Here is a 42,899-nt window from a genome sequence, read left to right on the forward strand (position 1 = left end):
ATGCCGTTTTTTATAAACTATATATTAATGAAAGATTCATTTAATACGAGCCATTAGCTCAGTCGGTAGAGCATCTGACTTTTAATCAGAGGGTCGAAGGTTCGAATCCTTCATGGCTCATCACTAGGAACAAACAGGAACGATTAGTCGGACCTGTTTGTTTTTGCATATAGAGAAAAGCAGTATGAAAATGCTTTACAGAAGATAAGGAAATAATTGAAAGTTCATTACTTAACACATCTAGGAACTTCTAAATGAAAAGTCATTATATTTCATGTTATAATTTACATAGTTTAATTTGGGAAACGATCCATTAAAATATTTAGTTCAACTGAACTTCAACAGATTAAAGGATGAGCGGGGAATGAAATCTTCTAGAATTCCAGGTTTTTATAATATGTCCGTAGACGAAAGACGTAAGTTATTAAAGGATAATTATGATTTAACAGATGAGCAAATGCGTAACTTGTCAAATAATCCTTCATTATCTTTAGACAAAGCTAACAACATGATAGAGAATGTTGTTGGAACGTATGAACTCCCTTTAGGTATGGGATTGAACTTTGTAATAAACGGGAAAGAGTATACCGTACCTATGGCGATTGAAGAAGCTTCTGTTGTAGCATCCGCTAGTCATATAGCAAAAATTGTTAGAAGTGCTGGTGGATTTGAAGCGAAGTCTAGGGAAAGATTAATGATAGGACAGATACAAGTAGTAGGATGTTCTGATTTTAAAGACGCGAAGCAAGCGCTACTTAACCAAAAAGATACTTTGCTAAGCGCAGCTAATGACGCCTATCCAAGTATTGTTAAGCGCGGCGGTGGGACAAGAGACCTCGATGTTCGTATCTTAAATGAAGGTGCAAATTCAACATACTCTCAAATGCTTGTTATGCATATATATGTCGATACTTGTGATGCAATGGGGGCGAACATGATCAACACAATGGTGGAAGCCATTGCTCCTATTGTTGAAGAAATAACTGGCGGTAAGGTTTATCTTCGAATTTTGTCGAATTATGCTGATCGAAGCTTGGCAAGTGCGAGATGTGTTATTCCTCCTTATCTTTTAACGACTGGTGATTTTACTGGTGAAGAAGTTAGAGACGGTGTTATACACGCCTACGAATTTGCAGCCTCTGATCCATATCGAGCTGTGACACATAACAAAGGTATCATGAATGGCATTGACTCAATCGTGATAGCTACAGGGAATGATTGGCGTGCTGTTGAAGCTGGTGCTCATGCATATGCAGCAAAGGACGGCCAATATGGTTCGATGACTACATGGTCTGAAGATGAAGCGGGCAATTTAGTTGGCGAAATAGAACTACCAATGTCCGTTGGAATTGTAGGAGGAGCTACCAGGGTACATCCATTAGCTGAGCTTTCTCTTTCTATAATGAATATTGAATCTGCAGCTGAACTTGCGGAAGTTATTGTTTCTGTTGGATTAGCGCAGAATCTCGGTGCTTTGAAAGCTTTAGCAACCGACGGAATACAAAAAGGGCATATGGCTCTTCATTCCCGTTCTGTTGCGATTGCTGGAGGGGCTTCAGGGGAGATGATTGATGTGATAGCAAAGAAATTAATAGATCAAAAAGAAATCCGTGTCGGTAAAGCTAAAGAATTGGTGGAACAGTATAAACAATGAGTTTAGAAAAAGTAACAGCCTCAGAGAAAACAGCTATTGGTGTAGCTCATAGTAAACTTATTTTAATCGGAGAGCACGCAGTTGTACACGGACAACCAGCGATTGCAATTCCATTTCCTTTAATAGGTGTCGAAACCATTATTGAGTACGTCCCTGGCACGGTAAAAGTGGACAGTTCTTTTTATCATGGGCCATTACATCATGCTCCTGATTATCTTCAAGGTATTGCTAATTGTGTTGATGAGACACTTGCATATCTTGAAATTCCTAATGAGGACTTGCTGATTCGTATTAATTCCTCGATTCCACCTGGTAAAGGTCTAGGTTCCAGTGCATCTGTAGCGATATCTGTGATACGTTCCTTATTTGATTATGCAGAGCGTTCGCACACAACAGAGGAACTTTTGCGTCTAGCTAATGTAGCAGAAACGTATGCTCATGGTGACCCGAGCGGATTAGATACGCTTACGATTACCTCTAATTTACCGGTATGGTTTGAAAAAGATAATCCAGTCGATTATATCGAGCTTGGAGAAGACCTGCATTTTATAGTCGCTGACTCTGGTCGAGTTGGAGATACAAGAACCTCGGTTGAATCTGTTGCTCAGCTTTTAAAAATGGCTCCAAAACGAATACATGCGAAAATAGAACGTATCGGAGAATTAACACATTATGCAAAAGAAGCATTAGAAAAAGCGAGTAAGCAATTTCTGGGACAATTGCTGAATGAAGCGCAAAAAGAACTCGAAGCTCTTGGTGTTAGTGATGCTGGATTAAATAAATTAATTCACCTTGCACGGGAAGAAGGAGCTTTAGGTGCCAAGCTAACCGGTGGCGGAAATGGTGGTTGTATAATTGCATTAGCACAAAATGAAGTGCATTCGAAACAATTAGCGGAGAAACTTCGTAAGTTTGGTGCTAATTCGGTTTGGCCATTCGTGTTGAAGAAGCAAAGTAAGTCTTAACGAGAAGATTGAAGGAGTAATTCAATGAAAGCAACAGCAAAGGCGCATACAAATATCGCATTGATAAAATATTGGGGAAAGCGAAATGAACCAATTATATTACCAACAAATAGTAACCTATCTCTAACGTTAGATGGGTTTTCTACTGTAACTACAGTTCATTTTCAAGAAGAATTAAGTTCAGATGAGTTTATTTTAAATGATAAATTGATAGAAGATGAAGCAAGTAAACGTGTGACAGGGTTCTTAAATAAAGTCAGAGCGATGGCAGGCAAAGATATGTATGCTAGAATTCATTCTTTAAACCATGTTCCGACTGCAGCGGGATTTGCGTCTTCTGCTTCAGGTTTTGCTGCTTTAGCTGCAGCTAGCACGAAAGCAATCGGCTTAGAATTAAATGATACGGAACTATCTATATTAACGAGACAAGGCTCTGGTTCAGCATGTCGTTCTATCTATGGTGGTTTTGTCGAATGGCAAATGGGAGAGGAAGAAGATGGGTCTGATTCTTATGCAGTACCTATTGCTTCAAAAGATCATTGGGACATTCGTGTTGCTGCTGTCGTTCTTTCAGCGACGGAGAAGAAAGTATCCAGTCGAGATGGAATGAGAAGAACCGTGGAAACTTCTCCTTTTTATGATGGATGGTTACAACAAACACCAAAAGATTTGGAAGAGATAAAAACAGCTATTCATGATAAAGACTTTGAAAAGACGGGGAGTATTGCAGAAGCGAATTGTATGAGAATGCATGCAACTACATTAGGCGCAAACCCTCCTTTTACGTATTGGCAAGACACGACGATGCGTGTTATGCAAACTGTACAACAGATGAGAGAAGAAGGAATCCCTGCTTACTTTACCATTGATGCTGGACCGAATGTGAAAGTGTTGTACTTACCAGAAGATGAACGGAAAGTGAAACAAAAACTTGAGCAGATTGCCGGTGTAGAGGATGTAATCGTTAGTAAGCCAGGAAAAGGAATAAGCTATTTGTAGGGGTTGGACAAGTTGAGTAAGAGACAATTGACCGTTAAAGTGCCAGGAAAACTAATGATTGCTGGAGAGTTTGCTGTGTTAGAACCTTATCAAAAACTTGCAGTAATGGCAGTCAATCGATACGTTTATGCGACCATAGCTGACTCGGAAAATTATAAACTTTCTCTTGAAAACTATGGATTACATGATATTGCTTGGACTTACCAAACAGGTACTGTAAATATACAATCGGATGATGAACGATTTTCTTTTGTGAAGGATGCTATCCACCTTACGTGTACGTATTTAGAAGAACAAAACACAACAATTACTCCTTTTCATTTATCAACTCGAAGTGAATTAGATGATGCTTCTGGTGTGAAATATGGTCTGGGATCGAGTGCGGCAATTGTAACATCTGTTGTTTCAGCAATCCTACGATTTGTAGCTCCACGTTACGCAACGAAGGAGATTATTTTTCGTTTAGCTGCGTTGTCACATGTTTGCACACAAGGTAATGGATCTGGTGCAGATATTGCAGCTTCCACATATGGCGGTTTTCGTCAATATAGTTCTTTTCAAGCAGATTGGTTATTGAATACATATCAAAATGCTTTAACTATTTCAGAAGTTGTAGATATGGAGTGGAAGTATTATCAATCTGAAAATATTCGAGTACCTGATTTTTAAATGTTTGTGTAGGTTGGACAGGTACTGCTGCATCAACGAAGAACCTGGTTCAACAAATACGCTTATTAAAAGTGAATGATTTAGATGCATATGAACATTTTCTGCAAAGTAGTAAACAGGCAGTGCGGCTATTTTTAGAAGGAATGAATAGAGAGAATCTTGACATGTTGATAAATGGTGTAAGAAAGAATCGACAAGCATTAGCGCGTGTAGGTGAAAAAGCTAATACACCAATTGAAACATCGATGCTGACAAAATTATGTGATGTTGCTGAACAGTTAGGCGGTGCTGGAAAGCCATCAGGTGCTGGTGGTGGAGATTGTGGTATTGCATTTATGTACTCTAAAGATCAAGTAGAGAATCTTTTTCATTCCTGGAAAGAAGTTGGAATCAAGCCCTTAACATTACAGCCTTCATTAGAAGGTGAACATGTTGTTATCAATGAATAATAAAACTCATAAAAAAGACATTCCGACAATTTATGTGGATGTCTTTTTACCCTTTTATTATCTCTTTATTATAATTCTTTTTCATAATCATTCATTAGTTGGTCTAGCTTCATGCTTGTTGATATTACAGTATCTGAGGTAAGATCGTATTTCCCATATAGATCAAGCATCTCTCTCCTACATTGCTCGATTTCCTCAAATAATGTGTGTTTATCCACAAAATTACCCTCCTTTTTAGTATAATACTTACTATATACCCTTTCTTTTAAATTCATAAACAGTTTGTTGAATTTTTTTATAAAAAAATGAAACCTAATGCAGATGGAATTCGTACAATGAGTACCGCATGGATAGCGGAGGTAGTCAAATGGATCAATTTATCATAGAAAAGATTAAACAAGTAAAAAAAGGAGATCAATCCGCATTTGCTGAAGTGGTTTCCTTTTACCAAAACAAAATATTTCAGCATTGTTATCGTATGCTCGGTAACAAACATGAAGCGGAGGACATAGCGCAGGAGGCTTTTATTAGAGCGTATATAAATATAGATTCGTTTGATGAAAAACGTAAATTTTCAACCTGGTTGTATCGTATTGCAACGAATCTAACGATTGACCGTATACGAAAGAGAAAGCCAGATTACTATTTAGATGCCGAGGTTAAGGGAACAGAAGGATTAGATATGTATTCCCAATTGGCAAGCACAGAACGCCTTCCAGGTGAAGAAGTAGAGAGTAGAGAGCTACAACGATATATACAACACGAGATATCACAATTACCAGCAAAATATCGGAGTATTATTATGCTTCGTTATTTAGAGGAATTCTCTTTACAAGAAATAAGTGAAATACTCGACGTCCCTTTGGGGACAGTGAAAACGAGAATTCATCGGGGAAGGGAAGCCCTAAGAAAGAGGCTTCGACATGTGTAAAGGAGCGTGTTCGACGTGAGTTGCAATAAGGATTATTTAAATTTAATGCATATATATTTAGATGGAGATATCTCAAGAGAAGATGAGTCGAGACTGCGTAGGCATCTTGAAGATTGTGAATCCTGTCAAAAACATTTTCATGAATTAAATCGTACGATAACGTTAATGTGTAGTGCTGAACGAGTAGAAGCACCAGAAGGGTTTACCGAAAATGTAATGGAGAATCTACCATCAGAGAAGAAGACAGTAAAGTATCGACGCTGGTTCAAACTTCATCCAATGTGGACAGCGGCTGCTATTTTCTTGTTTTGATGGCTGGAGGTATGATTTCTACTTGGACGCAATCTACTGACCAGCTTGTTGTCTCTGCTCAAAATGAATTGATTGTTGAAGGAGATACAGTGATTGTGCCAGCTGGCGTTACTGTTCCGGGAGACGTATTGGTGAAAAATGGTGATTTATTGTTATTAGGAACAGTTGACGGTGATGTTACTATTTTTAATGGAAAAATTCTTGATAATGATGCAGAAATGAATGGAGAAGGGTTAATGGCCTCAGTTGGAGGAGTAAATGGTGAGTTAGAGACAATTGATCGAATGTTTGAGTGGATTTGGTATAATATTAAAAACTTCTTCAAAGGCGTATTCTCTTTTTAATTATATAATTGGAGTAAATAGTATCTGAGTATCAACATGGTATTTGGATACTATTTATTTGATTATGTATATTAAAGTTTAAATTCTTTAATAGGATAGTTTGTGTGAAATCCGAATGTTGTATTGTTAGATTTTCATTGTAGTCGGTCGCTTTTTAGAGGCATCAGCATTAAACTTTCGAGGAAAAGAAATAAAACTTGGGGATTGTTAGGTCGACTCTTATGTAAATAAAATATTAGATAAATCTATTACTACCCCCATTAATAAAAAAGCAAGCTCGAAATCACTTACGCAAGGGTCTAAATCATCTGTTTTATGTTATAATTATTAACGTTCGATACATGAAATTTGTAAATAAGGAAAAGAATGTAAAGTAGGCTTTTTTGACATAGATAAATTAAACTGGCAAAGGATGTGTGGGCATGCTTGATGGGGGATTTGACATATTAAATCTGTTACGTATTGGCGTAGATATAGCTCTCGTCTGGTATGTATTATATAAATTAATAATGCTAATCAGAGGCACAAAAGCAATTCAATTATTGAAAGGGATTGCTGTAGTGATTATTGTATGGGGAGTAAGTATACTTCTTAATCTCCAAACAATCCAGTTTTTCACAAATCAAATTATTAGTTGGGGACTTATCGTAATTATAATACTTTTCCAGCCAGAATTAAGGCGAGCGCTCGAGCAACTTGGCAGAGGAAATTTATTTGTTCGAAGTGCTAAGTCACAAGAAGAAATAATTCAAAATGATATAAATGCCATTTTACAATCCTGTAACTATATGGCAAAACGAAGAATCGGGGCGCTTATATCGATCGAGAAAGAAACTGGAATTGGTGATTATGCTGAGACAGGAATCCCTATAAATGGTAAGCTTTCTCATCAATTACTTACAAATATTTTTACTCCAAATACGCCATTACATGACGGAGCAGTAATTATAAAAGAAGGAGAAATTTCCGCCGCGGCTTGCTACTTGCCATTATCGGAAAGCCCTTTTATTTCAAAGGAGCTAGGAACAAGACACCGTGCAGCAATGGGGATTAGTGAAGTAACCGATGCATTAACGATTGTTGTTTCAGAGGAAACAGGGGCAATTTCGTTCACGAAGAACGGGGAGCTACATCGAGAAGTTGATCAAGAAAAGTTAGGAGATATGTTGGCTACACATATGTCGATAGCTCCTAAATCCTCTGAAAAGAAATCGTGGAAACGGAGGACCGATAAAGATGGATAATTGGTTTCGTAGTAAATGGTTTGTCCGCTTGTTTTCATTAGCTTTTGCGATATTCTTATACGCATTTGTAAATGTTTCTGATAATAATGATCCAGGAAATACAGATTCAACATACTCTGGTCTTGGGGAACAATCGGAATTATTAAGTGATGTGCCGGTAGAAATCGAAATTGACCGAGAACAGTATGTAGTTAGTGGTGTTCCTGAGAGTGTTCAAGTTAGTTTGCAAGGTACTTCCGGCAGCGTTACGCCGTTAGTTCTTCAGCGTAACTTTGAGGTGTTTGTAGACCTTGAAGGATTAGGAGAAGGAACCCATGTTGTTGAACTAGAGCATACCATTAATAAAAATGATGTGAAAGTGTATATTGAACCGAAAACGATTGAGGTCACGATAGAAGAACGAGCCTCAGAAGAATTTACGGTAGTTGCAGATTTTATTAATGAAGATAAAATGGCGAATGGTTTTGAAATGACCGATGCGAGGATAGAACCTTCTACTGTTACAATTACGAGTTCTCGAAGTGTGATTGATGCGATTGGTACTGTCAAAGTTTATGTTAATCTCGAAGGTGTGGATGGTTCCATTAATAGTCGAGAGCTTCCGGTAAATGTATATGATTTACAAGGAAACGAGCTTGATGTCCGTCTAGATCCAGAGAATGTTCAAGTCTCCGTAGATGTTAATAATCCGAGTAAGTCGGTACCATTATCTGTTGCAACAACTGGAGAATTACCAGAAGGATATTCATTAAATTCAATTTCTGCTAATGTAGAAGAAGTCGAAATTTATTCAACAAGTAATCGTCTAGAAGAAATTTCTGAAATAACTACGGAAGAAGTCGACTTATCAGAAATAAACGAATCCGGTACCATAGAAGTACCATTACAATTACCAGAAGGAGTTTATGCTCCAGAGATGGAAATGGTGGAAGTAACTGTCGATGTTGAAACGTCGAGAGTATTTGAAAATATTCCGATAGAGGATGAAGGTCTCAGCAGTGGATTGGCTTTTAATTTCCTCGATCCTTCCTCAGGGGAATTAAATATAACTACATCTGGTGATGCGGCAATTATAAATGAGTTATCAATAGAGGATTTTCGGGCATTTATTGAATTGACAGATCTAAATCCAGGTGCACATCAATTGCCTATAACGATTGAGGCTCCTAATGATGGAATTAATGTCTCCACTGAAGTTGAAGAGGTAAGTGTAGAGATTAGTGGCCCTGAACAAGCTAATCAATCTGAACAACCTGAGCAAGACGAAGAACAAGCTCAAGATCAAGCTCAAGATCAAGACTAACTAATGTATGTATTGGTAACTAAAGGAGAGGTATTTAATGGGTAAATTTTTTGGAACAGATGGCGTGAGAGGAGTAGCAAACGAAGGTCTCACACCTGAACTTGCATTCAAGCTTGGACGTTTTGGTGGATACGTACTTACCAAAAATAGTGAAAGACCCCGTATATTAATTGGACGAGACACACGTGTTTCTGGACATATGCTAGAAGGCGCTCTTTTAGCTGGTCTGTTATCCATTGGTGCGGAGGTAATGCGATTAGGAGTTATTTCTACTCCAGGTGTTGCGTATTTGACGAAGGCAACTAGTGCTCAAGCGGGTGTAATGATTTCTGCTTCTCATAATCCAGTAGAAGATAATGGGATTAAATTCTTTGGTCCAGATGGCTTTAAATTAACAGACGCACAAGAAAATGAAATTGAGTCGCTAATGGAAGGTGAGGACAATTTACCTCGACCTACAGGAGCAGATATCGGGGTTGTCAATGATTACTTTGAAGGTGGTCAGAAGTATTTATCTTATCTGAAAGATACGATTGATAATGACTTCGAGGGAATTCATATTGCGATTGATTGTGCTCATGGAGCAACGTCTAGTCTAGCAACGCATCTTTTTGCTGACCTAGAAGCAGATATTTACTCGATTGGTTCATCTCCAGATGGATTAAATATAAATGATGGTTATGGATCTACGCATCCAGAGAAACTACAAGAATTCGTTTTAGAAAAAAATGCAGATATTGGTCTTGCTTTTGATGGAGATGGAGATCGTCTTATCGCAGTTGATGAAAAGGGTAATTTAGTTGATGGCGATAAAATTATGTATATCTGTGCTAAGTATATGCATGAGATAGGGATGCTACGTAAGGATACAGTTGTATCTACAGTAATGAGTAACCTTGGTTTTTACAAAGCATTAGAAAATGTCGGTCTAAATAGTAATAAAACTTCTGTCGGTGACAGATACGTAATGGAAGAAATGCGCCAAAACGGATATAACTTGGGCGGTGAACAATCTGGTCATATAATTTTCCTAGACTATATTACTACTGGCGACGGTATGTTATCGGCCATTCAGCTTGTCAATGTGATGCGCGAAACAGGAAAGCCTTTATCCGAACTTGCTGACGAAATGGTTGTTTTCCCTCAAGTATTAAAGAATGTTCGTGTAATGGATAAAAATCAAGCCTTAAGTAGCTCGGTTTTATTAGATGAAGTAGACGCAGTAGAAAAAGAACTTGGTGAAGATGGTCGCGTGTTAGTAAGACCTTCTGGTACAGAACCATTAGTAAGAGTAATGGTTGAAGCCAAAACAAAAGAAGAATGTGAACAATATGCTGACCGTATTGTTTCGGTAATTGAACAGCACTTAGGAGCATAGAGGAAAAAGACAGCGGAATGGTTCGCTGTCTTTTTGTATGCGAAAAAGTCTCCTACTGTAGACGGAGTAGAAAAGCACCTTTAGACTGTTACGAAGAACACCCTTCGTGATAAAATTAGAAGTATAAAAATAATCAGATAAATAAGGGGTGTCGTGGAGATGATTGAATTTCCAAAACCAACGGTAGAACAGTTTTTTCGCACATATACCATTAGCCATTTTAATGTAAGTAAAGACGAAAATAAGTTAGTCTTTGGAACAAACATAAACGGAACAATGAATTTATGGGCAATGGATTTAAAGGAAGGGAGTAAATTCCCTTATCAGTTCGCACAAAAAGGAGAGTCTTCTAATTTTACAGCTTTTGACCCAGAGGGCAGATTTGTCTTAACAGATTTTGATAGTGATGGTGATGAAAATTATCAAATTTATGCACTCCCCTATGAAGGTGGGATTCCAAAGCCATTGATTACAGGAAATCCGGACGATAAATATTTGTTTAGTCACCTAAGTGAAGATGGAAAACGCATTTATTATAATACCTCTGTGGAGAATCCGTCTTTTTTTAATACACGTGTGAAAGATTTAGAGAATGATTCAGATACATTGATTTATGAAGGCGAGAAAGGCTTAACTAATTTAGTTGCTGTTTCAGAGAATGAAGAGGCATTTGTCTATATTCGTATGTTTGCGAATACGTATAACAATGTGTTTGTTCAAATAGGAGAGGAAACGGTATTTTTAACTCCAGATCCAGAAAAAGTTCATGTTTCCTTCGATCCGGTATTTACTGATGATCATACGGTGTATTTTCTTACGGACTACGATAGTAATTATCAATATGTAGCTAAATTTGATTTGAAATCGAAGAAGTTTGAAAAAGTATTGGCGTTAGAAGAAGAATCCTTAAGTACATTGAAATACCATAAAGAATCCAATAAATTGTATATTGTTTCTGAAAAAGGTGTTGTAGATAAGTTATACCATTATGGCTTAGATGATAGGCAATTAGTTGAAATAAACACGCCTTTTGATATCGTGGAGCAATTGAAAGTAATGAAATCCGGTAATGTGTATGTCTTAGGGCGTACAGCAACACTGCCGTTGAATATCTTTGTCTCAAGTAATGGAGAAGAATGGGAGCAATTTACAACGAATCGAGTGCTTGGGATGGATGAAGCGGAATTAGTAGATCCTGAAGTAATTACTTATTCTTCATTTGATGGAATGGAAATAGAAGCATTATTTTTTAAAGCGAAATCAGAAAATGCTAATGGTTACACAGTATTTTGGCCACATGGTGGACCTCAAGCATCTGAACGTAAATTTTTCCGTGCGATGTTCCAAAGTATTCTCTACCGCGGATATAACATCTTCGCACCAAACTTCCGTGGAAGCACGGGATATGGTTCAGAGTTTGTAAAAATGGTAGAACGAGATTGGGGCTATGGACCACGATTAGACAATGTAGAAGGTATCAAATGGCTATTCGATCAAGGTATTAGTGATCCGGATCATCTATTCTTAGTAGGTGGAAGTTATGGTGGTTACATGGCTTTACTTTTACATGGTAGACATCCAGAATATTTTAAAGCAGTTATTGATATTTTTGGACCAAGTAACTTATTCTCATTTGTAGAATCTGTACCAGAGGAATGGAAACCGATTATGGACCGATGGGTAGGAGACCCTGAGCGTGATAAAGAACGATTTATTCGAGATTCTCCAGATACGTATTTAGATACAATGACGAAACCAATGTTAGTGATTCAAGGTGCGAAAGACCCGCGTGTGGTCAAAGCGGAATCTGATCAAATCGTAGAGAAGCTGAAAGCCAAAGGTAGAGATGTAGAATATTATGTATTAGAAGATGAAGGGCATGGATTTTCGAAAAAGGAAAATGAAATAAAAGTGTACACCTGGATGCTCGACTTTCTCGATAAGCATCAAGGATAAAATTAGAAGAATAAGTTGTAGCTAGAAATGTGAGATGTTTTATGACTTGTACTACAGTAATCGTGGAATAGCTCACATTTTAATAGCTGCAACTTTTAATTTATACAATGGTATATACTTAGAGTCGTTTGAAGCGGAACGATGTGGCTGTATGATGTTAATTAGAAGTGTGTTGTTAATGAGGAAATTCTAAAACCCAAAAAGTCGAAGAAACGTGGGCTTTTTGGTTAATAGAGCGCTTCTAAAACCCAAAATGACCTTTGAAATCAAACAAAATAGGTAATAGAACATTTTTTAAAAGCTAAATTGATGAATACTTGATTCTTCATCCTATCTATTCACAAAAAATATCTTGAATCCAGATATCCTCATTACTTCCTTTTGGGAGATTTCTTCATTTAAACTATTTCAAGATACGTGTCGTAACCTTTCCGACATAAATTCATAAACTGGTTGCAGGAAAACAAGAAAATAGTTGACCAATTTTCTATCTTTCCGTTAGAATATAGAGAGTTCTTGTTTTTCCTAAGTAATGAAAGTCCGAAAGCAAGGGCAACTAGTACAGGAAAGGAGCTTATAGAGCGTAATTTTAGGAATTATAATCACAAGCGCCAGGACTATTCTTCGGACGGATAGGAAGGATAGTTGACGAGGTGGAGGTTATCGAATTTTCGGCGGGTGCCTCCCGGCTGTCATCACAGTCGAAGCTTTATCTTTAAAACAGTAGGGTGACCTATTGCACAAAAGGATAAAGAAAGATGTCTTATCAAATATTAAAATATACGGGAAAGGGGCGGCAAGAGGCCCCTTCGCTTGAAGAGGATGTTCATAGAAGGATCTTAAAAAATCCCTCCTTTTTGAACACTCGCTTAAAGTCGGTCTTTTTGTCTGCCCCTTAAATTCAAGGAGGACATCGACATGTGCGGAATCGTCGGTTATATTGGACAAAATGATACAAAAGAAATTTTACTAACAGGATTAGAAAAGCTAGAATATCGCGGATATGACTCTGCAGGAATTGCAACGCTAAATGATAATGGCGTTCATGTAACAAAAGTAAAAGGTCGTATTGCCACATTGCGTGAGGATGTAGATGCGACAGTAGACTCTACAATGGGAATCGGGCATACACGTTGGGCAACACATGGTGTACCAAGCGTAATGAACGCTCATCCACATCAAAGTGCTTCTGAAAGATTTACTATTGTTCATAACGGTGTTATTGAAAATTATATCGATATTAAAAATGAGTACCTTACAGATGTATCTTTTGTAAGTGAAACAGATACAGAAGTAATCGTACAGCTAATCGAAAAACTTCATGAAAAACATCAAGATACAAAGAAAGCTTTTAGCGAAGCTATGAGCCTGCTTAAAGGTTCTTACGCAATTGGATTAATTGATGCGGAAGATAATGAGACGCTATACGTTTCTAAAAACAAAAGCCCATTATTGGTTGGTTTAGGAGAAGGGTTCAACCTTGTAGCAAGTGATGCAATGGCTACATTAAAAGAAACAGACCAATACTTGGAGATTTTTGATAAAGAAATCGTACTTGTAAGCCGCAACTATGTAGAAGTACAAACACTTGATGGCCAAGTGGTAGAGCGTAAGCCTTTTACTGCTGAAATAGATGCAAGTGATACAGAAAAAGGAACTTACCCCCACTTTATGCTGAAAGAAATCGATGAGCAACCAATTGTAATGCGTAAAATCATCCAAGAGTATCAAGATGACAACGGTCAGTTGAAACTTGATCAAGATATTCGTACAGCTATGAAAGATGCAGATCGAATTTATATCATTGCAGCAGGAACAAGTTACCATGCTGGATTAGTTGGTAAAGAATTTATTGAAAAACTAGCGAATATTCCTGTAGAAGTTCATGTAGCAAGTGAATTCTCATATAACATGCCGTTACTATCTGAAAAACCATTATTTGTATTTATTTCACAAAGTGGAGAAACAGCAGATAGTCGTGCCGTATTAGTAAAAATCAAGGAATTAGGACACCCAGCACTCACACTAACAAATGTGCCAGGTTCTACCCTTTCTCGTGAAGCAAATTATACTATGCATTTACATGCAGGACCTGAAATTGCTGTTGCTTCAACAAAAGCATATACAGCGCAAATCGCAGTACTCGCTATATTAGCAGTAGATACAGCAAGAGTGAAAGGTCTTGAATTAGATTTTGACCCACTTCAAGAGCTTGCAATCGTTGCAAATGCGATGGAAGTATTAACCGATCAAAAAGAAGAGTTAGAGCAACTAGCAAGAGATTATTTCGGAACAACACGAAATGCTTTCTTTATCGGACGTAGCACAGACTACCATGTGGCTCAAGAAGCGGCATTAAAGCTAAAAGAGATCTCTTATATCCAAGCAGAAGGTTTTGCTGGAGGGGAATTAAAACATGGTACGATTGCGCTAATTGAAGAAGGAACACCAGTTATTGCGTTAACGACACAAGAAAATGTAAATTATTCTATTCGCGGAAACGTGCAAGAAGTGGTTGCCCGTGGAGCAAACGCAATGGTCGTAAGCATGAAAGGCCTAGAGCAAGATGAGGATGCATTTGTAATCCCACACGTGCATGAGCTACTAACACCATTAGCAAGTGTTATCCCAATGCAATTACTTGCATACTACGCTGCACTTCACCGTGACTGTGACGTTGATAAGCCAAGAAACTTGGCGAAATCGGTGACAGTTGAGTAATTGAGGCTTTATTTGTCAAATTGTTATATAACTGTTATTTTCCACTTCCCCACGCTAAAAAGTCGGTACCTACTGTTAAATAGTTGGTACATTAGAGGGAAGAATATGAGGAAATAAGAAGGGAAAGACAGTCATTTTTAAGTCAATCTAATCTCAATAAAATTTCAGGCTGGATCCAATAGTGGTCCAGTCTTTTTCTATGTTTCCAATAACCCACCAATCCTTTGTCCAATAAGGGTTTCAATAGCCTTTTCAATTTCTAAATCCGTAGGATTTCCAATCTCTATTCAGTGTGATTCCTAAATGTAACACTATCCTACAATTGCTACATTTCCAATCTTTCTTCTGGATTCTTTTCTCCATTTTGGGTACCAACTTAATAACATTGTCCGAATATTCGATACAACCCAGAGTAGAAAAAGACGGCGAAAATGAGCGTTTTGGGGAAGAACTTAATAACATAATGGAGGGAAGGGAAAAGGCAATATAAGAGGGTGTAAGCCTTGGGAAACAAGGGATTGAGGAGGATTTGGTGAGAAACCAAGAAATTAACAAAGGCATAGCAATCAATTCCGGTTGGTGTAGGATTTTTATAATTCGGGTATTGTAATTATGGACATCATGGAAATATCTCTTTTCCATTCTCAACTTACATTGCAAAATTTTTAAAGGAGATGAGATTTTGACTTTAAATAATAACGGTTTTACTCTAAATGATGGTGCAAAGCTTCCTTTTGTGGGATTAGGCACGATCGGTATTAATGGAGATCAGGGCACATTTGAAATTTTAAACGCTTTAAATATAGGATATCGCTTAATCGATACCTCAACAAACTATGATAATGAAGGGATTGTCGGTGAAGCTGTGCGCCGGTCCGCACTGCCCAGAGAAGAAATTTTAATTAGTACGAAATTGCCCGGTTCTTACCATGAATATGACAAGGCATTTATCTTTATTCAAGAATCTCTACGTCGCACTGGATTAAGATATTTTGACAAGTATTTAATTCATTGGCCGAATCCTAAGGACGGCAAGTATGTAGAAGCTTGGAAGGCTTTAGTGGATGCTCAAAAACAAGGGTTAATCAGAACCATTGGCGTTTCAAACTTTGAACCAGAACATCTGGACGACATTATCGAAGCAACAGGTGTGACCCCTGCTACAAACCAGGTGGAGCGTCATCCGTATTTTAATAATAACCGTATGGTGGAAGAAAATAAAAAACGGGGCATTCTTACTGAATCCTGGAGCCCTTTTGGTCGAGGTTATCTGAATGACGTGCTGAATAATTCCACAATTAAAGAAATTGCGGATAAGTACGATAAAACCCCGGCACAGATTATTTTAAATTGGAATTATCAAGCCGACGTATTTTCTATACCAAAATCAAGTAATCCAGTGCATCAAAAAGATAATTTCAATAGTACCAACTTTGAATTAGCACCTGAGGATATTGAAACAATTGATTCATTGGATAAAGGAGAAGCCGGCCGTGTAGAAGGGCAGGACCCAAACGAATATCACGAATATGTATAGGCAGGACACTATATAAACATCGTATAGTATTCGTTTCATAAAACCAATGTCGTTTTTTGATACGATATTCGGTTGGAAACTCTGAATTAGATATTTTTGAACAATAGATAAAAGGAGGGTCTGTTTATAGCAGATCCTCTTTTTATTTTTTAAATATCTCCCTGCCTTTTTCTTCTACCTCACGCTAAAAATTCCGTACCTACTGCTAAATAGTTGGTACATTGGAAGAAAGAGCAGGGAAACAAGAATAGGCAGACAATTATTTAAGGTTAATCAAAATCAAAATCTCAATACGAATCCAGGCTGGAACCAATACGGGTCCAGTCTTTTCTTTTGCTCAATATCTGTCCAGTTCATTGTCTGATAAGGGTTCTGCGTGTTCCGTTGTTTGTCATATTGTTTCTATACAGTTCGTAAGAAAACGGGATAGAAGAATGAGAGTAAAGATATTTTTTAGTCTCATTTCTCATGTTTTTCTTATTTCTGTTCCAGTTCAGGGAACATCTATTTAACATTGTCCGAATATTCAGAGGTGGACCGTTGGAGGAGAAAGGATGGAGGGGGATTTGGTGAGAAACCAAGAAAGTAACAGAGACATACTAATACACAGAAATAGAAAAAGGACTTCTCTACAAGTCCCTTTCCCCCTTATTTTCATACCGTTACTTCCGATTCAAAATAAATATAGCTCCACCGAACCCTAAAATGCACCATACTATTAAATTAATATAATTTCCCATCGTTGCATCAAAGGTAGAAGCAGCCAGTGAAGCGCGCATCACTTCTGCCATCGAATAAATTGGTAACACTTCATGAAGTGACTGAAGCCAGTTAGGTAGCCGTTCCATTGGAAAATTTACCGGTGAAAACATAAGTGCTCCAAATACAACAATTTGGGAAATACCCATCGATGCTGTAGGTGACAACAGATAGGAAAATCCATATCCAACACCAATTGAAGTTAATGCAATCATTAGTAATGCCGGGACTACCGTCCAGGAGATATCATATCCCGGAGTGAACATGAGTTGTGCAACAATAGAAGAAACGATTATTCCCGGCAAGGTAATCAATAACCATATGGTTGTATCTGCCCCAAGGATAACAGAGCGACTAACAGGCCAGGTACGCATGTACTCCATATATCCGTCTGTCTTTGCAGTACCAATTTGTTGAGGCAGGATAACCATTCCTGCAATAATCAAAACAATCGTCGGGGCTCCTGTTGCTAAAAATAGAATCGTTTCCGTATCCGGGTTTGGTATAAGATAGGAAAACCCTATAACAATTCCAGTGGATATCAGTATTTGTAATAAAGTCATAAATATAAAAAACCGGCATTTCTAAGAAGCTGCATTTGAAAAACATACTTATAATGGCTGACCGTATTCATTACGAAGCTGCCCCCTTTTAGAAGTTAGTTCGATATAAACATCCTCAATTGTAGTTGGAGACAGGGAATAGTCTATAACAAGGCCTTTATCTGTCAGATTCTTTGCCCAATCAATCGTAGATGATACTTTTGATGGGTCTAAAGAGAAAATAAGACGGGATCCGTTCTGATGCGGGGAAAGTGACCAGTCAGGAACCTCAATATTTATAAATTCGTTTTCCAGACTAAGTTCAATTCGCATCCGGTCTTCTACTAAACTTTTTACTTCTGAAGGATTCCCTTGTGTCAATATTTTTCCTTTATCCATAATAGCCACCCGATCCACTGCCTTTTCCGCTTCCAGAACATTGTGCGTTACTAAAATAACGGCGCTCCCGTTTTTCGTCAATTCACGTATTACCTGCCAAAGGTAACTTCTGCGAACCGGATCAACATCATTAGTTGGCTCATCAAGAATAACTAACTCACCTGGGGCGATCACCGCCATACAAAACGCTGTCAGCCTTCGCACTCCACCTGACAGTTTTTCGCCTTCTGTATTCGCCCAAGCCCCCATATCCAATGCTTCAAAGAGCGCTTCGACCCGCTTTGGTTCAAACTTTTTCCCCATCCGCATTTTCCCTATCAGCGTCACTGCCTGCTTTGGAGTAAGTAAGCCCAGTGACACTTGGGATTGCGGCTGTATGGAACAAATGGATCTGGCATGAGCAGATGATTGTGTTACTGATTTCCCCAGTAAATGAATGTCCCCATGATCAGGTGTTAACAGTCCTAATATTTGATTAACCAACGTTGTTTTTCCCGCACCATTATGTCCAAGAAGCCCAAATATTTCTCCTTTATTAATCGTAAATGTGATATTGTCATTAGCAACATTTTTGGATTCTCCTTTACCATGAAAAACCTTCGTAACACCTTTTATATCGAGAATCATTCTTTTAATTCCTCCTTTGCAATAAAAACACTTTCAATGAATTGAATAACTTTTTTGTTCATTGGGTAAAAAACAATGCCTTCCTTTAAATTTTGCAGTGCTTCCCACATATCTCCAAGTAATTTTTCATCATTTCCATAAAATTCCTTTGCTTGATTCAACCAGCTTTCCACCATCTGTTGTGCTTTTTCTGAAGCTGGGTCAATGTTAAGATTATTTTTGATATCATGAATGACCTTCATCCATTTCCTTATGTCTTCCTCACTTATATTTTGCACATTCATATCCATGATTTTTTTCATTTCATCGTCATTCAAGTAATCTTTATATTGCTGTAAGGCTTCTTCTGGATCCTGTTGATACAACTGAATAATACTAAAAATAATTTTCCAGTTAATTTCTCCCTCGATCTCAATGGAATACGAAACACCGAGCAGTGCTTGCTCCAGGACCTGCAGTCGTTCCTGTTCTCGTTTAACCAATTCCAGCTGCTGCTGGATCGACTCTTGCCAGGTCGAAGTGGAATTTTCCAGGATATCTTTAATTTGCTCCAGAGAAAATCCCATATATTTTAAAGCTAAAACTCGTTCCAGTCGCATAACGTCATCTTCACTGTATAAGCGGTGCCCTCCCTCCGTTTTTGATGAAGGTTTAATCAAACCAATTTCATCATAATAATCCAATGTCCTCACAGTAACTCCTGTATTTTTCGAGAGTTTTCCAATCGTGTACATCACTTCACCTCATCTTTATTTTCTTTAGTATAAATCAGCACGTTACGTGTTGTTCAATAGGTGAATGAAAAAATTTTAAAAGAAATTTACGTTTACCTGTAAGGTGAAGAAAACTCTTCAGTTAATGGGATTTAATTTTTAGTCACTGGAATACTAAGTAAAAATCCCTCTTCTTGAATCAGGCGCTTATTGAAGATCAACATTAGAAAGTGATCAAACTTTTAAAAAATGAACAAAAAAGAAAATTTTTATCAATCTTTATTTCTAAACTACATTTAGATTTATAGAAAAAAAGCCCCTTATGTTCCTTTAATGAATTTAATTTTATTGTCAACAAACAAATGTCCAGCACCTTTTGATCACACAAATGTGGATTAGATATAAGTTGAAGATTCTAGGAAACATTAAAATACTATTAGGTGAATTTTCAATAATTTTGATTGACCGTTCAATTTTTTAATTGTATAATCAACATTAAGGAGGGTGTAATATGGATACGAAACAATATTTAATTGCCGATGCAAGAAAAGAACAAATTATAAAGGCTGCCATAGAAGTTTTAACAGAGATAGGCTACATCAAAACAAGCCTCTCTAAAATTGCTAAAAAAGCACAAGTCAGTACAGGGCTAATTTCTTATCACTTCTCAGGTAAAGATGATTTAATGAATAATACTTTAGCTTATCTGGTTCAAGAAGAACGAGCTTTTATTAAAGATAAAGTAGACAATAAGCAAACTTATATGGAGAAGTTACTCGCTTTTATTGAAGCAAGTTTAGTACATCAAGTCATTTATAGGGCAAATACAACAGCTTTACTTGAGATTGTTTTCAATGCACGTACACCAGATAATATTCCTTATTATTTAGTAAAAACGGACGCTGATGATGAATTGCATGAATTGTTGAAAGAAATTCTTCATAAAGGACAGGAATTGAAAGAGTTTGGCGATTTTGACTCTCAGGTCATGGCAACAATGATTCGGGGATCTATATCAGGGTCGGTATCGTTGCCACAATATGAAATTGAGCTCGACCTTGAAGATTATAGTGAAAAGGTGATGGAGAATATTCTCAAGATGGTGAAATAATGGTCCTAAGGAAAGGAGAATAAATGTCACATGTTCCAATCCGTTCGTCAGCGTAAACGTCGTAGAGGTATGAAGAAAGTAAAAGCAGGGGATGGACATCTTTTAAAAAATTATCGATTATGGCACATATTTACTCATTCATTATTTCATATAACGATCACGAGTGAAAATAATGAGAAAACCTACTATGCACTCAAATCAAGGTATTTTGCAGAAGACTCTAGTGTTGATTTATACCTCAATAGAAAACATATTGCCTACTCTACACTTCCAGCAACTATTCCAATAAAAGATGGAATTATTGAGGTGAAAAGCGGAGGAAGCGGGATTAATAGTATTCAGTATATAACTGATAAAAAAGCAACATTTTCTGTTTCCCCGGATAAACGATCGATTCGAGGGGTAAGAATGTGGTTGCATAAAAGCTACCCGATGGTTAGTTCTCTTATGGCAGGGGGAGCAATCGTCATTCTATTAATGTCAATCGCTCTAAGTTTACCTCAACTTATCGAGTCCATTTCTAAAATTCCATGGGTTGCTGAAAATATTGGTACGTTTCAGTCTCCATTTACATTATCTATTTGGATGAATGTAGCGATTGGTATCGCAGGGGCCATAGCTGCGACAGAAAGAGCACTCATGCTCCGTAGTCATTGGCTAATTGACATGGAGACAGCCGGCTGGGGTGAAAACTGAACTCGTAGTACAAAGAGAATAGTTTGAAGAGGAATTTAATATAAAAAGGAAGGGTTTATACTATGCCTAAAATGAAATTCTTACTATATTCTGTATTTCTTATGATCGTGCTAACGGGGTGTGTTACTAATGACGAATCCCCTAATGAACATGAAAAAATGATCGAAGAAACAGGAGAAAATACAACTGATACTACCTATAACTATGATGGAGATGGAGGTTTTTTATGGAAAATTGATCATGAAGAAACCACTGCATACATCCATGGTAGCATCCATTTAGGTCACGTAGATTACTACCCACTTTCTAATGAAATTGAAGAAGCCTATGCAAGTTCTGATATCATTCTTCCGGAAATTAATATGTTTGAAGTAGATATAACAGAAGAAGAATTAAATGAAATGGCTATATTTGACGATGGTAAAACGCTTGATGAAGTATTGTCAGAAGATGTATATAATCATCTTTCAGATATTTTTAAAAAAAATGGCGTAGAATTGGAGTCGTTAAATAAGTACGAACCTTGGTATATAGAGACCTTACTCTCTGGATTTGTTCAGGAAGAAAGTGATTTGTCTGCAGAGTATGGAGTTGATTTATACTTTCTACAACAGGCCATAGAAGATAATAAAGAAATCATGGAGTTAGAGACGGTTGAAAGTCAATATGATATGCTAACTGGTTTTAGTCTCGATACGCAAACAGATAGACTTGAAACATTTATTGAGACGTACGAAGAACAAGCGGAAGGATTAAACAACTTAGGATATCATTGGATTAACAGCAACACGGAAGAAGGTAAAGAAGGCGTTAAAGAGTCGCTTTCAACCGGATTCGAGAGTTCTGATGATGAATTTCAACAAGAGATGAATGACAATCGTAATATAGATATGGCAAATAAGATTGATGATTTATTACAAAGTAATAGTGGTCAAACCTATTTCGCAATTATTGGTGCTGCGCACACTGTAATTGAACCAAGTGTGCCGAGCATTCTTAAAGAGAAAGGGTACGATATAGAGCGAATATATTAGGAAATAATTCTTAGGTATCATTCGTCATTAAATGATGTATAAATAAAATTGCAGCTTTCCTTAAGTAAAGGGAAGTTCTTTTTTGGTTCATAATTCTAGGAAAAGAATTGACAAAGTAAAATCTTTTCCAATTTTTGATGAGAGTGAGCACTTAACAAACTTGACCTAATTCTTTACATTTGAAGTTCTTGGTTGAGGGGAATTACTAATTAGATTACGGATTATGTAAATAACAAATATATTTTATAATTAGAGTGTAAATTACACATCAACTAAGTTAGAGATTTTATTTTCACTTTACTTTTTTATTAAGACATAGTATGATTAAAAACACAAAATTAGATTTCAATGAAAATGACTATATATTAAGAAGAGGTGCTTTTTGTGAGTGCGGTAGGTATTAAATAGGTAAAATTTAATGGAATAAACACGATAGCAGAAGGGAATTATTTTCATAATGTCCTTATATTTTGTTATGTCTTTATTCCAAATCCTATGAAGATACCTACAGTACCACTTTATAAAGCGTGTAATGGTTAGGGATGAAACTATATTATTATAGTTTATTTCATTATGCAGATTACACATGCCTTATAAACGTTATAAAAACTGCGGTATCCCCGCAGTTTTTTTGTGTTTATTTAAGTGAATAACCTATAGTTGCAATATCATTGAAATCTAAGCGTAGGTATCTTCATTCATAGTCTAAAAAGAATGAGGAGATTACAAAATGAATAATGCAACTTTCGAGAAGTTACAATACAATGAATTAAAACAAATAATTAAATCTTACTGTGTAAGTGGATTAGGTAAACAATTACTAGATAAATTAGAACCGAGTTCAAATCTAAAAGTTGTTAAAAATCGTTTGAATGAAACAACAGAAGCGCGAAAAATCATAGATGCAAAAGGGCATATCCCATTTTTAGGAGTATCTAACATTGATAGCACCATACAAAATATTGAAAAAGATATAATTCTTGATCCAAGTGAATTGATAAGTGTCTCAGACTTTTTAAGAGGATGTAGAAAAATTAAAACGTTTATGATGGAAAAAGAATTTTTTGCACCAGTACTAGCATCTTATGCTAATTCAATGACTGGATTCCAGCATATCGAAGAAGAAATTAATTTCTCAATCAAAGGGAACAGTGTTAATTCAGCTGCAAGCAGAGAATTAAAAAGAATTCGAAGCAAAATTGAAATAGCGGAGGAAAAGATAAAAGACCGCTTAAATAAATTTTTAAATAATGATACAAACAAGAAGTATATTCAAGAGGCCTTTATTAGTAAAAAAGATGATCGTTATACGATTCCTATTAAGGCATCTTATAAAAATCAAGTTTCAGGTACCATAATTGATGTTTCTTCTAAAGGCTCCACCGTGTTTATAGAACCAAATACAGTTACAAAGTTAGGTGAAGAACTTGCGAGTTTAAAAGCGGAAGAGGCGATAGAAGAATATCAAATACTAGCTACCTTATCTGGAATGATTTTAGAAAATATTTATGAAATCAAGGTAAACATGGAGCTTATTAGTCAATATGATATGGTATTTGCAAAAGCCAAGTTCAGTAAGGAGATTGACGGTTTAGAACCGAAACTAAACGATTATGGCTATATAAAATTAGTTGATTGTAAGCATCCGCTCTTAGTAGGAGAAGCTGTGCCACTTAATTTTGAAATAGGGCAGAATTACCGTAGTTTAATCATTACTGGCCCTAATGCTGGCGGGAAAACTATTGTGTTAAAGACAATTGGATTGCTCACTTTAGCAACCATGTCAGGCTTTCATATTGCCGCAAATAAGGATTCGGAAATAGCAGTATTTGAAAACATCTTTGCAGATATTGGAGACAATCAAAGTATAGAAAATGCGCTAAGTACATTTTCATCTCATATGAAAAACCTTTCAGAGATAATGCGGTTATCAAATAATAATACCCTTTTATTATTTGATGAAATAGGAAGTGGAACAGAACCGAATGAAGGATCAGCACTTGCAATTTCGATTTTAGAGGAATTTTATTACATGGGATGCATTACCGTAGCGACAACTCATTACGGAGAAATTAAGCGATTTTCAGAAATACACGAGGACTTTATGAACGCAGCAATGCGATTTAATAATGATACGTTGGAACCTATGTATCAATTAGTGATAGGAAAATCAGGAGAGAGTAACGCTCTTTGGATTTCTAGAAAAATGAATGTTTCAGAGAATATTTTACGAAGAGCGAGTAATTATATGCAGAACAAAGGTTATCAATTAGAACATGTCGATGAAAGTAAAATTCGGAAACCTAAAATTATAAAAGAGAAAAGTATTAAGTACAAGTATGATTACAGAAAAGGTGACCGTGTGAAGTTATTAGAACATGATGATTTTGGAATTGTATATAAAGAAATGGATAATTTCTATAATGTTGTTGTGTTTTATAAAGGAGAATTTATTGATGTAAATGTGAAGCGAATTTCTTTAGATATAACAGCGAAGGAATTATATCCAGAAGGCTATGATTTAGAGACATTGTTTGTTGATCATAAGACTCGAAAAATAGAACATGATTTAGAACGTGGTTCCAAAAAAGCACTTCGAAAAGTACAAAAAGAAATTAAAAAAAGTAGAGAATGATATAATTAACTTGTTTAAACAAGATATGGAGGGTTAAATATGTGTGCTAGCGTAGCAGTAGTAGAGTTTACTTTATCTCTTTCATAATGAAAAGAATGGAAAGGAGATAAAGTATGGGAATATTTTCTATATGTGTCTTTAAAAGAGTTCGTTATCAACCAGATCAAAAATAATTGGTTATAATGAACTCTTAAGATCAGTTTGTTATAACCAGCAAGGAGAAGGTTATAATGAATAGAAAAAATCCAAAAGACACGCAAAATTTTATTACTTCTAAAAAGTATGTAAGAGAAATATTAGGTCGTACGAATATTTGTAAACAAGATAATGTGATAGAAATCGGATTAGGAAAAGGGCATTTTACAAAAGAACTAGTTAAAATGAGTCGATCAGTGACTGGCATAGAAATCGATGAAGATTTATGCCGAATCACTCAAAATGCAGTGGGTTCTTATGAAAACATAAAGGTGGTCCATTCGAATATTTTAAATTACGCCTTCCCTAAAAATACAAAGTATACAATATTTGGTAATATCCCATTTAATATAAGTACGGATATTGTTAAAAAAATTACTTTTGAAAGTAAGGCAAAATATAGCTACCTTATCGTTGAGAAAGGTTTTGCGAAAAGATTGCAAAACATGCAACGGGCTTTAGGGTTGTTATTGATGGTGGAAATGGATGTAATTATCATTAAAAAAGTACCGAAAGCGTATTTTCATCCTAAGCCAGGCGTGGAATGTGTACTAATCCTTCTTGAACGACACGAACCATTGATTTTAAAGAAAGACTTTAAAAAGTACGAAACCTTTGTATATAGGTGGGTAAACAGAGAATACCAAACTCTTTTTACTAAAAATCAATTCAGACAAGTCTTGAAACATGCCAATGTCACGAACTTTAATAAACTCTCAAAAGAACAATTCATCTCAATTTTTAATAGTTACAAGTTGTTTCATTAAGTAAAACATTGCAACACGTCCTCTAACCTTTATAGGTAGAGGATGTGTTTAATTGTGTATTCATCATTTTTAAGTCGATACAGCAATTAGATTACCTATCTATTCATTTTGAGCCCAGATCAGTGTAAACTTATAGAGAAGTTTTTGAATACTGGAATTTAGAGAAGACAATAAAAAAATGTAATTCTAGTAGGGGGTAATTATTATGAAGGCATGTGTATTACGAGCAAGTGATTATGGAAAAATGAAAAAATTATTTTTAGACGTATTTTCTAATGAACCTTGGTTTGATAAGTGGGATGAAAAGCAATTAGACTTATATATGAAAGACCTGACAGAGAATAATAACTCGCTCTCGATAGCTATGTATGATGAGACAGAAGAGCTTATTGGTTGCTCATTAGGTTATGTTTTTAACTGGTGGGAAGGTCGAGAGTATTTTATTAAAGAATTTTTCATTTCAAGAAGAAAACAAGGTCAAGGTGAAGGCAGTACTTTTCTTGATTTAATGGATGACATACTAAGAGATAAAGATATTAAACACATATTATTATCTACTGAAAAAACAGTTCCAGCATATCATTTTTACCAGAAAAATAAGTTTTCGGTTTTGGATGATTCAGTGTTTCTAGTAAAGAAAATCCCTGAATGAAAAGATACATAGGAATGTTGAATCAATATTGTACATTTTTAATTGCCACATGCTGAGTTAGAGGAGTACGCATGTGGCAATTAGTATTAAGACAGAGATCAAAGATGAAAGTCTATCTCGTCTAATCGACGAAATATGTACTTTTCAGTTTATATTCTCTCTTTTAAATAGTTGCTTGCCTATTATTCAAAAATCCCAAGTAAAAATAGGGAAAGTTCTGGAACGAATGTTATAATAAGTAAGGTAAATATCATAACCAAAATAAACGGCGCTGTACTTTTAATTACTTCTAATAATGATACTTTACTTATCCCTGAAGCTACAAATAAATTCAAACCAAATGGTGGTGTAATCATCCCAATAGATAGGGCGACAATCATAATTATTCCAAAATGGATGGGATCAATACCTAGTTGACTTACCATTGGAAGAAATAATGGAACGAATATTAACACCGCAGCACTTGTATCCATAAACATTCCAACTAGTAACAAAATAACTATAACCAGGAATAAGAAAGCTACTTCTGTATTCGCATAATTAAGCAAAACAGATGCAAGATTAGTAGGTATTTGTTCAAAGGTCAAATACCAACTAAACACATTAGAGGCTGCAATAACAAGCATGATCATAGAAGAGGTAATAACCGATTTCTTCGTAACATCAATTAAACTTCTTAATGTTAACTCCTTATAAACAAATAATCCAATAATTAGACTATAAACGATTGCAACAGCAGCAGCTTCTGTAGGTGTGAAGATTCCAAAATAGATGCCTCCTAAAACAATAACCGGAAGCAATATTCCCCATATAGCAGACATAAATGATTTTCCAACTGCTCCTAGACTAGCCCTTCCTTCTGGCTTAAAACCTTCCTTTTTCGAGATGATATAACTGACAATAATGAGTACTAATCCTATAAAAATTCCTGGAACGATTCCAGCAAGAAACAAATTACTGATGGACACCTCAGCAGATGAACCATACACTAAAAGTGTGATACTTGGTGGGATAATAATTCCTAAGGTACCAGCAGTTGTCATTAAGCCTATTGCAAATTTTCGTGAATAGCCAGCGTCATTTAATGAAGGAATCATTATTCCACCGATCGCAGCTACCGTAGCCGGGCTTGATCCTGAAAGTGCAGCAAATAGCATGGATGACATAACACCTGCAATTGGTAATCCACCAGTTGACCAGCCGACTAACTTTTTAGCAAAATCTATTAATCTTTTCGATGTGCCTCCAGCTAACATTAAATCTCCAGCAAAGATAAAAAAAGGAATGGCCATTAGAGTAAACGAGTCTATTCCAGCAAAAATGGTTCTAGAGAATACATCAATTGAAACTCCTTCTTGCATCATGGCAATAAAACTCGATAAACCTATAGCTACAGCAATCGGTGCACCAATAATCAAAAGAAGGACGAAAATAACAATAATCATTCCTTTATTCCCCCTTCTATAATGGGAGGTTTTTTATTAGAATCATTCTTTCTCATATTGATAACATCTTGTATCAGTAATTGTAGAAAACGAATGAACATTAACAACCCGCCTACAGGAAGTGCTAAATATGGTATGGACATTGGAATACCTACAGCGGGTGTTACATTTCCAAATTCGATAACATTAGAAACCGTAACGGATCCAGACCAGATAAGAATAACGCTGAAAGTCATCCCTATAAAACTTGCTAAGACCGAACATACCCTCTTTAGTATGTACGGCAGATAGGTTACCACCGCATCTACTGTTGCATGTGCCTTCTCTCTCACTGCTATACTGCTCCCTATTAAAACAAACCAAATGATAATATATCTTGAAACCTCTTCTGACCAGACTAAAGAAATATTAAATACATATCGTAGTACAACTTGAAGAAAGACTAGTAAAGAAGCAATGAGAAGGGAAAGCACTGCCGAATACTCTTCCAAATTATTTAATAATTTATTTAGTTTCATAATAATGCTCCTTTAGAATCTATTAAAGAAAAAAGAGAGAACGGCCTAAACCGCTCTATAATATGATGATTATTGATTGATGGCATCAAATAACTCCTCACTATCTTCTATCTTATTAAATTCATCATATACAGTTGACATTGCTTCTTTAAAAGCTTCCTTCTGCTCAGGACTCAGTTCATTGATCTTAATATCTGTTTCGTTTAACTCTTTTAAATAAGCCTCTTCATCACTTTTTGCTTCATCCCATTGCCATTCTGTCACTTCCATTGAAACTTCATCAACCGCAGTTTTTAAATCCTCTGGCAGATCTTGATAGAAACTATTGCTTATCACAAGTGGATATGCCATGTAACCATGACTACTCAGTGTAAGATATTCCTGTACTTCATAGAACTTTTTACTAACGATATTTGACAATGGATTTTCCTGACCATCTACTGTACCAGTTTGTAAAGCCGTATAAAGCTCAGAAAAATCAATGGACACTCCACCTGTATTTACAGCTTGAAACTGCGAGATTAATAGTGGACTTTGCGATACTCTCATTTTTAGCTCATTCATGTCGTTAGGTGTTTCAATTGGATGTACGGAATTCGTCAGATGCTTAAACCCTCCATCCCAGAAACCTAATAGGTGCATGCCTTGCGATTCTAACTTCTCCCCTAGAATATCTCCTAGTTCACCATTAGTAGCCTTAAAGGCATGCTCTCTGTCCTCAAATAAAAAAGGTAGATCGAACACTTCAAATTCTTTTACAAAAGTAGGTAATACTCCTGTAAATGGAGCGTTCATATGCACAGTACCAGACTGCATCTGTTCTATTATTTCACGATCACTTCCGAGTTGGGAATCCGGGTAGATCTCTACTTTAATTCTCCCATCTGTTCTTTCTTCAATGAGTTCACCGAATTTCTCTGCTGCTTTTCCTTTCGCTGTAGATGGGCTTACAACATGAGCGAATTTAATGGTATATTCTTGATTATCGCCTTCACCAGAAGCTGATTCACCATCTCCACACCCTGCCAAAAACAAAACGATAATCAAACTGCTAACCACCCAATTAATAACGACTCTCTTCATCATGAATCCCCCCATTTTTATTTGAAATCCTAAATAAATTACCTTAAAGATTTGTCAATAGTTCATTTTTGTAAGCGAATACATTTTGTTGCTTTGTGTGGCAAAGATGATAAATCAATCACATGCTGATTAAACTTTTTACATCCCTTCATTAAAACAGATCAATATAATTTGTAGACCTTCATCATACTTTCTTATCCCAATCATAGAGCATGCATTTTTCCACGTCTTATTAATCCAAGAAACAAATTCTCAATTTCGGAAATAAAATGAAAAATCAAAAAATAACTTCTTGTCCATAATCATGCATTACTGTACGAACATTTAGCTGAAGTCTTGAACCCCTCTTATATATTGGATATAATTTCCGGTAGTTGACTAATATTAATTTATCAATCAATTGTAAAGAGAATTTTTATGATTGCAGAGATGTATAAACGGAGAGTCACAATGAGTTACACATTGTTAGGTTTGGTAGCTATTGTTATTCTTGGTTACGCTTATATTGAACCGCCTAAAACTACAGCAGATTGGGGTGAATTTGCTGTTTTTCTTATTCCTGTTGTTATGTTAGTGACAATTGCAGTTTTGAATAGGAGACATTATAACAAAATAGTTTCAGTCGACATACCGAAATCCACCAGTTCAATATTTGATTTGGATCATCTTGTTATGAAGAAAGATGCTGCTTTTTTTCCAAGGTTATTGTGTTTTGAGAAGGATGGAAATTATGTGGGTTCCCTTGAACCAATAAACATACCTTGGTATGTATATCCTTTTGGATTCTTTTATTCATCGTTGGTGGTACACATCCCGTTGACTTACGCATTTATAGATAATCAAGAAAATACATTATTTACATTTAAATAGAAAGGCTTTAAGAGAACGCTGTTAACTATATTTGATCAGCATGATCATATAATGGGTTACTATAAACAGGAGGAATTTAAAAGTCTCCTTAATATTAAAGAAGAATTATTTGATGAAAATAATGAATTCCTATTACCGGTCACTGTTTCCGGATTATCCGGAAATTTTTCATTAAATTGCGAAAATGAACAGTGGGCTTATTTTTACCACGGACGATTTCCACATGAGTATACAAAAATTTTCCGTGATGTGGACAACGATATCGTCGAAGTGTCCAATACATTATCTGAAGAAGATAAAGTGAGGCTGTTAGCAGTTATAAGTTTCCTATTCATTGCAAGAATACATAACAATTAAGTTGGATAAAATTGCTGTTCAAAGATTGTTAAAAGAATGATGAAGTGAAGTAGTGAATAGAGCTGGCGTTAAACCTTGAAAATCACAATAAATGTACAATAGAGCCAATCTTAAAGTAGTACATTCTTAAAAGAGCGATTATGATTTGCCTATGTCACAATCGCTCCCGTTAGTAGAAAAAACTTTTTATTACCATAGTATGTTGTATCTCTTAAACTGGTGCATCCATTGATAAAAACTTAGACAGTGTTTGTTCATGCTTGTCGAGCATAATCTGATCCAGGTTGATCCCCTGTTCGCGCAGTAATTCTATGTTTTGCACAAGGAATTCGTCACTGCCGACGATATAGAATAGTCCCTCCTTGTCTGTAGCAAGATTTCTCACTTCTTCATAGTAGTCTTTACGATTATCGACAAACTGTGATGTGAACTTTTTGTCAGGTGCAGATTCAAAAACATTTTTGAATAAGAAATCTTTTGAAGAATCGATGTTTAGGGAATGAATTTTATTGACGTTATCCGCTCGTTCGAAATAATCAAGTACAAGTGGTCTGAATGTTGCTAGTCCTACGCCTGATGATAGTAAGTAAACGTTTTTGTCTTCTCTTTTTAGCGGTACATTCGAATGCGTTTTAAATATTGCAAGTTCACTGCCCACCTCAAGATTTCTTAAAATTGCTTTATACTCAGAGCATTGCTCTCTGATGCGCGTTGTAATACCGATTGAATTTTCATATGGTAAAGTGGAAATTGACATGTGGCGAATTAAGCTGCGGTTTGGTTTATCCTCCGCATTAAAACCTTCTAATGCCAAGTGGGTATGAGCACCTTCTTCCCATGTGAAGTCTTCCGGGCAGTCGAGCAAATACGTTTTAACCTCAGGTGTTTCTTCAATAATCTTATTTATTTTAGTCCAATATATTTGCATGATGTATCTCCCTTACTTAATTTTTACTTACCTTACTATATTAATATACTATAATTGATAATAATTCTCAATTAAACGGATTGATTGCTTCAGATGATTTAAGTTAAGAATAGTTGCTAATAGCTGAAGCTATCGATATACTTCAAATAAGTTTAAATACTCGAATGAAAGAGTGTGTTACATGGCATTAATAACATTAGAAAATGTATTAAAACAGGACAGAAATCGGACAGTTTTAAAGAATATTAATCTAACGATAAAAAATTCATCTCAAATTGGCATTAAAATGTCTGGTGAAGAAAGCAGAATGTTATTTGAGTTGATTTCTGGAAAACAATATCCTTCCAGCGGTAAAATTAGCCGGACCACTGAATCGTTATATGTAGAAAATAAAAGTGATGGCTTATATGATGATTTAACTGTACAGGGCTACTTGAAGTTTTTTAAACAAATTGCAGACTTTAAAGCTCCTTTAGAAGAATATATCGCAACATTTTCTCTATCGGACGTTTGGCAAACAAAAATTAAGAAATTGACTAAGGATCAGAAGAAGAGGGTTAGTTTATATCGGATGTTTTTATTTTCTCCAGAAGTCATATTAATTGAGGATCCCTTTAATGATCTAACAGATGAAGGTATCGAACTTTATCTGAAATCATTGAAACAACTGCGTACAAGTAATATCGCCACATTATTTACTTCCAATTATACGGAAGACTTACTTCTCTTAAGTAATGAGGTGTATCGCTATCATCGAATAACTGGATTAGAAAAAACGGATTTAGCCGAAGAAACGGATATGGATACACAGAAAAACAACGAGAGTGAAAGTAACCAACCTAAAAATGTATTCAAAGTTACCTGTAAATTAGAAGATAAAACTATCTTTTTTAGTCCGGATGAAATTGATTTTATTGAAAGCATTAACAGTGTGAGCAATATCCGAATAGATGATGAATATTTCCCTGCAGATTTAACGATGAATGAGTTGGAAGACAAGCTAAGCAAATTTGGCTTTTTTAGATGCCATCGTTCTTACTTAGTTAATCTTCAACGTGTGTCGGAATTAATTAGTTACTCAAAAAATAGTTATACCTTAATCTTAAAAGGAAATCCAAGTGCGAAGCTCCCTCTGTCTAGAAATCGATTGGAAGAAATGAAGCAATTAATAGAATTTTAGCGTACAGTTGAGGTTGAAATGAGATCATTTCAGCCTTATTTTGTTACAATTGGGATTTTTAGAGTACTTTTCAAGGGGTTTTTACGACTTTTCTATATTTGTTTACTAAACTGAGAATCAGACGGGTAACTTAAAGTAATATCGATAATCGAAAATCTTTAAGTCCTCCAAATTCATTTTAAGGAGAGAAAAACAAAATGGAAAAGCAAATGGTGATTCACGTTGAACATCTATCTAAAAAGTTCAAAAATGAATCTGCTTTAAAAGATCTTAATTTTTCCGTTCATATTGGAGAAATCTTTGGCTTTCTTGGTCCTTCTGGTTCAGGAAAAACAACAACTATTAAGATATTGACTGGACAATTGGTACAAACATCAGGGCAAGCTAGAGTATTAGGGAAAACTGTAAATCAGATTGATGAAAGTATTTACGAGCAAGTTGGTATTGTTACAGATAATAGTGGTCTGTACGAAAAAATGACGGTCTATAATAACCTGAAAGTATTCGCAAATATATTAAATGTGAAGAAAGAGCGTATAAACTTTCTATTAGAAAGGGTAGGCTTATTGGAGCATAAAGATAAGATTGCATCTAATTTATCGAAAGGGATGTCTCAGCGACTAGTGCTGGCAAGAGCCTTATTACACAAACCAAAAGTATTATTTTTAGATGAGCCAACGAGTGGGCTCGATCCGAGCACAGCAGAAGCGGTGCATGAATTATTGTTTGAATTAAAAAAGAGCGGTACGGCTATTTTTCTTACCACCCACAATATGGATGAAGCCACTAAACTTTGTGATCATATTGCATTATTAAATGATGGCTTAATCGTAGAACATGGGGCACCGAAAGCGATATGTTTACGTTTTAATACAAACAAACGATACCAGGTTCTGTTAAAGGGGGAAAAAGAACTTGAGTTACCTCATTCTAAAGAGACAACAGAACAGATAAATAAGTGGATGGAGAATGATGAGCTATTAACGATTCATTCTTGTGAACCAACATTAGAAAAAGTATTTTTAGAGGTCACGGGGAGGGAACTAGTATGAAGTTTTCCTTACGAAAATAAAAGCAATTATAGCAATGAAGTTCCAGACGTTACTAAGTAATACTAGTGTTATACTTGCACCAATCTTAGCATTAGGCTTTGTGTTTATTATGAAAAGAATCATGCCAGACGTAAATGTGAATGAAGCGGGAATGAATTTTTCCACAAGCGGGTTTGTGTTAAGTTTTGGGCTTATCTTTAATATTGCTATCGCAGGTATTTCGATGAGCAGTAGCCCATTAGCAGAAGAAAAAGAAAAGAATACACTGAGAGTATTAATGACTTCATCCGTTAATGGATTAGAATATTTAATTGGAACATTGATTCCTCCATTAATTATCTTGATCGTTGTGAATATAATGATGATTCCAGTTAGTGGTGCCTCGTTTGCTGACATTCAACTAGGAAGTTATTTAGTAATTTCAACTGTAGCTAGTGTCATTAGTTTGTTAATTGGGTATGTCGTAGGTATTTTCTCCAAAAATCAAACGCAAGCCTCACTAATTGGTATGCCGATTACACTAATTTTGACGTCTGTACCGGTATTGAAGTTTTTACAAGAAGATTTCGGTCAATTTTTGAATTACACGTATACAGGTGTGTTGACAAATTACTCGAATAGCATATTTACTGAAAGTGGATACCAATGGAATGTAACAGACAGTGCTGTTCTCTTTAGTTGGTTATTGGTTTCTACTATTGTTTTTGTATACGCGTATAAGAAAAATGGCATAGATGGATAATGATTTATGAAGCTGGATCGAGTGATCCGGCTTTTTTAACTATCAGAAAAGAAAACGTGTACGAATATATGTTCTTTTGATAAAATATTCTTATAACTAGGGGGAGAGTCAATTGCATACAGTAGAATTACATTTATTTAATGATGAGTTTGAAGATGAACTAAAAAGCTTTACTTTACCAGATGATCAAGAACGTTTTACAGCTCTGCCGGAAAAAGTACTAATCGTCACTGAGGGCCAATATCGCGTGGTCATTTTGAAACACGGAACTCCAGTGGGATTCTTTTTATTACATCGTACGGAAAGGGTTCAAGCGTATTCGAATAACCCCAAATCGATGTTATTAACTTCATTTTCGATCAATCATAAACATCAGGGCAAGGGTTATGCAAAGATGGGAATGCTTGAATTGGAGCGTTTTATCTTAAGTAATTTTCCCAACTGTGATGAAATTGTTTTAGCAGTTAATCATAAAAATCTTCCTGCTCAACAACTTTATAAACATGTAGGGTTTATTGATACAGGAAGGAGAAAAATAGGTGACATCGGAGAGCAGTTTATTATGGAATTAAGGATTAAAGTTTAAAATTTTGTAAATGATGAAGGAATTCCTATTAGAGATGAAATAGTTTTAATGTGAAAACTAGATATTGATAATAGCTAAAAGCTACAAAGTAATAAAAAGGGAGGAAGTTGTTTATGAGAGAAGGACAACTATTTGAACAAATGAAGTTGTGGCGTGATTGGACGGTTGAATTTCTTCGTACTATCCCAGAAGCCTATGTAGATATCATTCCAGAAGGACACAATAACAGTATACGTTGGAACGCCGGACATATTTTAGTTGGTTGGGATAATACTATGTTTCCCGCAGTTAATGAACAGAGGAAAATACCTTTATCATATCACTTACTTTTCCCAAGTGGTAGTAATCCAGGTGATTGGAAAGAACAACCTCCATCAATGAATAAGTTAATAAATCACCTTGAAGAGCAGCCGTTTAGGATTGAACAAGCATGTTCAGGACATCTCAATGATCCATTGAAGGAGTCATTTTTAGGCATGAAAACACTAGGTGATATGGTGGTTTTTCATATGAATCATGAGAATCTGCATATGGGACTAATTAAGAGTATGAAACAAATATTAATAGATAAATAGAGTTCTAAAACATAATGAGCATCACAAGTTGGAAAAATACTTAATTCTTTTCACATGTAACTGGAGACCAAAATCCATCCTTTTTTATCACCACTTGTCCTTCTTCATCAAAATTATCGAAGCACTTCTCGATAATTAATTCATTTGCTTTATGGTTTTTATGTATTTGATTAAATAGTAGGAAACCCGTTATTAGAATTGCGATACTTCCGATTACTGCAATAACCATAGCTAGTCTGTTATTATTCAAGTTTACCGACTCCTTACACATCTCCATAGTATAGAATTATAGTATTAAAAGAATAATTTATATTGAAAAAATAGTATAGAGTGAGCTATAGCCATTTGCTCACTCCGACTGTATTATAAATATCTAAAAATGAAAACGGCGTACAATTTCATTTTTCATGGTTTTTTCAGAAAATAGTACCATCCCAATTAGTGTTAGCAAAGCATATAAAGCAGTAGCAGCACTTGGCCATAATACAGTAGACCATGAACTTAAGAAAAGGAGCACAGGTAGAAATCCGAGTATAACCATTGTGCTCAAGTATCCAATGTATTCGCGCCATTTCATTGGTTTTCGTAATACGATAATGGTTACAAATAAAGTGGCGATTGTAACAAGAAATGGTATTACATAATGAATTGACCATTTAGAACTTCCGGAAGCTGCGTCTAGGATGAAAAGTGTTACGGATAGCGCAATGACTTGAAGTATCACTTTAGAACCGGTATGAGCCCTAGAAAGTATAGTGTGGTTAATAGTTAGTAATCCATATAATGCAGGTCCTAGTACATATAAGAACCACAATCTCTCCGAGTTAATCAATAGATTAATTAGTATGCTCGTACTGATTGCGAAGATAGCAATAAACAATACGAGACGCTGTGCAAAACGTCGTCTTTTTACCTTCGTTTCATATACAGGATAGTATTCGTTATCTCCTGCTTTTTCAGAAAGCTTATTCTTACATAACGGACAGTATTGTTGTTTGGTATAGATATCGCAGTTACTGCAATAATGCTGCATTGTTTTCACCTACTGTCATTGGAGTATACCTCAACTTCCATATTGTATGTTTGCGAAAGTTCCCGAAAGAAAGTACGGATAATATCTGCTTCTTTTATAATACGTGAAAAACTAATGACAAGCTCGTCATCAAATGCAATCATTGCGCTATTGATTGGGCTTTTCTTTGTTGGATATAAAATCAATTCCATGTGAGAGATATGGGATTGCATCGATTCAGGGAGTTGGACTCGTCCAACATTCGTCATCGTCATTGATTTTGTACGCTCACTAAAACTTTTGTACCCATAACGTATAGCGTGGTACTTCAACGGGAGCGGAATAAATCGTGCTGTGAGTCTAGTCTGCCATTTCACTCGATCATTGATACTATGTTGTAAGTTTTCTTTTGGACTTTCTCACGTAATTGCTTCGAAACCTCTAAGATAATTTCTTCCATTGTTGTGTGATCGTTAACCGCCATACCAACATGAACAACTCCAAAGAAATTACGGAGTGTATTAGAAGGAAAGAACTTTCGTAGGTTTACTGGAATAGCAATCTTTATTTCTTCCTGGTAAGCACGGAATTTTAATCTTTCTTTATAAATTGATGCAATAAGGAGAGATGAAATAAAAGCAGTAATTGTTGTTCCATGTTTTTTTGCAAGCTGATGAATACTTGCTGCGCTCATTTTTCCATGAATAACAACTGTTTGATCGATCGCTCCTCCGCGGATTTGATAAGATGAAGTCTCTTTAAGTTTTTCTGGTTTCTCTTTTGTTACGTAGTTTTGATAACTGTCGTCACGTTCGTAATAGCTTGGGCGGTCATTGATATCAATTAGACTACTCTCATAGCTCACATCTTTTCCTACATGAACAAGGTAGTAATAAATGAGTGCATTCACAAATTCTAAAGCTCCTGTTCCGTCTGTGACAGAATGAAAAAACTCTACTGCTATTCTTTTTTTATAATATGTGACACGAAGTAAAAACCCACTTGTTTCGATTGGGTCAATCGGTGCACATGGATATTGATTCTCCGGCTGAACAAAAAGCTTCTCATTATTTTCCACAAGGAAATCCCAGAATACACCTTTATTTAGCTTTACTGCAAACATCGGAAGACGATAAATAACGTCGTCTAATGCAAGCTGAAGTTTGTCTGGGTCTATTGTTTCTTTCATGACCGTAGCTAATCGAAAGACGGACGAATTTGACTGTTCAGATACAGCATGAAACATTTTTCCAGCATTATCAAGTTTGTACCATTCATCCATTTTTTGAACCTCTCTTGCTCTGTTGCTCATATTTTTTAAAAATATTGTTAGTCTTTATTTTAACAGATTTTATAGTATATTTTTGTCATTAGCTATTAATTAATGCAAGTATAATTATCAGTTGGTTAATTCCTATAATATAGATTTACCATTTTGGGTTAAACTAATAGAAGCTATTTTCTTAGGAGTGATCACATGTTACTGACTGGAAACATTATTTCTGGGCAATTTGATGAAGTCATGAATGAATTCTCTATACAGAGAGTAAAACATTTCACTACAGAATCGACTATTAAAGAAAGCCAATTAAAAAGTCTTTATGATTATTTGAAAAAACACGAGGGCGACATGGGTGGTCAAATCATTACTTTATATGATCAATTGCCTATAAGGTTAAACCAGGAGGAAATTAGCCTCTTTATAAGTGACCTTGAAGAAGTTCAGTTAATGTATCGTCAATGAGTGTATATGAATGCCGGTAATTATTGCTCTACACCCTTTTAATTACTTTACTCCCAGCACTAACAAATGAATAGATGATGTATTAAAAAGATAGAAAAAGAAGGATTTCAATGAGGTGTTGTTTTATAGAAGGAGTGTTCAATATTGGAAAAGACAGAAAAAAGAAATCAAGGTCTGACGTTGGTAAGTGTAGTTGCTGGTGGAATAGCGGGATGGACAGTGAATGTTGGTTTAAGCATTTTTAATAATACGGATACGACACATTAGTATGGTATATCAATTTTGTTGGGTATAATTGTTGGCTTACTATGGGATATTTCAGATAAGCGAAATGGAGAATAAGATATTGGTTTTCTGAAGTATGTTAATCGTTATGTTTATTAGCTCTCACACAACTGCTTATGCTGAAACAACAAATCATGTTGATACAGATTTAAGCGATACACTTATGTATGCATTTATAAACAGTTTGAAGGGACCTACTGATAAAGCTATATAAAAGAAATTTACAAAGATGATAAGTTTGCTATGAATGAGAGACTATCCTGGTCTTCGTTCCAGACAGATATATTAGAAGTTAAGCACTTTATTTTAGTGTATATAAAGTTTGTATTGAAAAATGATTACTATTAATTGTATAAGGGTAATACTACTCTCTCCTTTTCCTAAAGTTAGAGGATAATTTTATCGCTATTAACTGTGGAATTAGATTTAAAACAGTTACTAAAATTACTAGCTGGTATGGCCAAAAAGGCTTAAAATAGCCAGTCCAATAATCGTTATCGGCTAACAGGCTAGTAAAGTATAACGAAAACAATAGAGATAGAATATTTCCGGAAACGATAATAAATGAATTACGAAAAAATTTGCTAATGAAAGCAAGAATAGCAGTAGAAACAATCATAATCAGGTATCCAAACATTAGATTATTCACAAAATCTATGTACATAGAAAAATAAACAAAAGGAAAACAGTATAAGCACAGTATGATAATTCCAGTAATTGGCCTTAAAATAAACTCACCTCTTAAATTCTTACAACTTTCTTTCTTTACCATCAGATTCAATCTTGATATTGAACATTGTCATATTCCCAGTATCCATTGCTTCTTCTAACCTGGAAGCGTCAATTGTTGAATAAATTTCTACGTGATTGCTTTCATTTTTATGTAATTTTAGATTGTATGGAGCACCATTGTTAACGATTTTAATCATGTCATGTTCTTCATCATTGTATTTATCAATAAAAGAAAGTAATAATTCTACATCGCTGTTGCTATGATTGGTTAACATAAGGTTACATTCAGCCACTAGGGTAGTATCTCCATTCTTTCGAATATCACATTCACTAAACTCTTGTTTATAAGATATCGCATATACTCCTGTAGCAAGTGTTTTTTGGTATGCATCAGCAAGATATTGAGGAATGAAGGTTGCTAATAATATCCCTATAAGAAACAGTACGTTTTTTAAATTGATTTAATGATTTTACAGCTAGAGTAAGACTAGTAAACAGTAAAATTAAAGCTATAATGCCAAGATAATTTAGACCATCCCATGAATTGATAGCAATATTGAATATAAAGACATTACTCTCAGGAAAATTTTCATGAAAGAAAGGGAAACTTAACACTACGTAGATAGTAAAAATAACCAAAGTAATATGAAATTGCTTTTTGTTTTTAAAGATAATTTCACTACCCTTCATCGCTTATGTAGATCTTTTCACCTAATATTATCACAGTATTAATTGTTTTAAAATTTATATTTGATTTAATGTTTTGTGTTTTGTGTTAAAATATTTATTAGAGTTTATGCCAAGGAGTTACTAAATGAAGAAACGTAAAGTAGGTATTTTATTGTATGATTATGTAGATATTTTAGATTTTGCGGGTCCGGCAGAAGTATTGTCACTAACGACTAATTTAAAAGCTGAACAAACCTTGACTCTATATAGAAAGAAACTTTTACCAACTAGGCCATTCGATGTATTGACCCTAACAGAAACTGGAGAAAGCATAAATACTCACTCAGGAGTAAAGATTGAGCCCCAATTCGGTATTAATAATTGCCCCAAGCTAATATTTTAATAATCCCGGGTGGTCCTTTAAAAGCCGTAGAATCTACAGTGAAAAACAAAAATATAATTAATTGGATTATTAATCAAAAAAATATTGAATATATATGCTCTGTATGTACGGGAGCATTTATATTAGGTAAAACAGGATTGTTAAGCAATAAAGAAGCAACCACTCACCATTTAGCTTTAAAGTTATTACAAGAAAGATACCCTGATATTATAGTTTCAGCTAATAAGAAAGTTGTTCATGATGAAAATATTATAACAGCTGCAGGAGTATCTTCAGGAATTAATATGGCTCTATATCTTGTTTCGCAAACTTTAGGAGAATCAATTGCAGAAAGAACTGCTAAAGTAATCGAATTTAAACACAACTTTCAATAGAGATGAAATTTAACAAACAAGAAGTGGGACATCAAGATATTATAATGGTGTTCTTTTTTTCTGTCTTACTTATATTGGAGGTGTTTGCTATTTTATAGTTCTACTTGTATTTCCCTTATTAATTTGTTTCATATCTTTTTATGTAGGAATAACTACGATGAACAGATTAAGTAAATATATAGGATTTATTTTAGGGATAGCTTCCCTATTATGGTTGATTTTCTATATTTTTGTTTCCCAAGATTATTTGGTGGTTAGATGCAATATAGATTTGACCAAATATTCAGAGTGAGTTCATCAATATGGATAAAATGAGAAAGGATATGTTGTCATGAATTCAAAATATACAAGCTTATTAGGAATAGTGTTGATTACTATAGCAATAACTGCAGGTTGTAATACTTCTGCAGAAGAATCAAACGGCACAGATAATACCGAACAAAATCATAGCTCGAATCAAGCTTCTCCAGATTCAAACCATACGTCTTCCCCAACGGATGCATTGGAAGAGGAGACAGATAGAGATACTTCTGATTCAGATACCATTGTTCAGAAAAATAATCCTAATACAGCTGGAAAAATTGAAGAGAAAAGTGATGAGGAAACTGGAAATTCTACTAATAATATACAAAGTTTGAAAGAGGAATATCTTGAAAAACTATATAAAACCAAAAAAGAGACAGATAAAATTCGTAAAGAATCAGAAGATGATATTACTTATGCTTTAAAAAAAGTAGAAGGTGACAGATACGATGTTTGGGATGGTTTATTAAATGAAATTTACGGTATTTTAGAAGTTCAGTTATCAACAAAAGAAATGGAAGCTTTAAGAGTAGAACAACGAGAGTGGTTAGAATACAGGGATAATACTGCGAAGGAAGCATCGCTAGTATATGAAAATGGCACTATGGAGCAGTTGGAGTATGTAACTGTTCAAAACAATTTAACGGAGGAAAGATGCTTTCAATTAGTGGAAGAATATATGAAATAACCTGTTCGTTAACTTACACTTTTAATTTGCTGAATATACATAATAATTTGGGAGGTATAAGATGTCACAGCGAACAGTTGGTATATTATTATTTAATGAAGTAGAAGTTTTAGATTTTGCAGGACCATTTGAAGTTTTTTCTATTACAACATTACATAATTCGAATGATAAGTTGTTCAATGTGAGTACTATCTCAGAAAATGGAGAACTAGTTACTGCAAGAAATGGTTTGAAAGTTTATCCAGACTATAGTTTTGTCAATCATCCTTCCTTTGATATCGTAATAATTCCTGGAGGATATGGTGCTGAAGAAATTGAAATTAGCAATCCTAACGTAATTAATTGGATTAAAAATCAACAAGCAAAAGTAGAATTTATGACTTCGGTCTGTACTGGTGCGCTGCTACTTGCAAAAGCAGGAATTCTAGATGGGAAAAGAGCAACTACACATTGGATGGATTTAGATAGACTAGAGAAGGAATATTCATCTGTATTAGTCCAACGTGATACTAAGTTTATTGATGAGGGTTCCATTATTACTTCTGGAGGGATTTCAGCAGGAATTAATATGTCTTTTCATTTGATTTCTAGGTTACATGGAATTGAAGTTGCGAAAGAGACAGCCAAACGAATGGAATATGATATTAATTTATAAGTGAATGAATTTTATAATTGGTAATTTTTATTTGAAAACAGGAAATTCTAGTGGTGTTTGGATAAAATATTAAGGTTAAGACAAAAACTTGAATTTGATTGGAATG

At 35.3% G+C, this 42,899-nt stretch carries 45 protein-coding genes, 1 tRNA gene and 1 pseudogene; 34 read left to right on the forward strand and 13 right to left on the reverse strand.

The genetic code is table 11. From position 1 onward, the window contains the following. Positions 1–47: 47 nt before the first annotated feature. The 6 genes from C794_RS00895 to C794_RS20915 all read left to right on the forward strand — a co-directional run bounded on the left by C794_RS00895 (position 48) and on the right by C794_RS20915 (position 4,736). Positions 48–120 (forward strand) — tRNA-Lys (locus C794_RS00895). 244 nt (positions 121–364) lie between these two features. Continuing rightward, entirely contained in the window at positions 365–1,654 is a 1,290-nt protein-coding gene (locus tag C794_RS00900; protein ID WP_017795255.1) for a hydroxymethylglutaryl-CoA reductase, degradative, read from the forward strand. Continuing rightward, positions 1,651–2,619, forward strand: a complete 969-nt coding sequence (gene mvk, locus C794_RS00905) for a mevalonate kinase (RefSeq protein WP_017795256.1) — start codon at positions 1,651–1,653, stop codon at positions 2,617–2,619. The genes C794_RS00900 and mvk overlap by 4 nt, the downstream gene beginning before the upstream one ends. Positions 2,620–2,643: 24 nt before the next feature. Continuing rightward, a complete protein-coding gene (gene mvaD, locus C794_RS00910; RefSeq protein WP_017795257.1) occupies positions 2,644–3,618 on the forward strand; it encodes a diphosphomevalonate decarboxylase in 975 nt (324 codons plus the stop codon). A gap of 12 nt (positions 3,619–3,630) precedes the next feature. Then, complete coding sequence (locus tag C794_RS20910; RefSeq protein ID WP_039819554.1) at positions 3,631–4,287, forward strand: phosphomevalonate kinase; 657 nt, start codon at positions 3,631–3,633, stop codon at positions 4,285–4,287. Between the two features lie 71 nt (positions 4,288–4,358). Next, on the forward strand, positions 4,359–4,736 hold the full coding sequence (locus C794_RS20915; protein WP_230199312.1) for a hypothetical protein: 378 nt from the start codon (positions 4,359–4,361) through the stop codon (positions 4,734–4,736). A 68-nt stretch (positions 4,737–4,804) separates the two neighbouring features. On the opposite strand, the gene C794_RS20240 is transcribed toward C794_RS20915, so the two are convergent. Continuing rightward, positions 4,805–4,954: an aspartyl-phosphate phosphatase Spo0E family protein gene (locus C794_RS20240; RefSeq protein ID WP_017795258.1), complete on the reverse strand. Its 150-nt coding sequence runs from the start codon at positions 4,952–4,954 to the stop codon at positions 4,805–4,807. A 149-nt stretch (positions 4,955–5,103) separates the two neighbouring features. Between C794_RS20240 and sigW the strand changes: the two genes are divergently transcribed. The 8 genes and pseudogenes from sigW to C794_RS00960 all read left to right on the forward strand — a co-directional run bounded on the left by sigW (position 5,104) and on the right by C794_RS00960 (position 16,462). Continuing rightward, on the forward strand, positions 5,104–5,667 hold the full coding sequence (sigW, locus tag C794_RS00925; RefSeq protein WP_017795259.1) for an RNA polymerase sigma factor SigW: 564 nt from the start codon (positions 5,104–5,106) through the stop codon (positions 5,665–5,667). Between the two features lie 15 nt (positions 5,668–5,682). Continuing rightward, positions 5,683–6,323 (forward strand): annotated as a pseudogene (rsiW, locus tag C794_RS19515) (anti-sigma-W factor RsiW). 422 nt (positions 6,324–6,745) lie between these two features. Further along, positions 6,746–7,567: a diadenylate cyclase CdaA gene (cdaA, locus tag C794_RS00935; RefSeq protein ID WP_017795260.1), complete on the forward strand. Its 822-nt coding sequence runs from the start codon at positions 6,746–6,748 to the stop codon at positions 7,565–7,567. After that, positions 7,560–8,870 carry a CdaR family protein gene (locus C794_RS00940; protein WP_017795261.1) on the forward strand — a complete coding sequence of 437 codons (1,311 nt, stop codon included), beginning with the start codon at positions 7,560–7,562 and terminating at the stop codon, positions 8,868–8,870. Before cdaA ends, C794_RS00940 begins: the two co-directional genes overlap by 8 nt. Before the next feature lie 37 nt (positions 8,871–8,907). Beyond that, entirely contained in the window at positions 8,908–10,248 is a 1,341-nt protein-coding gene (gene glmM, locus C794_RS00945) for a phosphoglucosamine mutase (protein ID WP_017795262.1), read from the forward strand. A gap of 159 nt (positions 10,249–10,407) precedes the next feature. Further along, positions 10,408–12,204: a S9 family peptidase gene (locus C794_RS00950; protein WP_017795263.1), complete on the forward strand. Its 1,797-nt coding sequence runs from the start codon at positions 10,408–10,410 to the stop codon at positions 12,202–12,204. A gap of 918 nt (positions 12,205–13,122) precedes the next feature. Continuing rightward, complete coding sequence (gene glmS, locus C794_RS00955; RefSeq protein ID WP_017795264.1) at positions 13,123–14,925, forward strand: glutamine--fructose-6-phosphate transaminase (isomerizing); 1,803 nt, start codon at positions 13,123–13,125, stop codon at positions 14,923–14,925. A gap of 682 nt (positions 14,926–15,607) precedes the next feature. Further along, positions 15,608–16,462: an aldo/keto reductase gene (locus C794_RS00960; RefSeq protein WP_017795265.1), complete on the forward strand. Its 855-nt coding sequence runs from the start codon at positions 15,608–15,610 to the stop codon at positions 16,460–16,462. 662 nt (positions 16,463–17,124) lie between these two features. On the opposite strand, the gene C794_RS19520 is transcribed toward C794_RS00960, so the two are convergent. Genes C794_RS19520 through C794_RS00975 form a run of 3 tightly spaced genes read right to left on the reverse strand, consistent with a single transcriptional unit; the run spans position 17,125 to position 19,523 of the window. Beyond that, entirely contained in the window at positions 17,125–17,784 is a 660-nt protein-coding gene (locus tag C794_RS19520; RefSeq protein WP_017795266.1) for an ABC transporter permease, read from the reverse strand. A gap of 48 nt (positions 17,785–17,832) precedes the next feature. Beyond that, the gene (locus tag C794_RS00970; RefSeq protein WP_017795267.1) at positions 17,833–18,789 is read right to left on the reverse strand and encodes an ABC transporter ATP-binding protein; all 957 of its coding nucleotides are present in this window, start codon (positions 18,787–18,789) and stop codon (positions 17,833–17,835) included. Beyond that, a complete protein-coding gene (locus tag C794_RS00975; protein WP_017795268.1) occupies positions 18,786–19,523 on the reverse strand; it encodes a MerR family transcriptional regulator in 738 nt (245 codons plus the stop codon). The genes C794_RS00970 and C794_RS00975 overlap by 4 nt, the downstream gene beginning before the upstream one ends. Before the next feature lie 490 nt (positions 19,524–20,013). Here C794_RS00975 and C794_RS00980 point away from each other — a divergent pair, with 490 nt between their 5' ends. The 7 genes from C794_RS00980 to C794_RS01005 all read left to right on the forward strand — a co-directional run bounded on the left by C794_RS00980 (position 20,014) and on the right by C794_RS01005 (position 26,592). Beyond that, on the forward strand, positions 20,014–20,613 hold the full coding sequence (locus tag C794_RS00980) for a TetR/AcrR family transcriptional regulator (RefSeq protein WP_017795269.1): 600 nt from the start codon (positions 20,014–20,016) through the stop codon (positions 20,611–20,613). 30 nt (positions 20,614–20,643) lie between these two features. Further along, positions 20,644–21,309, forward strand: a complete 666-nt coding sequence (locus C794_RS00985) for a hypothetical protein (protein ID WP_017795270.1) — start codon at positions 20,644–20,646, stop codon at positions 21,307–21,309. Positions 21,310–21,371: 62 nt separating this feature from the next. Then, the gene (locus tag C794_RS00990; protein ID WP_017795271.1) at positions 21,372–22,343 is read left to right on the forward strand and encodes a TraB/GumN family protein; all 972 of its coding nucleotides are present in this window, start codon (positions 21,372–21,374) and stop codon (positions 22,341–22,343) included. 730 nt (positions 22,344–23,073) lie between these two features. Next, positions 23,074–24,978, forward strand: coding sequence for an endonuclease MutS2 (locus C794_RS00995; RefSeq protein ID WP_017795272.1), 1,905 nt, complete (start codon positions 23,074–23,076; stop codon positions 24,976–24,978). 113 nt (positions 24,979–25,091) lie between these two features. After that, on the forward strand, positions 25,092–25,151 hold the full coding sequence (locus C794_RS21320) for an erythromycin resistance leader peptide (protein WP_139136384.1): 60 nt from the start codon (positions 25,092–25,094) through the stop codon (positions 25,149–25,151). A gap of 57 nt (positions 25,152–25,208) precedes the next feature. Next, a complete protein-coding gene (gene erm, locus C794_RS01000; RefSeq protein ID WP_017795273.1) occupies positions 25,209–25,940 on the forward strand; it encodes a 23S ribosomal RNA methyltransferase Erm in 732 nt (243 codons plus the stop codon). Positions 25,941–26,145: 205 nt separating this feature from the next. Further along, on the forward strand, positions 26,146–26,592 hold the full coding sequence (locus tag C794_RS01005) for a GNAT family N-acetyltransferase (protein ID WP_017795274.1): 447 nt from the start codon (positions 26,146–26,148) through the stop codon (positions 26,590–26,592). Between the two features lie 182 nt (positions 26,593–26,774). Here the strand turns inward: C794_RS01005 and C794_RS01010 are convergent, their stop codons facing one another. The 3 genes from C794_RS01010 to C794_RS01020 all read right to left on the reverse strand — a co-directional run bounded on the left by C794_RS01010 (position 26,775) and on the right by C794_RS01020 (position 29,638). After that, positions 26,775–28,037 (reverse strand): TRAP transporter large permease, encoded by a 1,263-nt coding sequence (locus tag C794_RS01010; RefSeq protein ID WP_017795275.1) that lies wholly within the window; start codon positions 28,035–28,037, stop codon positions 26,775–26,777. Continuing rightward, positions 28,034–28,555: a TRAP transporter small permease gene (locus tag C794_RS01015; RefSeq protein WP_017795276.1), complete on the reverse strand. Its 522-nt coding sequence runs from the start codon at positions 28,553–28,555 to the stop codon at positions 28,034–28,036. Before C794_RS01015 ends, C794_RS01010 begins: the two co-directional genes overlap by 4 nt. 69 nt (positions 28,556–28,624) lie before the next feature. Next, entirely contained in the window at positions 28,625–29,638 is a 1,014-nt protein-coding gene (locus C794_RS01020; RefSeq protein WP_017795277.1) for a TRAP transporter substrate-binding protein, read from the reverse strand. Positions 29,639–30,088: 450 nt separating this feature from the next. Here C794_RS01020 and C794_RS20090 point away from each other — a divergent pair, with 450 nt between their 5' ends. Together C794_RS20090 and C794_RS20095 are read left to right on the forward strand one after the other, a co-directional pair. Beyond that, entirely contained in the window at positions 30,089–30,508 is a 420-nt protein-coding gene (locus tag C794_RS20090) for a hypothetical protein (protein WP_154648714.1), read from the forward strand. A 51-nt stretch (positions 30,509–30,559) separates the two neighbouring features. Continuing rightward, positions 30,560–30,865 (forward strand): hypothetical protein, encoded by a 306-nt coding sequence (locus C794_RS20095; RefSeq protein WP_017795279.1) that lies wholly within the window; start codon positions 30,560–30,562, stop codon positions 30,863–30,865. Between the two features lie 211 nt (positions 30,866–31,076). Here C794_RS20095 and C794_RS01030 read toward each other — a convergent pair whose 3' ends face one another. Continuing rightward, a complete protein-coding gene (locus C794_RS01030) occupies positions 31,077–31,793 on the reverse strand; it encodes a ferredoxin reductase domain-containing protein (protein WP_017795280.1) in 717 nt (238 codons plus the stop codon). A gap of 181 nt (positions 31,794–31,974) precedes the next feature. Here C794_RS01030 and C794_RS01035 point away from each other — a divergent pair, with 181 nt between their 5' ends. The 5 genes from C794_RS01035 (at position 31,975) to C794_RS01055 (ending at position 35,928) form a co-directional block, all read left to right on the forward strand. After that, positions 31,975–32,973, forward strand: a complete 999-nt coding sequence (locus C794_RS01035; protein ID WP_017795281.1) for a LytTR family transcriptional regulator DNA-binding domain-containing protein — start codon at positions 31,975–31,977, stop codon at positions 32,971–32,973. A gap of 197 nt (positions 32,974–33,170) precedes the next feature. Further along, positions 33,171–34,025: an ABC transporter ATP-binding protein gene (locus C794_RS01040; RefSeq protein ID WP_017795282.1), complete on the forward strand. Its 855-nt coding sequence runs from the start codon at positions 33,171–33,173 to the stop codon at positions 34,023–34,025. 34 nt (positions 34,026–34,059) lie between these two features. Continuing rightward, positions 34,060–34,767 (forward strand): ABC transporter permease, encoded by a 708-nt coding sequence (locus C794_RS01045; RefSeq protein WP_017795283.1) that lies wholly within the window; start codon positions 34,060–34,062, stop codon positions 34,765–34,767. 112 nt (positions 34,768–34,879) lie between these two features. Then, on the forward strand, positions 34,880–35,353 hold the full coding sequence (locus tag C794_RS01050) for a GNAT family N-acetyltransferase (protein WP_017795284.1): 474 nt from the start codon (positions 34,880–34,882) through the stop codon (positions 35,351–35,353). A gap of 113 nt (positions 35,354–35,466) precedes the next feature. Beyond that, positions 35,467–35,928 carry a DinB family protein gene (locus C794_RS01055; protein ID WP_017795285.1) on the forward strand — a complete coding sequence of 154 codons (462 nt, stop codon included), beginning with the start codon at positions 35,467–35,469 and terminating at the stop codon, positions 35,926–35,928. 40 nt (positions 35,929–35,968) lie between these two features. Here the strand turns inward: C794_RS01055 and C794_RS01060 are convergent, their stop codons facing one another. The 4 genes from C794_RS01060 to C794_RS19530 form a co-directional block, all read right to left on the reverse strand. Further along, a complete protein-coding gene (locus C794_RS01060; protein WP_017795286.1) occupies positions 35,969–36,178 on the reverse strand; it encodes a hypothetical protein in 210 nt (69 codons plus the stop codon). A 123-nt stretch (positions 36,179–36,301) separates the two neighbouring features. Then, positions 36,302–36,961, reverse strand: a complete 660-nt coding sequence (locus C794_RS01065) for a DUF6320 domain-containing protein (protein WP_017795287.1) — start codon at positions 36,959–36,961, stop codon at positions 36,302–36,304. A 5-nt stretch (positions 36,962–36,966) separates the two neighbouring features. Then, a complete protein-coding gene (locus C794_RS20100; protein ID WP_051042424.1) occupies positions 36,967–37,215 on the reverse strand; it encodes a hypothetical protein in 249 nt (82 codons plus the stop codon). 98 nt (positions 37,216–37,313) lie between these two features. Further along, positions 37,314–38,222: a condensation domain-containing protein gene (locus tag C794_RS19530; RefSeq protein ID WP_051042427.1), complete on the reverse strand. Its 909-nt coding sequence runs from the start codon at positions 38,220–38,222 to the stop codon at positions 37,314–37,316. 195 nt (positions 38,223–38,417) lie between these two features. Here C794_RS19530 and C794_RS01075 point away from each other — a divergent pair, with 195 nt between their 5' ends. Both C794_RS01075 and C794_RS21130 read left to right on the forward strand, forming a co-directional pair. Continuing rightward, positions 38,418–38,684 carry a hypothetical protein gene (locus tag C794_RS01075; protein ID WP_017795288.1) on the forward strand — a complete coding sequence of 89 codons (267 nt, stop codon included), beginning with the start codon at positions 38,418–38,420 and terminating at the stop codon, positions 38,682–38,684. 144 nt (positions 38,685–38,828) lie between these two features. Further along, positions 38,829–38,951 (forward strand): hypothetical protein, encoded by a 123-nt coding sequence (locus C794_RS21130; RefSeq protein WP_017795289.1) that lies wholly within the window; start codon positions 38,829–38,831, stop codon positions 38,949–38,951. 767 nt (positions 38,952–39,718) lie between these two features. On the opposite strand, the gene C794_RS01090 is transcribed toward C794_RS21130, so the two are convergent. Next, the gene (locus C794_RS01090) at positions 39,719–39,994 is read right to left on the reverse strand and encodes a hypothetical protein (protein ID WP_017795291.1); all 276 of its coding nucleotides are present in this window, start codon (positions 39,992–39,994) and stop codon (positions 39,719–39,721) included. A gap of 521 nt (positions 39,995–40,515) precedes the next feature. Between C794_RS01090 and C794_RS20105 the strand changes: the two genes are divergently transcribed. The 4 genes from C794_RS20105 (at position 40,516) to C794_RS01105 (ending at position 42,793) form a co-directional block, all read left to right on the forward strand. After that, positions 40,516–40,773: a type 1 glutamine amidotransferase family protein gene (locus tag C794_RS20105; RefSeq protein WP_051042430.1), complete on the forward strand. Its 258-nt coding sequence runs from the start codon at positions 40,516–40,518 to the stop codon at positions 40,771–40,773. 38 nt (positions 40,774–40,811) lie between these two features. After that, positions 40,812–41,147, forward strand: a complete 336-nt coding sequence (locus tag C794_RS20110) for a DJ-1/PfpI family protein (protein WP_230199313.1) — start codon at positions 40,812–40,814, stop codon at positions 41,145–41,147. A gap of 331 nt (positions 41,148–41,478) precedes the next feature. Continuing rightward, positions 41,479–42,138, forward strand: coding sequence for a lysozyme inhibitor LprI family protein (locus C794_RS01100; protein WP_017795292.1), 660 nt, complete (start codon positions 41,479–41,481; stop codon positions 42,136–42,138). A 61-nt stretch (positions 42,139–42,199) separates the two neighbouring features. After that, positions 42,200–42,793 carry a DJ-1/PfpI family protein gene (locus C794_RS01105; RefSeq protein ID WP_017795293.1) on the forward strand — a complete coding sequence of 198 codons (594 nt, stop codon included), beginning with the start codon at positions 42,200–42,202 and terminating at the stop codon, positions 42,791–42,793. The last annotated feature ends 106 nt before the right edge of the window (positions 42,794–42,899 follow it).

It is taken from the genome of Oceanobacillus kimchii X50, assembly GCF_000340475.1.
GTDB lineage: Bacteria > Bacillota > Bacilli > Bacillales > Amphibacillaceae > Oceanobacillus > Oceanobacillus kimchii.

What these genes read in the sequence shown, in the direction of transcription:
- C794_RS00900 (WP_017795255.1), top strand. Translation starts at nt 365, where the DNA reads ATGAAATCTTCTAGAATTCCAGGTTTTTATAATATGTCCGTAGACGAA.
- mvk (WP_017795256.1), top strand. Translation starts at nt 1,651, where the DNA reads ATGAGTTTAGAAAAAGTAACAGCCTCAGAGAAAACAGCTATTGGTGTA.
- mvaD (WP_017795257.1), top strand. Translation starts at nt 2,644, where the DNA reads ATGAAAGCAACAGCAAAGGCGCATACAAATATCGCATTGATAAAATAT.
- sigW (WP_017795259.1), top strand. Translation starts at nt 5,104, where the DNA reads ATGGATCAATTTATCATAGAAAAGATTAAACAAGTAAAAAAAGGAGAT.
- cdaA (WP_017795260.1), top strand. Translation starts at nt 6,746, where the DNA reads ATGCTTGATGGGGGATTTGACATATTAAATCTGTTACGTATTGGCGTA.
- C794_RS00940 (WP_017795261.1), top strand. Translation starts at nt 7,560, where the DNA reads ATGGATAATTGGTTTCGTAGTAAATGGTTTGTCCGCTTGTTTTCATTA.
- glmM (WP_017795262.1), top strand. Translation starts at nt 8,908, where the DNA reads ATGGGTAAATTTTTTGGAACAGATGGCGTGAGAGGAGTAGCAAACGAA.
- C794_RS00950 (WP_017795263.1), top strand. Translation starts at nt 10,408, where the DNA reads ATGATTGAATTTCCAAAACCAACGGTAGAACAGTTTTTTCGCACATAT.
- glmS (WP_017795264.1), top strand. Translation starts at nt 13,123, where the DNA reads ATGTGCGGAATCGTCGGTTATATTGGACAAAATGATACAAAAGAAATT.
- C794_RS19520 (WP_017795266.1), bottom strand. Translation starts at nt 17,784, where the DNA reads ATGACTTTATTACAAATACTGATATCCACTGGAATTGTTATAGGGTTT.
- C794_RS00970 (WP_017795267.1), bottom strand. Translation starts at nt 18,789, where the DNA reads ATGATTCTCGATATAAAAGGTGTTACGAAGGTTTTTCATGGTAAAGGA.
- C794_RS00975 (WP_017795268.1), bottom strand. Translation starts at nt 19,523, where the DNA reads ATGTACACGATTGGAAAACTCTCGAAAAATACAGGAGTTACTGTGAGG.
- C794_RS00980 (WP_017795269.1), top strand. Translation starts at nt 20,014, where the DNA reads ATGGATACGAAACAATATTTAATTGCCGATGCAAGAAAAGAACAAATT.
- C794_RS00985 (WP_017795270.1), top strand. Translation starts at nt 20,644, where the DNA reads ATGTTCCAATCCGTTCGTCAGCGTAAACGTCGTAGAGGTATGAAGAAA.
- C794_RS00990 (WP_017795271.1), top strand. Translation starts at nt 21,372, where the DNA reads ATGCCTAAAATGAAATTCTTACTATATTCTGTATTTCTTATGATCGTG.
- C794_RS00995 (WP_017795272.1), top strand. Translation starts at nt 23,074, where the DNA reads ATGAATAATGCAACTTTCGAGAAGTTACAATACAATGAATTAAAACAA.
- erm (WP_017795273.1), top strand. Translation starts at nt 25,209, where the DNA reads ATGAATAGAAAAAATCCAAAAGACACGCAAAATTTTATTACTTCTAAA.
- C794_RS01005 (WP_017795274.1), top strand. Translation starts at nt 26,146, where the DNA reads ATGAAGGCATGTGTATTACGAGCAAGTGATTATGGAAAAATGAAAAAA.
- C794_RS01010 (WP_017795275.1), bottom strand. Translation starts at nt 28,037, where the DNA reads ATGATTATTGTTATTTTCGTCCTTCTTTTGATTATTGGTGCACCGATT.
- C794_RS01015 (WP_017795276.1), bottom strand. Translation starts at nt 28,555, where the DNA reads ATGAAACTAAATAAATTATTAAATAATTTGGAAGAGTATTCGGCAGTG.
- C794_RS01020 (WP_017795277.1), bottom strand. Translation starts at nt 29,638, where the DNA reads ATGAAGAGAGTCGTTATTAATTGGGTGGTTAGCAGTTTGATTATCGTT.
- C794_RS20090 (WP_154648714.1), top strand. Translation starts at nt 30,089, where the DNA reads ATGAGTTACACATTGTTAGGTTTGGTAGCTATTGTTATTCTTGGTTAC.
- C794_RS20095 (WP_017795279.1), top strand. Translation starts at nt 30,560, where the DNA reads ATGGGTTACTATAAACAGGAGGAATTTAAAAGTCTCCTTAATATTAAA.
- C794_RS01030 (WP_017795280.1), bottom strand. Translation starts at nt 31,793, where the DNA reads ATGCAAATATATTGGACTAAAATAAATAAGATTATTGAAGAAACACCT.
- C794_RS01035 (WP_017795281.1), top strand. Translation starts at nt 31,975, where the DNA reads ATGGCATTAATAACATTAGAAAATGTATTAAAACAGGACAGAAATCGG.
- C794_RS01040 (WP_017795282.1), top strand. Translation starts at nt 33,171, where the DNA reads ATGGAAAAGCAAATGGTGATTCACGTTGAACATCTATCTAAAAAGTTC.
- C794_RS01045 (WP_017795283.1), top strand. Translation starts at nt 34,060, where the DNA reads ATGAAGTTCCAGACGTTACTAAGTAATACTAGTGTTATACTTGCACCA.
- C794_RS01055 (WP_017795285.1), top strand. Translation starts at nt 35,467, where the DNA reads ATGAGAGAAGGACAACTATTTGAACAAATGAAGTTGTGGCGTGATTGG.
- C794_RS01065 (WP_017795287.1), bottom strand. Translation starts at nt 36,961, where the DNA reads ATGCAGCATTATTGCAGTAACTGCGATATCTATACCAAACAACAATAC.
- C794_RS20100 (WP_051042424.1), bottom strand. Translation starts at nt 37,215, where the DNA reads ATGACGATGACGAATGTTGGACGAGTCCAACTCCCTGAATCGATGCAA.
- C794_RS19530 (WP_051042427.1), bottom strand. Translation starts at nt 38,222, where the DNA reads ATGGATGAATGGTACAAACTTGATAATGCTGGAAAAATGTTTCATGCT.
- C794_RS01075 (WP_017795288.1), top strand. Translation starts at nt 38,418, where the DNA reads ATGTTACTGACTGGAAACATTATTTCTGGGCAATTTGATGAAGTCATG.
- C794_RS20105 (WP_051042430.1), top strand. Translation starts at nt 40,516, where the DNA reads ATGAAGAAACGTAAAGTAGGTATTTTATTGTATGATTATGTAGATATT.
- C794_RS01100 (WP_017795292.1), top strand. Translation starts at nt 41,479, where the DNA reads ATGAATTCAAAATATACAAGCTTATTAGGAATAGTGTTGATTACTATA.
- C794_RS01105 (WP_017795293.1), top strand. Translation starts at nt 42,200, where the DNA reads ATGTCACAGCGAACAGTTGGTATATTATTATTTAATGAAGTAGAAGTT.